This is a genomic window from Pseudomonas sp. 10B238 (assembly GCF_000970615.1).
In the GTDB taxonomy this organism is placed as follows: Bacteria; Pseudomonadota; Gammaproteobacteria; order Pseudomonadales; family Pseudomonadaceae; genus Stutzerimonas.
The window spans coordinates 1-57,671 of sequence record NZ_KQ033927.1 but is presented as its reverse complement, the minus strand read 5'-3'; the positions used below and the strand labels follow the sequence as shown (position 1 = coordinate 57,671).

The following is a 57,671-nucleotide window of genomic DNA, read 5'->3' as shown; positions in this document are numbered from 1 at the left end:
ATGCTGATGATCTTGGCTTCGACTTCTTCGCCTTCTTTCAGGACGTTACGCGCATCTTCAATGCGGTCACGGCTGATTTCAGAGGCTTTCAGTGTGGCTTCGATATCGTTGCCCAGATCGATGATGGCGCCTTTGGCGTCAACTTCTTTCACGATGCCGCGAACGATGCTGCCCTTGTCATTGACGGCGGCGTAGTTGGAGAACGGATCGTCTTCCAGCTGCTTGATGCCCAGGGAGATGCGCTCGCGCTCCGGATCAACCGACAGGATGACGGTGTCCAGCTCGTCGCCCTTCTTGAAGCGACGCACGGCTTCTTCGCCAGCTTCGTTCCAGGAGATGTCGGAGAGGTGAACCAGACCGTCGATGCCGCCGTCCAGACCAATGAAGATGCCGAAATCGGTGATCGACTTGATGGTGCCGGAGATGCGGTCGCCCTTGTTGAACTGGCCAGAGAAGTCTTCCCATGGGTTGGACTTGCACTGCTTGATGCCCAAAGAGATACGACGACGCTCTTCGTCGATGTCCAGAACCATGACTTCCACTTCGTCGCCGACTTGTACAACCTTCGACGGGTGAATATTCTTGTTGGTCCAATCCATTTCGGAAACGTGTACCAGACCTTCAACGCCTTCTTCCAGCTCAGCGAAGCAGCCGTAGTCAGTCAGGTTGGTGACACGGGCCACGACGCGGGTGTTCTCTGGGTAACGAGCCTTGATAGCAACCCATGGGTCTTCACCCAGCTGCTTCAGACCCAGGGAAACGCGATTACGCTCGCGGTCGAACTTCAGCACCTTGACGTCGATCTCATCGCCAACATTGACGATTTCCGACGGATGCTTGATGCGCTTCCAGGCCATATCGGTGATGTGCAACAGACCGTCCACGCCGCCCAGATCGACGAACGCGCCGTAATCCGTGAGGTTCTTGACGATACCTTTGACCTGCTGGCCTTCCTGCAGCGATTCCAGCAGAGCTTCACGCTCGGCGCTGTTTTCGGCTTCCAGGACGCTACGACGGGAAACGACAACGTTGTTGCGCTTCTGGTCGAGCTTGATGACCTTGAATTCGAGTTCCTTGCCTTCCAGGTGAGTGGTATCACGCACTGGACGGACATCAACCAGGGAACCTGGCAGGAACGCACGGATGCCGTTAACGTCGACAGTGAAGCCGCCCTTAACCTTACCGTTGATAACGCCCTTGACCACTTCCTCAGCTGCGAAAGCCGCTTCCAGAACAATCCAGCACTCAGCACGCTTGGCTTTTTCGCGGGACAGCTTGGTTTCACCGAAGCCATCTTCAACCGCGTCCAGCGCAACGTGAACTTCGTCACCCACGCTGATGGTCAGCTCGCCCTGCTCGTTGTAGAACTGCTCGACCGGGATGACGCCCTCAGACTTCAGACCGGCATGAACAGTGACCCAGTCACCGTCGATGTCGACCACGATGCCGGTGATGATCGCACCCGGCTGCATGTCGAGGGTTTTTAGGCTTTCTTCAAAAAGTTCTGCAAAGCTTTCGCTCATGTTTATTCCTGCTGTTTTCGGACGAGGATCCGCCCAATCTCCACATCCCAGATAGAAGTGGGTTCATTCATATAAAAAAAGGCGTGCGGGACTAGATCTGGTCTCCCACATGCCTCCTTGTTAACAGCTCTCGTTATCGAGAAACCGTCAGGCCGCCTCTCGGCGGTCGCTCTTCAGGCAAAATCGCGATTGGCGACTTCGCTCAGAATCTGTCCTAGCACCTGCTCGATGGAAAGATCTGTGGAATCCAGCTGCACCGCATCATCTGCTGGCTTCAGCGGCGCCACGTCACGTTGGGTATCGCGCTCGTCACGCGCCCGTATCTCATCGAGAAGACTCGCGAGATTAACATCATCACCCTTGCTATTCAACTGAAGGTAACGACGCCTTGCCCGTTCTTCTGCACTGGCCGTGAGATAGATCTTCAACGGCGCGTCCGGAAACACCACCGTGCCCATGTCTCGACCATCCGCAACAAGCCCGGGTGGTTCACGAAACGCTTTCTGACGCTGCAGCAGTGCCTCACGTACGACCGGTAGTGCAGCGACCTGTGACGCGCCGGCGCCAACTTGTTCGTTGCGAATCGCCTGAGTGACGTCCTCGCCTTCGAGGATGATCTGCATCCCCTCGCCACCTTTGGCAGCACCGAACTGCACATCCAGATGGGCCGCCAATAGCTTCAGCGCCTCTTCATTGGTCAGATCAACCCCATGGTTGCGTGCTGCGAAGGCGAGCAGACGGTACAGCGCACCGGAATCGAGAAAATTCCACCCCAGCTTGGCCGCCAGCAACGCCGCAACCGTGCCTTTTCCAGAACCGCTCGGACCGTCGATGGTGATGACCGGGACCTGCCTGATCATGAGTTACCCTCCACACCTACCCGCATCCCCGCCCGCTCGGCCAGTGCAAGGAAGTTCGGGAACGAAGTGGCCACGTTGGCACAGTCGTGAATTCGGATCGGCGCGCTGGCGCGAAGCGCGGCCACGCTGAAGGACATGGCGATACGATGATCGCCGTGCGCCCAGACTTCGCCTCCCCCTAGGCCCCCGCTGCCTTCGATGATAATCCCATCCGTTGTAGGCGTGGCACTCACGCCCAGCGCTTGCAGACCATCGGCCATCACCTGAATGCGATCAGACTCCTTGACCCTCAACTCCTCAGCTCCGCGCAGCGTGGTTCGCCCTTCGGCGCAAGATGCCGCAACGAACAGGACCGGGAATTCATCGATCGCCAACGGCACGAGGTTTTCCGGGATATCGATCCCCTTGAGCTGCGCAGCACGCACTCGGATATCCGCAACCGGCTCACCACCTACTTCGCGAAGATTGCTCAACTCGATGTTGGCGCCCATCAGCCGGAGAATGTCGATGACGCCAGTACGGGTCGGATTGACCCCTACGTGCTCAAGCGTGATATCGGAGCCAGGCGCGATGCTGGCTGCAACCATGAAGAAAGCCGAGGACGAAATATCGGCAGGCACTTCGATCTGAGTCGAGCGCAGCGTATGACCAGATTCGACCGTAGCGGTGTTGCCCTCGACCTGCACCGGATAACCGAAGCCTTGTAGCATCCGCTCGGTGTGATCTCGTGTCGGCGCAGGCTCCGTGACCGATGTTTTGTCGGCCGCATATAGGCCCGCGAGCAGCAGACAGGATTTGACCTGAGCACTGGCCATCGGCATGTCGTAGTGCATACCAGAGAGCTTCTGACCACCGCGAATAGTCATTGGCGGGCGGCCGTCGGCGGCCGTTTCGATCACCGCACCCATTTCGCGTAAGGGATTGGCGACACGGTTCATTGGGCGCTTGGACAGCGAAGCGTCACCGGTGAGCGTCGTGTCGAATGGCTGCGCCGCCAGCAGACCAGACAGCAGGCGCATCGAGGTTCCGGAATTACCGAGGTAGATCGGTCCTGGCGGCGGCTTCAAGCCGTGCAAGCCAACACCGTGAACCGTCACGCGCCCCTGATTCGGACCCTCGATGACCACGCCCATGTCGCGGAATGCCTGGATGGTTGCAAGCGCATCCTCGCCCTCGAGAAAGCCTTCAACCTCAGTGGTGCCTTCGGCAAGCGAGCCAAGCATGATCGAACGATGGGAAATGGATTTGTCACCTGGCACACGAAGTTGGCCGCTGAGGCTGCCGCCAGGATTGGCAAGGAAGATCAGATCTTTGGAATGCATAACGTCCACATAGGCTCTGCGAGCCAGTATTTTGCTGAAATGTTCTCGGGCAGCCTTGGCGCGCGTGAACACGCCCAACAATGTATGCCCGTCTCCTTCATCGACCGCGGCGCGCAAAGCGTCGAGGTCGGTACGAAAATCGTCCAGGGTATGCAGCACCGCCTCGCGATTGGCGAGAAATATGTCGTGCCACATCACCGGATCGCTGCCCGCAATACGCGTGAAATCTCGAAATCCACCCGCGGCGTAGCGAAATATTTCCAGGTTCTCGTTGCGCTTTGCCAGCGAATCCACCAGACCAAACGCCAAAAGATGCGGCAGATGACTGGTAGCAGCCAGCACCTCGTCATGATGCCGAACGTCCATATGCTCGACATCGGCGCCCAGCGCACGCCACAGCCCGTCTACAAGCGCCAGCGCAGCCGGATCTGTATCTTCCAAAGGCGTCAGGATCACTTTGTGACGGCGGAAAAGCGTGCTTTGGGCAGCAGTGACGCCACTCTGTTCCGAGCCGGCTATCGGATGCCCAGGCACAAAGCGCGGCGGCATCCGGCCGAAATGTTCGCGGGCACAGCGAACCACGTTGCCCTTGGCGCTACCGACGTCGGTCAGCACGGCATTCCCAAGGTCGAGTGTTGCGAGTTCTGCCAACAGGCGCTCCATGGCCAGGATCGGGACGGCCAGCTGAATGACGTCCGCATCCCGGCAGGCTTCCTCGAGGCTGTCAGCGCAGCGATCCACCACGCCAAGATCGACGGCAAGCTCACGAGATCTTGGATCCAGATCGAATCCGATGACCTCGGTGCAGCACCCGCCTTCACGAAGCCCTTTGGCGAACGAACCACCAATCAGGCCCAGGCCGACAACGGCCAGGCGACCAATCTTCGGCGTGCCCGCCGCCAACGTATGCGTTCGGCTCAATGCCCGAGCGCCTTGTGCAACGCTTCGAGGAAGCGAGCATTCTCCGCTTCGGTGCCAATGGACACCCGAAGAAAGGTTGGCATCCCATAGCTAGCGACCGGCCGCACGATGACACCGTCACGCAGCAGGGATTGATTGATGGGGGCAGCATCGCGACCAAAATCAACGGCAATGAAATTTGCGCGCGAAGGGATCCAATCGAGCCCCATCGCCTTGAACTCGGCTTCGAGCTGACGCATGCCAGCGGAGTTACATGCCCGGCTCTCAATGAGATAAGCCTGATCATCAAGCGCGGCACAAGCCGCCGCTAGCGCGAGGCTGTTGACATTGAAGGGCTGGCGCACTCGATTCAGCACATCGGCAATGACCGGAGAACTGATCGCATAACCCACACGCAACGCAGCCAAACCGTACGCCTTGGAAAATGTCCGCGAGACTAGAAGGTTGGGGTGTGCCCCCAGGAAGCTTAAGCCATCTGGTAATTCGCCATCCTCGGCATACTCGATATAGGCCTCATCCAGCACCACCAGAACCTGTTCAGGCACACCGGAGAGGAAGCGCGCCAGCGCATCGGAACCAAACCAGGTGCCTGTGGGGTTGTTTGGGTTGGCGATAAACACGACGCGAGTATTGTCGTCGATGGCAGCTAGCATGGCGTCGAGATCATGACCCCATTGGCGGGCCGGTACCGGCTTCGCCTGCGCCCCAACGGCCTGAGTGGCGATCGGGTAGACCGCAAATGCGTGCTCACTGAAGACCGCATTGAGGCCAGGCGCGAGATAGGCACGCGCGACCAGTTCCAGAATATCGTTAGAGCCGTTACCGAGCGTCACTTGCTCGACACCAACACCGTATCGCTCAGCCAATTTGCTCTTGAGCATATACCCGTTGCCGTCCGGGTAACGGGTCAGCTCATCGAGCTGCGCTTTGATCGCCTCGATGGCCTTGGGACTGGGACCCAGTGGATTCTCATTGCTGGCCAGCTTGACGATGGTCGCCGGATCGAGATCGAGCTCACGCGCCAGTTCATCCACGGGCTTGCCCGGCACATAGGGGGACAGCTTTTGCACGCCTGGCTGAGCCAAAGCGAGGAAATCACAGCTCATACATTAAGCCTCAAGCTCACGCGGCCTGCGGCAAGATAAAGCCATTGCGCCTGGCATATGGCTTGCCGCTGCCAGCTGTTTTTAGAGTACCGCTTTCGGATAAGAACCCAGCACCTTCAGCGCCACGGCTTCGCGGCCGATTTTCTCCAGGACATCCTTGATCAACGGATCCTGATGATGGCCGATGCAGTCGATGAAGAACACATAAGTCCATTTGCCGCTACGCGACGGCCGCGTTTCGATCCGCGTGAGATCGATACCGTTGGAGTGGAACGGCATCAACAGCTCATGCAGCGCGCCCGGCTTGTTGCGCATGGAGACGATGATCGAGGTCTTGTCATCACCGGTAGGCGGTACTTCCTGACTGCCGATGATAAGGAAACGCGTAGAGTTGTCCGGGCGGTCCTCGATTTTCTCGGCAATCTTGCTCAGCCCGTACAACTGAGCCGCCATGTCACCTGCTATGGCTGCGGAATTCCACTCGCTTTTGACCCGCTTGGCGGCGTCGGCATTGCTGGAAACCGCCACGCGCTCGACGTTCGGGTAGTGCGCATCGAGCCATTTGCGACACTGCGCCAGCGACTGTGCGTGAGAATAGATACGGGTGATGCGATCAGTCTTGGTCGTTTCGCCAACCAGCAAGTGATGGTGAATGCGCAGCTCGACTTCGCCACAGATGACGATGTCATGCTCAAGAAAGCTGTCCAGCGTGTGGTTGACCGCGCCCTCGGTGGAGTTCTCCACGGGCACTACGCCGAAATTGACCGCACCGGCGACTACTTCACGGAACACTTCGTCGATCGCGGCCATCGGTTTGCTGATCACAGCCTGACCAAAATGCTTGAGCGCCGCGGCTTGGGAGAAGGTGCCCTCCGGCCCGAGGTAGGCGACCCGCAGCGGTTGCTCGAGCGCCAGACAGGACGACATGATTTCGCGGAACAAACGCGCCATTTCCTCGTTGTCCAGCGGCCCCTTGTTCAACTCCATGATGTGCTTGAGCACCCAGGCTTCACGCTCGGGGCGATAGAACACCGCCTCCTCACCTTCTGCCAGCGCAGCGGTCTTAACCCGAGCCACATCCTGAGCGCAGCGAGCCCGCTCGCTGATCAGCTCGAGAATTTTCTCGTCGAGACTGTCGATGCGTACACGCAGCGCCTTCAGCCGGTCGACATCGCTCATCAGCCGTGCTCCTTCTCGAACTCGCGCATGTAGGCGACCAGTGCCTCGACCGCATCCAGGCCGACTGCGTTATAGATGGAGGCACGCATGCCGCCCACCGAACGGTGACCTTTGAGGTTGAGCAGGCCGCGCGCATCGGCACCGGCGAGGAATGTCTTGTCCAGCTGCTCGTCGGCGAGCCTGAACGGTACGTTCATCCAAGAGCGAGCGTTGGTGGCGATCGGATTCGAATAGAAATCGCTGGAATCGATGACGCCGTAGAGCAGATCCTTCTTAGCGCGGTTGCGCTGCTCCATGGCCTCGACGCCGCCCTGCTCCTTCAGCCACTCGAACACCAGGCCCGAGAGGTACCAGGAAAAAGTTGCAGGCGTGTTGTACATGGATCCGTTATCGGCAGCGACTTTGTAGTTGAGCATCGTCGGACAGCTTGAGCGCGCACGACCTAGCAAGTCCTCCCGAATGATAACCACCACAAGTCCCGACGGGCCGATGTTCTTTTGCGCGCCGGCATAGATCAGGCCGAAGCGGGATACGTCCAGTTTGCGAGAAAGAATGTCCGATGACATATCGACGACAAGCGGGGTATCGCCGACCTCAGGCACCCAGTCGAATTGCAAACCGCCAATGGTTTCGTTACTGGCGTAATGCAGGTATGCCGCGTCAGCGCTGAGCTTCCACTCATTCTGGCCGGGAATCGCGAAATAGTCGTATGGCTTGGCGCTCGCGGCTACGTTGACGTGGCCGTAACGCTTGGCTTCTTCGATGCTCTTGCGCGACCAAATGCCGGTATCGATGTAATCGGCGACACCGTCTTCTGGCAGCAAATTCAACGGAATCTCAGCAAACTGCTGGCTGGCGCCCCCCTGCAGGAACAGCACCTTGTAGTTCGAAGGAATGCTCAGCAGGTCGCGTAGATCCTGCTCAGCCTTCTCGGCGATCGCCGTGTACTCGTCACTGCGATGGCTCATCTCCATCACCGACAGGCCTCGACCTTGCCAGTCAAGGAGTTCGGCCTGGGCGCGTTGCAATACGGCCTCAGGGAGCGCGGCCGGGCCAGCGCAGAAATTGAACGCGCGTTTGCTCATCTTCGTTCTCTCAAAAACGGTCGATACCTTGCTCGCTCCATCCGGACCCGAGGGCCCGCATGGGTGCTCGCTATTCCTTAACTGCAGAGAGGCATACAACGAAACGACGGCGAGCCTAGGAGGCTGCGCCGTCGTTTGATTAGCCCTCGTCGTCGGTGGGCACTACATCTGGCGGAACGTCACCGCCGCCACCCAGCAAATCATCTTCGCTTGGCTCGGTGCTGACTACTGGCATTTCCTTATCCAGCGCATCCTCATCGATTACCGCCTCGATGTCTTCCAGAACGTCTTCCTCAGAGGGTTCTTGTACCCGCTCAAGACCGACAAGGTGTTCATTCTTGCCTAGCTTGATCAGGGTGACACCCTGCGTATTGCGTCCCAGCGACGACACCTCGTCGACACGGGTACGCACCAGGGTGCCCTGATCGGAAATCAGCATGATTTCCTCGCCTGGCTGCACCTGGACGGCACCAACCAGCGGCCCGTTACGCTCGTTCGAAACCATGGCGATTACGCCCTGGCCGCCACGGCCGCGACGCGGGAACTCAGCCAAGACGGTGCGCTTACCATAGCCGTTCAGGCTCGCCGTTAGGATCTGGGCATCCGGCTCGGGGATCAGCATCGAAATCAGACGCTGACCTTCAGGTAGGCGCATGCCGCGTACACCGCGGGCGGTACGACCCATGGTACGGACGTGCTTTTCCTTGAACCGGATAACTTTGCCGCCGTCGGAGAACAGCATCACCTCGCGCGCACCGTCGGTTACGGCGGCCGCAATGAGAGTGTCACCCTCCTCCAGGCCCAGTGCGATCAGACCCACGCTACGCGGGCGGCTGAATTGCGATAGCGGCGTCTTCTTCACGGTGCCCTTCGCAGTCGCCATGAAGATGTAGGTACCAGTAGGCTCATCCACCGAGTCATCGGTCTCGTCACCCTCGATTGCCTCTTCGACATCATCGCTTTCGCTGATGATTTCGGCGTCCTCGATATCCTCGTCACCGTTCAGCTGTTGCTGACGTGCCGCCTCGATATCGACCTGCAGCATCGCGGTTATATGCTCGCCCTCGGTCAGCGGCAGCAAGTTCACCAGCGGACGACCGCGCGATGTGCGTGACGCCTCAGGAATCTCATAGGTCTTGAGCCAGTACACCTTGCCCTTGCTGGAGAACAGCAGCAGCGTGGTGTGGCTGTTGGCGACCAGCAGATGCTCGACGTAGTCCTCTTCCTTGACCCCGGTCGCGGCCTTGCCACGACCACCGCGACGCTGCGCCTGGTAGGCAGCCAGCGGCTGTGATTTGGCATAGCCACCATGGGAGATAGTGACGACACGCTCTTCTTCGGTGATCAGGTCGGCCAGCGTCAGGTCCAGGCGCACATCGAGGATCTCGGTGCGGCGCTTGTCGCCAAAGTCCCGCTTGACGCCTTCGAGCTCCTCGCGGATGACCTCCATCAGACGTACCGGGTTGGTCAGGATCCGGATCAGCTCGCCAATCTGAGTCAGAATCTCCTGGTACTCGCTGAGCAGCTTTTCATGCTCAAGGCCAGTCAGGCGATGCAAGCGCAGATCAAGAATGGCCTGCGCCTGTTCTGGTGACAGGTAGTACTTGCCGTCGCGTAGACCGTACTGCGGATCGAGGCCTTCCGGGCGGCAGGAGTCGGCACCGGCGCGCTCGACCATCGATTCGACAGCGCTGGATTCCCAGGCTTCGGCAATCAGCGCTTCCTTGGCTTCGGCTGGCGTCGGCGAGGCCTTGATCAGCGCAATCACGGGATCGATGTTGGACAGCGCTACAGCCTGCCCCTCGAGAATATGTCCACGTTCACGCGCCTTGCGCAGCTCGTAAACGGTCCGACGGGTGACGACTTCGCGGCGATGGCGAACGAAGGCTTCGAGCAGCTCCTTGAGGTTCAAGGTACGTGGCTGGCCGTCGATGAGAGCCACCACGTTGATGCCGAACACGCTCTGCAGCTGGGTCTGGGCGTAGAGGTTGTTTAGTACGACCTCAGGCACCTCACCACGGCGCAGCTCGATGACCACGCGCATACCGTCCTTGTCGGACTCGTCGCGTAGCTCGGTGATGCCTTCGAGCTTCTTTTCCTTGACCAGCTCGGCGATCTTCTCGATCAGTCGTGCCTTGTTCAGCTGATAAGGCAACTCGGTGATGACGATCTGCTGACGGCCACCGACCTTGTCGATGTCTTCGATGATCGAGCGGGCACGCATATAGATGCGCCCGCGACCGGTGCGGTAGGCCTCGACGATGCCTGCACGGCCGTTGATGATGCCCGCGGTTGGGAAGTCCGGCCCCGGAATGAACTGCATGAGTTCATCGATGGTGATGTCGGCGTTTTCGATCAGTGCCAGGCAACCATCGATGACTTCACTGAGGTTGTGCGGCGGGATATTGGTCGCCATACCGACGGCAATACCACTGGAACCGTTGACCAGCAGGTTCGGAATCTTGGTCGGCATGACTGCCGGGATCTGCTCGGTGCCGTCGTAGTTGGGCACCCAGTCGACGGTTTCCTTGTCCAGGTCCGCCAGCAGCTCGTGAGCCAGCTTGGCCATCCGCACTTCGGTGTATCGCATGGCGGCTGCATTGTCACCGTCCACCGAACCGAAGTTGCCCTGGCCATCGACCAGCATGTAACGCAGCGAGAAAGGCTGCGCCATCCGCACGATGGTGTCGTAAACCGCCGAGTCACCGTGGGGGTGGTATTTACCGATCACGTCACCGACCACACGGGCGGATTTCTTGTACGGCTTGTTCCAGTCGTTGCCCAGCTCGCTCATGGCAAAAAGCACACGGCGATGCACAGGCTTCAATCCGTCGCGCGCATCCGGCAGCGCACGACCGACGATCACGCTCATGGCGTAGTCGAGGTAGGACTGCTTGAGTTCGTCTTCGATATTGACCGGGAGGATTTCTTTGGCCAGTTCGCCCATGGAAGCCTGGTTCCTTGTAGTCAGCAGGGTCCTGCGATTAAGCGCGGAATGGTATCACAGCTGGGGAGCCACAGGCTCCAGGATGCACATCCTGGAAGATATGTCCGGGATATGCATTGCCAAATTCAGTGGAGCCGCTTGCGGCTCATCAGCGCGGCGAGCTTGGCTGCATTGGGCCGTTCGACGATGCCTTTCTCCGTGACGATGGCATCGATCAGGTCGGCAGGGGTGACATCGAACACCGGATTAAAGACGTCGACATCCGCCGCAAACCGCTGACCGTTGACCTCCAGCAGCTCATGCCCGGCGCGCTCCTCGATGGGAATGTCATCACCTGACTCCAGCCCCATATCGATAGTCGCACTGGACGCCACCACCATGAACCGTACGCCATGGTGCATGGCCAGCACAGCAAGCTGATAGGTCCCGATCTTGTTGGCGACGTCACCATTGGCGGTGATCCGATCGGCACCGACAATGACCCAGGTGATGCCGCGCGTCTTCATCAGGTGCGCCGCCGCCGAGTCAGCGTTCAGCATGACCGGCACGCCCTCGCCGGCCAACTCCCAGGCCGTCAGCCGAGAGCCTTGCAGCCAGGGACGGGTTTCATCGGCGTAGACACACTCGACAAGCCCTTCCAGGTGCGCGCCACGAATCACGCCAAGTGCAGTACCGAAGCCACCGGTCGCGAGCGCACCGGTATTGCAATGAGTCAGCAGGTTCTGTGGATTGCCCTGGTGCTTGCGGATCAGGTCGACGCCGAACTGCGCCATGGTCAGATTGGCTTCACGATCACTGGCATGAATGGACGCCGCCTGAGCCTCGGCAGCGGTCAATGGATCCTCGCCAGGCTTCAAGCGGTCGAGGCGCTCACGCATTTGATTCAGCGCCCAGAACAAATTGACGGCGGTCGGACGCGAGGCAGCCAGTATTTCGAAATCGGATTCGAGTGCCGCGCGCCAGTCCCCACCTTCGGCGAGTCGGGCTCTGAGCCCCATGGCCAGCCCGTATGCAGCACTGATGCCGATGGCGGGCGCGCCACGCACGACCATCTCGCGGATCGCCGTAGCGACTGCTGCAGCAGAATCATAGGTATGCCACAGCTCTTCCAGCGGCAGCTTGCGCTGGTCAAGCAAACGCAGCTGTCCGCCCTGCCATTCGATGGCCTTTACCTTTTCCGCGGCCAACAAACGTTCGCGCATGACATACCTCTTTTGATTAGCAGCGACCTGGACGAGCGATCTAGCGCTGGATCAAGGTCGAAAAACAAAGAAGCCCGGTCGCTTTCAGGCCGGGCTTCTTCGCTTCAATAGATTGGGACGGCGAACCGAGTACTCGCCTTGCACCGTTTACCCGGCGCGAATCCTAATCGACTGATTTTGCTAGCACAAGCAAAGACGGATAGCGGCCATTGACCGGACACGATGCTCCAACCAGATCGCAGCGTCAGGCTGCTTTCCCCATAGTTATTACAAATCAAACGGATTCGCATTAACATGCACGTCTACCATCCGCGGATAGACCATGTCATGAAGCGTTACCCCCCCCTCCCATTGGATCTGGCCGGACGCATCACGGCCGCTTTGTTCGGCGGCTATGCGCTGGCATTCGGCTTTACCGCCTTCCTGTCCGTCTACCTGCCCTTGGCGCGAGCGGATCGAGTGGTTACGGCCAGTCTGCTGTGTTTTGCCGTCTGGGTAGCTGCCGTCATCTATACCTTTGCGGCCCGCAGCGCCTTGCGGGCCTGGCTGTGGCTGGGTGCGCTGACAGTCCTGCTCTGCCTGGCTGCCTATCTGCCTGTTGAATGGAGGAGCCGACCGTGACCTTACGTCAATCGATGGCGGGGCTGCATACCTGGGGCGGACTGCTGCCCAGCTGGTTACTGTTCGTGATTCTGTTCGCGGGCACGCTGGCCTGTTTCGACAAGGAGCTCGAACGCTGGATGCGCCCGGCCCTGCACGTGCCCACAACCAGCAGCATCGAGGCGGATAACGTCAGGCAGTGGCTGAATGCCAACGTCGAAGGTCCCCTGCATGCTTACTGGCTCCATGGTCCTACCGAGCGCGAGCCTTATTGGAAGCTGGGCTGGGAGAAAGATGGTACGGGCGAACGCGGGCGTGCCGTCTTCGATCCCGCCACTGGCAAACCCATGCCGGACACCCTCGGTGGTGAGTTCTTCTTCACCCTGCACTACAACCTGCAGGCGGGCACGATCGGCATGTATATCGTCGGCCTGGCCGGCATGTTCATGCTGGTCGCGTTGGTGTCCGGGATCATCGTTCACCGGCGGATATTCAAGGATTTCTTTACCCTCAGGCCGCAAGCCAACGGTCAACGTGCCTGGCTCGACGCGCACAATCTGTTTGGGGTGATCGGCCTGCCCTTCCATCTGGTGCTGGCCTACACGGGCGTCGCCATTTTTGTCGCGACCTACATGCCGGCCGGAGCAATGGTGGCCTATGACAGTGATCCGCTGGCCTTCTTCGAGGAGGTCCAGGGCGGTTATCACCGTAATGAGATGGACAAGCCTGCAGGTGAACTCACCTCCCTGGACGGTTTGATCAACGATGCCCGTCAGCGCTGGAATGGCGGCGAGCCGGGCTGGTTGATCGTAGAGCACCCTTTCGACGCCTCGGCAGTGGTCAGCATTCGTCGGCTTAACCCTTCACGCATCGGCTCGCCACAGGACACTTTGAATTACGACGCGACCACTGGCGAGATGCTCCACCAGCAACAGGCACCTGCCACTTACGAGGCCTATATGTGGCTCGTCGGTTTGCACATGGCTCAATTTGGCGGGCAGATCGTTCGGCTGTTCTATGGCCTGATGGGGCTGGCCGGCTGCGCAATGCTGATCGCAGGTTCAGCAGTCTGGCTACGCAAGCGTGAAGCTCGGCAGTCGAAGGGGATACAGGTGGTACGCGCGCTCAACGGCGCGGTCTTTTTCGGACTGCCCATCGCATCGCTGACACTGCTCTGGGCCAATCGTCTGTTACCAGACACCCTGCCCGACCGAGCGGCAATCGAAGGCTGGTGCTTCGCTTTGAGCTGGTTGGCGGTGGCAGTTTTCGCCTGCATCGGACACGGCCAGCCGGCACGATTGAGCCGTCAGTTGTTCGCCGCGCTAGCGATTCTCGCCCTCGGCCTGCCCGCGCTGAATGCCATCGTGGCTCCGCAAGGACACCTTGTTGCGAGCCTGACGCGAGGCGATATGACGCTCTTCGGCATCGACCTGGTATTGCTTGCCGTCGGGTTGGTGTGCGCCTGGCGAGCCCTCGCCCGGCCAGAGACGCGACCGGCACGTGAGCGGCGCATGCAGGAGGTTTCGCCATGACGCTACTTGCTTTTGCCTTGGCTTACATCGGCATGCTTGCGCTGTGCCTGGCGATGCCTCGCCACCATCGTCAACTGTTCAATCGCGCGCCGAGCCTCCTTCAGCAACGTGGGCTGCGCCTGTTGGCAGGCGGATTGCTGGTTGCCATCGTCCTGCTGGATATCGCAGCGCTGGGATGGGCCATCGGTCTGGTGGTCTGCCTGGGGCAACTGATGTGCGCCGGGGTGTTGGTAGGCCTGATGCTCGCCTGGCGTGAGCGCATGGCAGTACCCATGGGCGCTGCACTGGGTTTGATAGGGACGCTAAACGCTCTGATGTGAGCTGGGCCGTATAGACCTTGAGTCGATGACGTTCATCACATCGACTTGACCCGCGTTCGGGCAAAGCAGAATACTGTATCCATATACAGTATTCTGGATTTGCTGTTCATCATGTCTTCCGTTGTCTCCCTTGATCGATTGCTCAATGCGCGCCAGCTATGGCGCGGCCAGCCAAGCATCGTCTCGACCAGTAACCAGCCGACCGGCCATCCCACCCTGGACGCTGCCTTGCCCGGAAGCGGCTGGCCGGACTCTGCACTGAGCGAGCTGCTGATCGCCACCACCGGCATCGGCGAACTGCGTCTGCTCTGGCCCACCCTTGCACGGTTGACCAGTGCCGGCGAACGGGTAGTACTGGTCGCCCCGCCTCACCTGCCCTTCCCTCATGCCTGGCTCGCTGCCGGGGTCGACCTGCGCCAACTCAGTCTCGTTCAGGCGCACGGACGCGACGCCTTATGGGCGGCGGAACAGTGTTTGCGTTCAGGCAGTTGCGGTGCGGTGCTGTGCTGGCCACAGCAGGCCGATGACCGCGCCTTGCGTCGCCTGCAGGTGGCCGCTGAGACCGGTCAGACACTGGCCTTCGCCTATCGCTCTTTGCGCGAAGCGGTAAACCCCTCGCCAGCGGCATTGCGGTTGGCAGTCGAAGCTCGCCCGGCTCAAGTGCGTATTCTCAAGTGCCGCGGCGGACTGGCGCCCGTCCAGCCAATTTCTGCCGTGGGATGGCAGTGAGCATGCTCTGGGCCTGCATCCTGCTGCCGCAACTGGCCATGGACGGTGTGCTGCGTAGCCGCCCCGATGCCGAAGCGCCACTGGCACTATTGAGCGGTACGCCACAGCGCCGTGTGCTACAGGCGGTCAATCCGGCGGCGCGGGCACTCGGGTTAAAGGCAGGGCAATCATTGGTTGCCGCTCAGGCGCTGACCCGAGGATTCGAGACGGCCGAATACGACCTGGCCTCGATCGAACGCTGGCAGCAGTTCCTCGCCGCCTGGGCTTACGGCTTCAGTTCGCAGGTCAGTCTGCACTACCCGCGCTGCCTGCTTATGGAAGTGCAGTCCAGTCTCAGCCTGTTCGGCCCCTGGCCTCGTCTCGAGGCGCGCCTGCGCACGGAGCTGAGCGCACTGGGCTTCGAACATCGCATAACGCTGGCACCCAATCCGGCCGCCGCGCGGGTACTGGCCAACGTGCACGACGGCTTGGCAGTGACGGACACCCAGACACTGCATCAGGTACTGGCTGACCTGCCGGTAGATCGCCTCGGCTTGCCACGTGATGTGTCCAACGCTCTGGCGCGCATGGGCTTGCGCACCTTCAGGCAACTGCTGGCGCTGCCTCGGAACGGTCTGGCAAAGCGCTTTCCGGCAGAAGCACTGAGACACCTCGACACCCTGCTGGAGCATCGCCCACTGGCTCTGAGTTTCTACCGTCCGCCCGACCGCTTCGATACGCGTATCGAGCTGAACTTCGAAGTCGAGTCGCACCAGGCCCTGCTTTTCCCGCTGCGCCGTCTGACGGCGGACCTCGCCGCTTACCTGGCAGGCCGCGACAGCGGGGTCCAACGTTTCACGTTGCATCTGGAGCACCGCAGCCTCCCCGAGAGCCAGCTACCGATCGGCCTGCTCAGTGCCGAGCGCGACCCGGCCATGCTGTTCGAGCTGACCCGCGGCCGCCTGGATCATCTGCAGCTTCCAGCACCGGTGCTGGCAATACGACTGCTCGCAGACCAGCTGCCAGCCTTCGTCCCCGAGCATCGCGAGCTTTTCGATGAGCGACCGCAACAGTCATTGCCCTGGGAGCAATTGCGCGAGCGGTTACGAGCCCGCTTGGGTGACGATGCCGTGCAGGGGCTTGCTGCTCGCGCCGACCATCGCCCCGAATGCGCCTGGCGACCGCAGCATGCAGCCCACCTTGAGCCGCCATCGACCACAGCACCCCGCCCCGGCTGGCTGCTGAGCGAAACTAAATCGCTGCATGAAGCCTCGCTGCGCATCCTCTCTGGTCCCGAGCGTATCGAATCGGGCTGGTGGGACGGTGGCGATGTGCGCCGCGACTATTACCTGGTGGAAACCCGCACGGGCCAACGCGGCTGGGCCTTTCGCTCAGTCACGGGAGGGCCGTTGATGTTGCACGGCTGGTTCGCATGACGCCCGAATACGCCGAACTGCACTGCCTCTCCAACTTCAGTTTCCAACGGGGCGCCTCCAGCGCCAAAGAGTTGTTCGAGCGCGCCGCACTCCAGGGCTATCGGGCCCTGGCAATTACGGATGAATGCACCCTGGCCGGCATCGTCCGCGCCTGGCAGGCGTCCAAGGAAACAGGCCTGCCGCTGATTGTTGGCAGCGAAATGCAGATCGAGAACGGCCCGAAGCTGCTCATGTTGGTCGAAAACCTGCTTGGGTATCAGCGCTTGTGCCGGCTGATTACCTGCGCAAGACGTCGCGCCGAGAAAGGCCAGTACCAGCTGCTGGCCGATGACCTGAGCGAGCCCTTGGATGGGCTGTTGGCCATCTGGATCACTTCCCACCCCGATGCTGCCGCGGAAGGTCTCTGGCTGCGCGAACGCTTTCCAGCACGCCTCTGGCTGGGCATCGGACTGCATCGCGGGCCGGATGATGAAACGCACCGGTGTCAGTTGCAGGCACTGGCCAAGCGCGTGGGCATACCTGCGGTGGCCTGTGGCGATGTGCATATGCACGCCCGTGGCCGGCGCGCCCTGCAGGATTGCATGACCGCGATCCGCCATCACCTGCCTGTAGCCGAGGCCGGGCGCCACCTGTACCCCAACGGTGAACGCCACCTGCGCCGGCGCGAGGAACTGGCCCAGCTGTATCCACCCGAGTTGCTTGCCGAGACGCTGCGTATCGCCGAGCGCTGCCAGTTCAGCCTCAAAGAGCTGAAGTATCAGTACCCGCACGAGCTGGTACCCGCTGGCCACAATGCCAGCTCCTGGCTGCGCAAACTGGTCGAAGACGGCATGAGATGGCGCTGGCCGGCAGGCGTAACGGACAAATCGCGTGCGCTGGTCGAACATGAACTGCAGCTGATCACCGAACTGCATTACGAAAGTTACTTTCTCACCGTTCACGACATCGTCCGTTTCGCCCGCGAACGCCACATTCTGTGTCAGGGTCGCGGTTCGGCAGCCAACTCGACGGTGTGTTTCGTACTGGGCATCACCGAACTCGACCCCTCGCACAGCCGGCTTTTGTTCGAGCGTTTCCTCTCTCGCGAGCGTAATGAGCCGCCGGACATCGACGTCGACTTCGAGCACGAACGCCGCGAAGAAGTGATCCAGTATGTATTTCGTCGCTACGGCCGCAATCGCGCCGCACTGACGGCGGTAGCCAGCTCCTACCGCGCCACCGGCGCAGTGCGAGACGTAGCCAAAGCGCTTGGCCTGCCGCCGGATCAGATCAATGCCCTGGCCGAATGCTGCGGGCGCTGGAGTGAGCACGTACCTGATGACGCACGACTTCAGGAAGCCGGCTTCGACCCCAGCAGCCCGGTGTTGCGCCGGGTAATGGTGCTGACCAATGAATTGATCGGCTTTCCTCGCCACCTTTCACAGCATCCGGGCGGGTTCGTCATTTCCGAATATCCGTTGGATACCCTGGTGCCGGTCGAGAACGCCAGCATGGCCGACCGTACCGTGATCCAGTGGGACAAGGATGATCTCGACGTGGTCGGCCTGCTCAAGGTCGATGTACTGGCGCTCGGCATGCTCAGCGCGCTGCGCCGTTGTTTCGATCTGATCGCCCGCTATCGCGGCACGCAGTGGACCATTGCCACACTGCCCAAGGAAGACCGGCCGACCTACGAGATGATCAGCCGCGCCGACACCGTGGGCGTTTTCCAGATCGAATCGCGAGCGCAAATGGCCATGCTGCCGCGGCTGCGTCCCCGAACGTTCTACGATCTGGTGATTCAGGTCGCCATCGTGCGACCCGGGCCGATTCAGGGCGACATGGTTCATCCCTACCTACGCCGGCGCAATAAAGAAGAGCCGGTGGAGTATCCCTCCGATGAACTGAAACCCGTATTCGAGCGCACCCTTGGCGTGCCCCTGTTTCAGGAGCAGGTGATGGAGCTGGCAATCGTCGCCGCTGAATATACCGCTGACGAAGCCGACAAGTTGCGCCGCGCCATGGCCGCTTGGAAACGACACGGCAGCCTCGAGCCGCACCGCGTGAGGTTGAGCGAACGCATGCTCGCCCGTGGCTACAGCGCAGAATTCGTTGCACGGATCTTTGAGCAGATCAAAGGCTTCAGCAGCTACGGCTTCCCCGAATCCCATGCGGCCAGCTTCGCCCTGCTCACCTATGCCAGCTGCTGGCTCAAATGCCATGAACCAGCCGCCTTCGCCTGCGCCCTGATCAACAGCTGGCCGATGGGCTTCTACAATCCCGATCAGATTCTCCAGGACGCCCGTCGCCATCAACTCGAGATCCGCCCACTGGACGTTCGTCACAGCGGCTGGGATTGCAGCCTTGAGCAGACCGACACCCATCAGCCAGCAATCCGTCTGGGGCTGCGCCTGGTACGAGGCTTTCGCCAGGAGGATGCCCGTCGAATCGAGGCGGCACGTCAGCAGCAAGCCTTTGTTGGTATCGATGACCTGTGCCTGCGAGCCCGACTGGATGCCCGTGCGCGGGAACAGCTGGCCGACGCCGGGGCGCTGAAAGGACTTGTCGGGCATCGTCATCAGGCTCGCTGGGCGGTGGCCGGCTTCGAGCCGCAGTTGCCGCTGTTCGCTGATCAGGTCCAGACCCCGGAGGCAGCGGTGCCTCTGCCCTTGCCCTCGGTCGGTGAAGAGTTGATGACCGATTACGCTACCCTGGGTACCACGCTTGGCCCGCACCCGTTGGCCTTGTTGCGTGACCAGCTGCGAAGCCGGCGCTGCCGCAGCTCGCGCGAGCTGGTCGAAGTCGAACATGGTCGGCTGGTCAGCGTGGCCGGCCTGGTTATTGGTCGCCAACGCCCGCAGACCGCCAGCGGCGTCATCTTCGTCACCCTTGAAGACGAGTTCGGCATGATCAACGTGGTGGTCTGGCACGACCTGGCCGAGCGGCAGCGACGGGTATTGATACAGTCCCAAATGCTTCGAATCGATGGGCATCTTGAATCGGCAAATGGCGTGCGTCACGTCATCGCCGGACGCCTGAGCGACCTCACCCCGATGCTGACCGGCCTCGACGTGCGCAGCCGGGACTTTCAATGACCCCGAGTATCACCATCAATCAGCTGACTAGCCCCCGCGGGTCAGTAGATCGGCCAGCGATAGGGTGAACATGAACACCAACCAGAAGCCTGCGCCCAAGGCGAAGAAGCGAACCAGTGGGGAATGCGCCCCAAGCTGGGCCAGGCCGAACAGCACCAACAGCGCCTGCCCCGCCGCACAGATCAACGCGACCATCGCCCATTGTGGGAACTGGATGGCTACCGTGGCGCTGATCGCCAGTAGCGCCAGCAGCCCGGCATAGATCAGCACCAGCTTGCCCGCCTTCATGCTGCCCTCCCGACCAGATACAGCGACGGATACAGAAAAATCCAGATCACATCGACCATGTGCCAGTACAGGCCGACCATTTCCAGCGTGATCGCGCGCTCCGGCAGCTTCATATGAGCGAAGTGAATGCGCCCGACCATGCCCAGCACGATCACCACTGCAATGGTCACGTGCACCGCATGCAGCGCGGTAGCGAAGAAATAGATGTTCATGAACAGCCGCGCGGCGGGATCTACCAGCGGCGACTCGCGGCCTATGCCGGGCAGCAACCCTTCATGGTATTCCCAGCCGTATTCGAAGAACTTCACCGCCAGAAACGCCAGACCGAAGAAAGCACTGAGCAACAGAAACTGTTGCACCCGACGGTAGTTACCCAGGCGCGAAGCCTGCACCATCAGGCTCATGCACAGGCTGCCGCTGAGCAGCAGCGCGCTGTTGAAACCCGCCAGAATCGAGTGCAGATGATGCACCGCTTCACTGACTGCAGCCGGGTGCTGCAGACGGTAGTAGTAGATGACCAGAAACAGCACGCCAAACATCATGATTTCAGTGGCGAGAAACAACCACATACCCAGAAAGCTCGCTTCGCGCTGCTGGGCGGCAGTCTGGTATGGCTCGGCCAAGTACCCGTCACGATCGGCCATGGGTTGCCTCAGGTGGGTAGTCGTACGCTTCGAAGTCGACGATCGGGGTCTCGAGAAAATTGTGCTTGGGCGGCGGCGACGAGGTGCGCCATTCAAGCCCTGCTGCGTCCCAGGGATCGTCATCCGCCAGCGGCCCGTAGCGCAGCGACCAGAGCAGGTAACAGAACGGCATGACGTAACCCACCGCCAGCACCCCAGCCCCAGCGGACGACAGCACATGGAGGAACTGAAAATCCTCCGGATAACTGTGGTAACGCCGCGGCATACCGAGATAGCCGAGCAGGAACTGCGGGAAAAACGTCAGGTTGAAGCCGCAGAAGATCATCACTGCCGCAATCTTTCCCCACAGCTGCGAGTACATCCGCCCGGTCATCTTCGGCCACCAGAAGTGCAGCGCGCCGAAGAACCCAGCCACCGCCGCGCCGACCATGATGTAGTGGAAGTGCGCGACCACGAAGTAGGTGTCGTGCACATGGACGTCTGCGGCCAGCAGCGCGAGGAAAAGCCCGGTAACGCCGCCGATGACAAACAGACCGATAAACGTCAGCGCATAAAGGAAGTGCGCGTCGATGGTCAGATTGCTTTTGTAGAGTGTGGCGGTCCAGTTGTAGACCTTGATGGCCGAGGGGATCGCCACCAGGAAGCTGAGCAGTGAAAAAACCATGCTGGCGTACATCGACTGCCCGGCGACGAACATGTGGTGGCCCCAGACCATGAAGCCGATCACCGCGATTGCCAGGCTGGAATAAGCGACGAACGAATAGCCGAAAATGCGCTTATGCGCCGCGGCCGTGATCAGCTCGCTCATCACGCCCATCGCCGGCAGAATCATGATGTACACCGCCGGGTGGCTGTAAAACCAGAACAGGTGCTGAAACAGCAGCGGGTCGCCGCCCAGGTTGGGGTCGAACACACCAATGCCGAACAGGTACTCCGCCGCTACCAGCAGCAGCGTGATGGCCAGCACCGGCGTAGCCAGCACCAGAATCACCGAGGTGGCATAGAGCGACCAGCAGAACAGCGGCATACGGAACCAGGTCATGCCCGGCGCCCGAAGCGTATGAATGGTGACGATGATGTTCAGCCCCGTCAGGATCGACGAGAAGCCGACAATGAAGACCCCAAGAATCACCGCCACCACATGCCCATTGCTGAACATCGTCGACAGCGGCGTGTAAAAGGTCCAGCCGGTATCTACCCCCCCGATCAGCAGCGCATACAGCGTGAAGAGGCCGCCGCCCACCAGCAGGTACCAGCTGAACAGGTTGAGCTTGGGGAAGGCCATGTCCTTGGCGCCGATCATGATCGGAATGAGAAAATTGCCGAAGACCGCCGGGATCGACGGAATCAGGAAGAACCACACCATGACCACGCCGTGCAGGGTGAAGGTGCGGTTGTAGCCGTCGGGACTCAACAGGTCGCCATCGGGTGTCACCAGCTCGATGCGCACCAGTGCGGCAGCCAGGCTACCGAGAAAGAAGAACGCCGTGACACCGATCAGGTAGAGGATCGCGATGCGCTTGTGGTCCGTGGTCAGCAGCCAGGTGCGTAAGCCATGCTCATCGGCCAGGTAACTGGGCGTATGGTCGGCGGCCGGGTTTTTCTGGCTCAAGGTATCGTCTCCTCTGGCGTCGGGCTGCGCGGGCTGTCGGCATGCGGTTCGCCCTGCCCGCCTTCGCCAACCTTACCCAGTGACTTGATGAAGGCGGTCAGGCGCAGCACGCCCTCTTCATCAATCACATTGGCGAAGCTCGGCATGATCGATTCGTAGCCGGCTACGATCTGCTTGTGCGGCAGCAGAATGCTGTCGCGGATATAGGCCTGATCGGCCACGACAAAACCGCCGTCTTTCAATGCCACCCGGCGGCCATAGAGTCCCTCGAGTTTCGGCGCTTTGGCCACGGCGGCCGGGCCATGACAACCACTGCAACCGAACTGGCGAAACAGCACCTCGCCCTGTTCGGCCAGGGACTCGCTAGCACCAGCCTGTGACAGCCAGCGCTCGTATTCCTGTGGCGGCTGTACGATCAACGTGGCGAGCATCTTCGAATGATCGGTGCCGCAGTATTCAGCACAGAACACCTCGTAGCGCCCGGCTTCGGTGGCGTTGAACCAGAGTTCGGTATAGCGCCCTGGCAACAGATCCTGCTTGATGCGCAGGGCCGGGAAATAGAGGCTGTGAATGACGTCTTGAGAGATCATGTTCAGCCGTACCGGGCGACCTACCGGCACGTGCAAGGTATTGATCTCGCGCTGGCCGCCGGGATGCTGGAATTTCCACATCCATTGCTTGGCAACGACCTGAATTTCCATCGCATCTACCGGCGGCGTGCGCACCTCGTAGTAGAGCTTCGCCGAGACCAGGTAGATGATCATCGAGCCGATGAAAGGCAGCACGATCCAGGTCATTTCGACCTTCATGCTGCCGCGCGGGCGGTGATCGCGGGGCACTTTAGTGCCCTTTCGATAACGTATCGCGAACAGAATCGTGAGCACGAACACCGGGACGACGAAGATCGTCATCATTCCGGTGAACGACCAGATCAGCCAGTCGATGCTGCTCGCGTGCTCGGAGGCGGTTTGCGGCCACAGGCGCAAGAAGTCATCGTTCATCGCCGCCCTCCCGCTTGCGTCGCTCGCGCCACAGCGACAGCCCGATGAAACCCAGCAGTGCCACCGCCGTGCCGGTGCCGCCCACCTGCAGCGCACCGATGACCCAATTGTCGTAACCGCCGGTCCGCGGGTTGTAGTGGTAACAGAGCAGCAGTAACTGATCGCTGAAATCGCCGACCCGCCCTTCGCCGGCATCGGTCAATGCCAGACGCAGATCGTTGGGCTGATAACCGAGCCCGTACAGCCACTGCACCAGCTTGCCGGATGGGCTCAGCGTGGCGATGGCCGAGGCATGCGCGTATTCCTGAATCTCGGCATCCCAGCGGTAACGAAAACCCAGCGCATCGCTGACACGGCGGCTGGCCGACTCCTGTCCGGTGAGCAAATGAACCGATTGCGAACCCGCCAACTCTGGCCAACGCCGTTCGAGCTTGTCGCGTTCGGCTCGGGCATCGGCTGGTGTCTCGTGCGGATTGAAGCTATAGGCGATCACCACATAATCCTTACCGAGTTCGAAGGGCACCGCGCCGAGCAGGTTGAATAGGCTCGCCAACTGCGACCCGCACACATTTGGGCAGCGGAAATACACCGGCACCAGCACTGCTGGCCGGCCATCGAGCAGTTCAGCAAGGGTGACCGACTCGCCACTATCGTCAGTGAAACGCGCATCCAGCGGCACCTGTGCACCGGGCCGCAAATCGATGCCGGCGGCGACGAAAGGATCGAACGGCTCGGCGGCGCGCACCGCGGCTGCCAGCACAAACGACAAGGTCGCGACGAGGATCAGCAGCAGGCGACTCATTGGGGTTTCGCCCTTTGTTTGGCCTGTTGCAGGCGCACAGCCTGTTCACCGCTGGCCTCAACCGGCACCGGCCAACCGCGTTCGAGCAACAGGACACGAGCCCGCTGGAGCGGAATCCGCGCGACGCCAGCCTCACGGTCGACCCATGCATAGCGGCTCAGGCGCTGCTGGGCCTCGAGGATCACCTCTGGGCCATTGCCTAGTGCCTGGGTTTCCAGCCGTGGCTCCGGCGGAATGATTCTGTCGCGTTCTAGCCCCGACACCGGCGGTTCGGGTGTCGTGTGGTAATAGCTGAGCAACAAGCCAACAGCAGCGAGCGATACCGCCAGGGCGATAACCAGGCCGAAGCCAATCATCAGCAATACCCTGACCTTGGCATCGTGGTGCTCGAAGCCGTCTTCCTTCGAGCGCGGATCGACCGGCACGCTCATGCGGACCTCCTGGGCAAGATCAGCAGCGTCATCATCCCCGCGCCCGCAGCCGCCGCGGCGAACAGCGCCATCGTACTCGCCAGCCCACTCAAGCCTGACAAACTGGCCATACTCAGCCAGGCGCCTTCGGCCAAACCCAGCAGCAGCGTGCTGCCAGCCAGTATCGCCAGCGGTACCCGACGCCCCGAGCGCGGCCACCAGGTCGCGATGAAGACCAGGCTCTGCAGCGCCACCAGCCAGGTCAGCAACGGCCAATCGCGGGCACGAATCTCATACCAGCGAACCTCCTCGGGCAGGTTGCCGTACCAAACGATCAGGTACTGCATGAAGTGCAGATAGATCCAGGCCAGCGCCGCAGCCGACAGCAAGCCACGCAGCACACCCGGGCGGGAGGCGCCGGCAAACAAGCTGAACAGAATGCAGGCAGCGATCCCGGACAGCATCAGCCGGCCGAGCCACAGCAGCCCGAAGATGCTGGACGCGAAGTGCGGCTCCATTGATTGCGCCCAGTCAAAGGCCGCCAGCGACACACTCAACACCACGGCGATCAGCCCCAACCCGGCCCCTGCCGGGTTGCGCAGCGTCGTCGGCAATAGCCAGCGCGCCAGCGCCCACCACAGCCCGACATAGAGCAGCCCACGTATGACGAAACTGGGCCACCAGAGCCAAAACCCGCGAAAGCCGTCGCTGTACTGGTGCATCCACTCATAAATCAGCCCGGCGCCAAGCAGCCCCGGCAACACCAGCACCAGCAGTGCAGGCATGGCCCGGCTGGCGACCAGCGTCCAGGGCCAAAGCTGATCGCGAACGCTGCCGCTGACCGATGCCAAAGCGAGGCCCAGTGTCAGCGCCCCGAGCGGAATCCCCGCCAACCCCAACAGGCTCGCCACACAAGCGGCCAGGGTGTCGCGCGGCGCCAGCAGCAGCCCGATACCAAGGCCGACACCGCCGATGGCCAACGCCGCCCAGGCGATGGTGCGTGGGCTCACTGATTTAACGGCGCTCATGGCAAAGCCTCCAGCGCGCGACGATCAGGCTCGGGGAGCTGGTTGACCTCGGCCGTGCGCGCCAACTGCAAGGCGCGTATGTGCGCAACGATTGCCCAGCGATCTGCCGGCCGTACACGCGCGGCGTAGCTGTACATCACGCCGTAGCCATCGGCGATGACCTCGAGGAAATGGCGATCAGGTGCCTGCATCAGGCGCGGCTTGGCAAAGTCCGGGGGTTGCGGAAAGCCGCGCTTGACCACCGTTCCCAGACCATCACCGGCCAAGCCGTGACAAGGCACGCAGTTGATGCGGTAGCGCTCTTCCCCGCGCGCCAGCAGTTCTTCGGTCAACCGCGGACGCTCGGCGAGAACCGCCTCCCATGACAGCTCGCCACGGGCTACCGTACCTAGCGGTGGCGCCTGGTTGACCTTGCCGTCCGGAAAAAACAGGCTGGACTCCTGGGCGTCGGCACGCGGCTGTTGTGCCATCTGATCGCAGCCGCTGAGCAGCACGATAAAAACGATCAGCCAACGCATCAGGCAGGCACCTTGCTGACCGACACGGCCCGTTCCGCCAGCCATAGCGCGGTCTCCGTCTCACTGAACAGCGGGTCGTCCGCGCGAATACAAAGTAGAAAGCGGTCGTCCGTGGCGCGCTGGAACGCCTCGGTTTCGAACAGCGGATGATGCAGCAGCGGCAGCCGGCACAGAAACAGCAGGCCGAACAGCGCACCCAGCGCGCCACCGGTGATGGTCATCAGGAATGTGATGACGGCGAAGCCCTGCAAGGCGATCAGAGGCCGGCCGCCAATATCCAGCGGGTAACTCAGATTGGCGTATATCTGCATGCCCAATCCCAAACCGCCGCCGATCAGCGAACCGAGGATGCCGGCCCAGTAGGCACGGTTGCTGCGCTGGCCGAGCACCGGTTCCAACTCCGGCAGCATGAACGGGCTGTAGGCCTCCATCCGTGTGTAGCCTGCCTCTCTCGCCGCGCGGGCTGCCTCGATCAGCGGCTCAGGATGGGCGAAATCTGCCAGAAATCCGTAACAGCGCTCAGTCATCGGCCCCTCCCCGATAGCGGTGCAAGGCCTCTTTGACTTCGAAGGTGGACACCATCGGCAACAGGCGCATGAACAGGCTGAACGGCACGAGGAACAGCCCGAAGGTACCGATGAACAACGACCAGTCCCAGAACGTCGGGCTATAGCCTTGCCAAGTGGCCGTCAGGTAATCACGGGTGGCCGGCACGACGATCAACATCCAGCGCTCGCACCACATGCCGATCAGGACGCCGACCGCAATCGCCAACAAGGCCTTGCCGTTGCGTCGCACCTGCGGCCACCAGAGCGCTTGCAGGCAGATCAGGTTGAAGAAGATCGCTGTCCACCAGCTCCAGGCCATCGGCCCGGCCAGGCGCGCCATGGTCACGGTGATCTCGTGCTCCTTGCCCGAATAGAAGGCAATGAAGATGTCCGCAAAATAGCCATAGGCGGTCATCCAGCCGCTGGCGAGCAGCAGGATGCCGAGCACATCCAGATGCTTGACGGTAATCAGCAACTGCCAGCCGAAGAATCGGCGCAGCCCCAGCGCGATGACGATCACCAGCGCAAAACCGGAAAAGATCGCGCCAGCGACGAAGTACGGCGGGAACACCGTCGAGTGCCAGCCGGTTTCCGGCGACAGATCGAGCAGAAACGAATAGCCGCTGGAGACTGCAAACACCAGCGGAATGGCCAGCAGCGCAATGAATCGGTAGGCCCGCCGCCAATGTGCCCAGTGCGAAGAAGCGCCCCGCCAGCCAAGCGCCAGCAGCCCGTAGAAGATCTTGTAGCGCCGCTTGCGGGCGTGATCGCGGGCCGAGGCGAAGTCCGGAATCGCGCCGATGTAGATGAATATCAGCGAGACAAACAGGTAGCCAAGCACGGCAAAGAAGTCCCACGACGTCGGGCTCTTGAACTGCGGCCACAGCTCCATGGTGTTGGGGTACGGAGCGCTCCAATAGAACAGCCAGGGCCGACCCAGATGCAGGATCGGGTAGATACCGGCGCACACCACCGCCAGCAGCGTCATCAACTCGGCCATGCGGTTGAGCGAGTTGCGCCACGGCCGGTTGAGCAGCAACAGCATGGCCGAGATGAAGGTGCCGGCATGACCGATGCCCAGCCACCACATGTAGTTGAGGATGGGCAAGCCCCAATTGACCAGGTTGTTGTTGCCATAGACGCCGACGCCCTTCCAGATCACCACGACCGCCGAGGCGACGAACAGCCCCAGCAGCGAACATCCGAAGATGAACAGCGCCCACCAGGCACGGCGATACGGGGCGAAGTCGACCGGAACGGTGAGTACCCGGTCCGAAACCTCGCCGAGCGGCATCTGCCTCGGCAAGAAGTGCGGTGTATCGGCGCCCTGGTAGCGCGGTTCGGCGTCGGCGGGGCTCATGGCTCGTCCTCGACGATCTTCGGCAATTCAACCACGCCCAGGTAGGTGGTCTTGGGTCGCGTGCCCAGCTCCTCCAGCAGCCCATAGTGGCGCTTGGTATCGCGCCCTTCACGGACTCGAGCGCCCGGATCGGACAGATCGCCGAAGATGATCGCCTGGGTCGGGCAACTCTGCTGGCAAGCGGTCTGTACCTCGCCGTCGGCGACCGGACGGTCGTCGATCCGCGCAGCGATGCGCGCCTCGCTGATGCGCTGGACGCAGTAGGTGCACTTCTCCATGACACCGCGCGAGCGCACCGTGACGTTGGGGTTGCGCTGATGCTGGATCGAGGGCTCATCGTCGGCAGTCCAGTCGAACCAGTTGAAACGGCGCACCTTGTAGGGGCAATACGACGCACAAGTGCGGGTGCCGATGCAGCGGTTGTAGATCTGTTCGTTGAGCCCATCCGGCCCGTGCACCGTAGCGTTGACCGGACAACCAACCTCGCAGGGTGCCTGCTCGCAGTGCATGCAGGGCACCGGCTGGAATGCCGATGACTCGGGTTCGGCTGGATCGCCCTTGTAATAGTGATCGACCCGCAGCCAATGCATGTTGCGGCCCATAGCGACCTGTTCTTTGCCGACCACCGGAATGTTGTTCTCGGCTTGGCAGGCGACGATGCAGGCGTTGCAGCCAATGCACTGATCGAGGTCGATGGTCATGCCCCACACCGGCTCGCTAGGCGGGGTCGGCGGGTAGAGGGTTTTCGCTTGCTCAAAGAGGTAAAGCGGCTCTGTCGGCACCTTGCGGTAAGCCTCATCACGCGGCTCGCTCTTGATGGTTTCCTTCCCATGCGGGATGTGATGCGACTGAGTGGTGGCCAGCGGAAGAAATTCGCCGGTTTTCTCCAACCTTGCGCCGCGACGCAGCCAGGGATCGTCGGCCGTGCGCAACGGTGCAATGTCATAGCCCAGACGGTCGGCGACACGCCCGGCGCGGGTGCGGCCATAACCGGCGTAAAGACTGAGCGTGCGTTCGGCATGGCCGGGCATGATCCAGGCCGGGCCAATCACCACGCGGCGACCGAGCGTGACCCGGACCAGATCACCATTGGACAGCCCGTGCTCTTCGGCCAGCTTCGGCGCCACGCCAATGACGTTGTCCCAGGTGAGCTTGGTGATCGGCTTGGGCAGTTCCTGTAACCAGCCGAGGTTCGCCAGCCGTCCGTCCCACACACTGGGGTCCGGCAGAAAGCGCAGGGTCAGCCCCTCCTCTGGGGCCGGCTCGGCATCCCAGATGGCGGGCGCTGCCTCGATGGTCAACGGAGGTAACGCAGTATTTTCGATAAAGCCACGCTCCAGAGCCTGTCGCCAGGCACGCTCGTCGAGCGACTGCCAGGTCTTGCGCAGTTCAGCGCGTCCATCGGGGTTGAGATCGCCCTGCATCAGCGCCAGCACCTCGGACAAGGTGCGGCTGCTATAGAACGTGCGCACCAATGGCTGACCGAGGCAGACGCTGCCATCGGCAGCGCGCGCGTCTTGCCAGCCATCGAGGTCGTGGGTCAGTGGCAAATGCCAGTGGCAGTAAGCCGCCGTTTCGTCGTAGTAGAGCCCGGCATGAATGCGCAGCGGAACCTCATCCAGCACCTGCTCCAGCTCGAGATCTGCCGCAGCGGTGTCGACGGGGTTGCATTCGAGCATCAGCAAGGCCTCGACTTGATCGTCGCGAATCGCCTCGACCAATCCCGGCAGGTCGCCCAGACGTTGATTACCCGCCTCAAGCCAGACCAACGGCTCGCTGTACGTCAGGGTCTTGCCGACGTTGCCCAGCCGCTGGTTGAGCCGGTGAACAGCCGCCTGCACGGCCACTGGCGCGCGTTCGCCAGCGGTAATCAGACAGCGCCCGGCGCGGGCTTTGAGCTCGTTCGCCACGGCCTCGATCCAGCGTTGACGTTCGACCGGCAGCGGCTGGGCCGGCCCGTCGCCCTCGCCTAGCGCGGCTGACAACACCTGAACGTAAGCTTGCAGCGTCTCCGGCTCGATGCGTTTGCGCTCGCTGGCCTTGGCACCGGTAAGCGTCGGCACCGATTCGACGACGAGCAGACGTGCTTCGCCTTCGCCCTTCGCCGCCAGTCGCTTGCGCTCACCCCAGCGGACCGCGTGCGGCAGCTCGCGAGGTCCGAGGCCGAGCCAATCGTGTTCGAAACTCAACACCCATTCGGCCGCGTCGAAGCGATAGTGCGTCTCGACGGCACGGCCGAAGGTGCGCTCTGCCGTTCGATAGTGATCGCCCTCGAAGGGTTCGTGTCGATAAAGCCTCGCCTCGGGCCAGCGCTGCAGCATTTCGCTGAACTGGCGCTGCAATGTCGGTGAGCTGGTGGCACCGATAAGCACGTGCAGGCCGCGACCAGCCTTCCCGTCGAGCCGTTCGGCCAGGCGGCTGGCTTCGAGCTGGAAGCTGTCCCAGGTCGCAGCGACCCCCTTGAAGCGCGGCGCTTGTGAGCGATCAGGGTCATACAGTTGCAGGATGGCCGCCTGGATAGTGGCCGTGCTGGCACCCCGGCTGACCGGATGATCGGGATTGCCTTCGAGTTTGGTCGGCCGGCCTACATGCGTGCGGCCAAGCACTGGCTGGGCGTAGCCGGCGAAGGTCACCGTAGTGGCATACCACTGCGCCTCACCGGGGATGATTTTTTCCGGTTGAAGCACATAAGGCACGCCCTTCTCTGGCTCGCTGCAGCCGGCCAGCCCGGCCATTGCCATAGACGCACCCATCACCTGCAGAAAGCGCCGACGGTCCATCTGCGGGGCAATCGATGGAAACTCGGCCTCGACGAATGCGGCAAATGCCGGTTCGTCCGCCAGTTGTTCGAGGCTGCGCCAGTACCCGGCCCCGCGCTCGCCTTCCAGACGCTCGCGAATCGCTGTCCAGTCGAGGGGCGCAGGGTGTTGTGGGTCGGTTTCGTCTCGAATATGCATGGCCTACCTATGGCATGTGTAGCAATGGGTCAGGTTGCCTTCGCCGATGTGATACTTGCGCATCAGCGCCTCGCCCAGCTCCCGGCGGTCGCCCTTGTATTGCCAGCTCATGTCAGTCACCGCTTCCTTTGGGCGCAGGCGCGGCGCAGGGTCCTGATGACAATCGAGACACCAGCTCATGGTGAATGGCTCCGCCTTGTGCATCAGCGGCATGCGGTCGACCGGCCCGTGGCATTCGGCACACCCCACGCCTGCGTTGACGTGTACCCCGTGGTGGAAGAACACGTAATCAGGCAGCTCGGTCACGCGATTCCAGCGCAACGGTTCACCCTCGACCAGGCTCTGACGAACCGGTGCGAGCATTTCCGCGCCGGTCCATATCTGTGAATGGCAGCTCATGCAGGTGTGGGTTGGCGGCAGCCCCGCCACCGCGCTGGTCTCGACATTGTCGTGGCAGTAGCGACAGTCGATCTGCAGCGCACCCGCGTGATGCTCATGGCTGAAAGGCACTGGCTGATGGACCGTCCACCCCTGGTCGGTGACATAGGACGAGCGCGAGAGGATGACGAACGCGGCGAACACCCCGACAAGCCCAAATGACAAAAGGAGCAATGCCAGACGTAACCACATGTCGGCGGTGCGGGGAAAAAGCTGGGCCATGCGGTAAGACGCGTCCTGACTGAGCCGTTTGTGACTGTATGTTTCTGGCCGCTCATAGCCGGATGAGTTCAATCGAAACGGCAAAGCCATCGGTGCGGGCCAGGAGTCCACACAAATCGGAAGGGAACGTTTGCGCAAGCCGATCAGTCAGCTATGGACAATCATTTCCGGACCCACCCTCGCACCTTTACGCTCGAGGGCAAGCGTTCGGCAGGAGTCGCCGGGCCGTGCCGGCGCCAGGCCAGGATGCCATCCGCACCGATCCGACAACAAAAACGGAGGCCTGATGAGCAACTGCACGATCCACTTCGACGGCAAGCCACTGAACGGTGATGCCGACACCCCGTTGATTGATTTCCTGGCGAACCATGACATCGATCTACCCCACGTCTGCTATCACCGTGCTCTCGGCTCGCCGCAGACCTGTGATGTCTGCTGGGTGCAGGTCGATGGGGAACTGGTACGGGGCTGCACGCTAAAGGCGCACGACGGGCTGGAGATCACCAGTCAGGTCGCCGAAGCCAAGGCGGCGCGCGAAGAAGGCATGGATCGGCTGGTCGCCAAGCACGAGCTGTATTGCACGCTGTGCGAGCACAACACCGGCGACTGCACGCTGCACAACACCTATGCGCAAATGGATATCCCAATCCAGCGCTACGAATTCAAGCGCAAGCCTTATGAGAAGGACCACTCCAACCCCTTCTACACCTACGATCCGGATCAGTGCATCCTCTGCGGCCGCTGTGTCGAGGCCTGCCAGAATATCGAGGTCAACGAGACGCTGTCCATCGACTTCAACATGGAGCACCCGCGCGTGCTCTGGGACGGCGGCAAACCGATCGACGATTCGAGCTGCGTAAGCTGCGGCCATTGCGTGACGGTCTGCCCATGCAACGCCCTGCTGGAAAAGACCATGCAGCCCGACGCCGGCCCGTTCACCGCGCTGCCGCAGGACGTCAAGCGGCCCATGATCGACATGGTCAAGAAGCTCGAAGAAACCATCGGCGCGCGGCCGATCACTGGCGTGTCGATGCTCGACATGCACTGGCGTCAGCCGGAGATCAAGCGCACCAAGACCGTGTGCACCTATTGCGGGGTCGGCTGCTCCTTCGAGATGTGGACTCGCGATCGGCATATTCTCAAGGTGCAGCCGGTGGTCGATGCGCCGGCCAACGGCATCTCCACCTGCATCAAGGGCAAGTTCGCCTGGGATTTCGTCAACGACCCGAAGCGTCTGACCACTCCGCTGATCCGCGACAACGGCAAGTTCCGCGAGGCCAGCTGGGACGAGGCGCTTGATCTGGTCGCGCAGCGCCTGCTGCAAATCCGCGATACCCATGGCCCGGACAGCATCGGCTTCATTGGCTCGAGCAAAGCCAGCAACGAAGAGGCCTACCTCACGCAGAAAATCGCCCGCGCGATCATCGGCACCAACAGCGTCGACAACTCCTCACGCTACTGCCAGAACCCGGCGACCAAGGGGCTGTTCCGCACCGTCGGCTATGGCGGCGATGCCGGCACCATCGCGGATATGGAAAAGGCCGAGCTGATCGTGATGGTCGGCAGCAATCTGTCCGAAAACCACCCGGTGATCGCCTCCAAGCTGAAGGCGCAGAAGAAGCACCGCGGCCAGAAGTGGGTGGTGTTCGATCCACGCAAACACGAGATGGCCGAGCGCGCCGATATCCACCTGCGACCCAACGCCAGCACCGACATGGTCTGGGCCTCGGCGTTGTCGCGCTACATGTTCGAGCACGGCTATGCCGACACCGAATTCCTCAACGCGCGAGTCAATCAGATCGAGGAATACAAGCAGTCGCTCGAGCCCTTCACGATGGATTTTGCCGCCCAGGTCACCGGTATCGCGAAAGAGAAACTGATCGAGGCCGCCGAGCTGATCGGCCAAGCGAAGAGCGTCTGCCTGCTTTGGGCCATGGGGATCACCCAGCACAGCCACGGCTCGGACACCAGTACGGCGCTGTCGAACCTCTTGCTGGTCACCGGCAACTATGGCCGTCCCGGCACCGGCGGCTACCCGATGCGTGGCCATAACAACGTCCAGGGCGCCAGCGACTTCGGCTGCCTGAAGAACATGTACCCCGGCTACGAGAAGGTCACCGAGGAAAAGAACCGCGACAAGTGGGCCAAGGCCTGGGGCGTGCCGAAGGAGAAGTTGTCGCTGGAAAAAGGCAACGACAACTTCACCATGGTCAAGGGTGCGGACGAAGGCTCGGTCAAGGCGATGTTCATCATCGGCGAGGAAACCGCCTTCTCCGACGCCGACAGCCGCAACGTGCACAGCGGCTTCGAAAGTCTCGACTTCATGGTGGTACAGGACATCTTCATGAGTCGCACCGCCGAGTTCGCCGACGTGGTGCTGCCGGCCTCCCCCTCGGTGGAAAAGGACGGCACCTTCACCAATACCGAACGGCGCATCCAGCGCTTCTACCAGGTGCTACCGCCGCTCGGTAACAGCCGTCCGGACTGGCAGATTCTTACCGATCTGGCCAAGCGTATGGGCTACGACTGGGGCTACACCCACCCAAGCCAGATCATGGATGAGGTCGCCGGCATTGCCACCATGTTCCAGGGCATCAGCTATGAACGCCTGGAAGGCTGGCAGTCATTATTCTGGCCCATGCAGACTGACGGCAGCACCACGCCGCTGCTCTATACCGAACGCTTCCACACCGACGACGGCAAGGCCGTGCTCTTCCCGCTGGAATGGAAGCAGCCAGCCGAGGCGGCCGACAGCGAGTACGACATCATGCTCGACAACGGCCGCATGCTCGAGCAATTCCAGGGCACCAACCAGACCGGCCGCGGGCCACGCATCTGGTCCCAGGCGCCGAACTGGTTCGTCGAAGTCAGCCCCGAGCTGGCCGCCGAACGCGACATCGAAGACGGCACCTGGGTGCGCGTGACCTCGCGTCGCGGCTCGGTGGAAGTTCGCGCCACCGTGACCGACCGGGTCGCCGGCAAGACGCTGTTCATGCCCATCCACCAGGGCAAGCCAGGCCTCAACCTGCTCACCGGCGAGCATCACGACCCTGACGTGAACACGCCGGCCTACAAGGAAACTGCGGTGAAGCTTGAGGTATTGCCGAAAAAAGGCGAGCCGCCGCTGCCGTCGAATAACTTCCGCAACGCCACCCGCACGCCGAACGATGGCGTGCCCGTAGAGGTGAAGTGGTACCGCGACGACTACGTCGCGCCGCCCGCCCGAGCCACGCACCCGGAGAGATTCTGATGGCCGAACGATTAGACTACGACGTCAAACCTACCCCGATTGGCCCCGATGCCAGGGAAGAGCTCGATACCCTGCTAGAAACCTTGCACCAGCGCGGCGTGCTGCGCTTTGCCAACGACCTGGCCGGTTCGCACGACCGCCTGCTGAAAGTCCTGGTGGACGGCATGAGCAAGGAAGGTTCGCTCAATGCCATACAGAACCTGTCCATTCTCGGCATGGCGCTGTCCCGCATCGAGCCGGCGCAGTTCTACAAGATTGTGTTTGCCTTCCAGTCTGCTTTCGGTGCCGTTAGCCGTTACAAGCCGGACGACAAGCATGACGAAGCGCCGGGTGTAACCGGAGCCTACAAGATGCTGCATGACGACGAGCTATGGGCGGCGTTGATGCCCATCATCGAAGGTCTGAAGACCTTCGCCAGTGGTCTCGACAAGGAGGCGGAAAAGCCGATCACCGCCTTCAGCGGCAAGCAGACGGAGCAATGAGGCGAAGCGGTCTCGACCGTTACCGCTCACGCCAGGCGAGCAATTGCCTGGCGAAGTCCTGCAGATCGTTACCGTGAATATCCGGCTGGCTACCGGCCGGATTGAGCACTTTGCCCGGTCGCGCAATGAATGCGGTGCGGCAGCCTACCGCCGCCGCGCCAGTGATATCCCAGGCATGAGCCGCGACCATCATCATCTGTTCCTGCGCTATGCCGTTGCGCTCGGCGACCATGCGGTATGGCTCCGGAGCCGGCTTGTAGCGCTGCGTCTCCTCGACCGACAGGATCGCGTCGAAGCTATCGCCCAGCCCCGCCGACTCCAGCTGTTGGCGCAGCGCCGGTAGGCTTCCGTTACTCAAGGCGGCAAGCTGAAACCCCGCGCCGCGTAGCTGTTCCAACGCTGGCCGTACGTCCGGGTGCGCTGGCAGCCGCTTCATCCCTTCAACCAGCTCCTGGCACTGGGCTTCGCTGACCTCGATTCCCCGCCGTTGCCCGACCATGACCAGTGCCGCCTGGGCCAGGTTGGCGAAGGGTTGGAAGCGTTCAACAATGGTCGCGGTCATCCAGCCCTCTTCCAAGGTCAGAAACCACTCGACACGGGCACTGGAATCGCCGAACAGGCGCTCGAAGAGCGGGTCAAGCGCGGCGACGTCCAGCAACGTCTCGTTTACATCGAACACAAGGTGGCGAAGCATGCGCTCCTCCTGCACGGATCGGTGGAGGGCCAAACGACCCTCATGGGATGGTAATGGCGCGGATCGCTGCTTATCGCGCATAAATCACGGCGCGGTGCAGCGATACCAGCCGCGGTAGCCAACCCGTAGCCCCTGCTCCAGCTCGAATACCATATCGGCTTCCGTGAGTTTGGCTGGCATTGCGTCGCCGGCTATCTCAGCGGGTTTGATACTGACCGACATGCCATCAGTGCTCAGCGCGAAACCACCGGACTCGGCACGCTGCGCCGCGATCTTCACCAGCCGTCCATGAACCTTCATCACGCCTTGGCCTGCTTTATCACCCTTTAACTCAAGAGCAACAACAGGCGAGCTTTCGGCGGTGTAGGCAAAAATGCAGCGCGGCCCCGCGCCCAGCACCTTGTCAATTTCGGCAGCGTCGAGCGTCTGCGGATCTATCGTCGGAATGTCAGGCGTGCCCACCGCTTCGCGCGCACTGACAACCTCTGGTGTCGGTCCGCTCATCAGCGGCTTTTTAACACCTTCCCCAGGCGCAGGGTCGCCACAGGCGGTGAGCAGCAGTGCGGCGAGCGGCGTGAGCCTTTTCCAGGCGAGCGACCTCGGGCCGCTCCGGTGCATATGAAGACGCATCAGTCGACCCTCTCGAGTTCATTGATCAGGTATTTCATTTCCGCTATTTCGCGACGCTGCGCCGCGATGATCTCATCGGCCAGTTTGCGAACTCGCGGGTCGGTAATCTGCGCGCGCTCGCTGGTCATGATTGCAATCGAATGATGGGGAATCATGGCCTTCATATATTCCGCATCACCAACCGTGGCCTGACTTCGAATTATCCAGAGCGTCAACGCAAATACGACGAGGCTGCCAATATATATAGCGATATTGACCCGCTTTTTCTTATACATATTGAGCATAAAACTCAGCATGATCACGGCCATAACTGCGCCCATCAAAAGCGCCATCCACGCCCGAGTCTCGCTCCATAAAATATGTTCGAAGGCGTAAGTATTTAGGTACATCAGGCCGAACATCACGACCGTGGAAGTTGCGATCATCGCGGCGAAACGCCAATAGGACATCTGCATCATGTTTTTCCTTCTAGTGCTTATGCGTGCCGGTTTGCTGACCCAGCGCGGCGTACTCGCTGGCGGTCATGCCGGGTAGCTGCTTCACGAACGCGGCAATATTCCAGAGCTCGGCATCCTTGTGCGTTTCGCCGAAAGCCGGCATGGCCGACATGCGAACGCCATGCTTGACGAGCCAGAACACCTCGTTCGGCTGCCAATGCGCGGCCTCCTCGACCAGGTGCGGCGGTTGCGGTAGCAGCCCCTGTGCCCACTCGGCTCTTTCCACGCCTGGACCAGCGTGGCAGTGCTGACACATCGCCTTATAGTGCTCTGCACCGGCGGCAATTTGCGTCTCGGAGAACTCTGTGGGCGCGTCCACTTCATCTGCTCTGGCTGCCACCGAGTTTTGCATGGTGGTCGAGAACAACCAGCGAACGAAGGGCGAATGATCCTGAGAAGCGGCTATGTTGTAAGCGCCGGTATAAGCAACGAACAATGCCAGCAGCAAACCTAACAGCGCGGCTAATACAGCGCCGCCCAATACGCCTTTTAGAAAAATACCTCTATCTTTTTGCATATGATGGCCTCCATTAAACGATTGCCGTCCGTAGTGGCGTAGACACGACAACACGGGCCATAGTTGCCCACCACTCACTAACTTACTGAAATGTAATGTTGGGGATTAAGCGAAGCACGTGACAACTTCGCTGGCGTGCGCCATATCGGACAGTCAAGGCCCTAATCCGGTCGAAACAAGGTGAACAGCACTAAGCCGCAGTGAAGGCCAATACTGAACTGCGGTGGTCTTTAACGCTCTCGACAGCTCGGAAAGCATGTCCTCCGGCACCGTCTGGATAGCGCCAACAGGAATCCCCTGCCTGTGTCCCGTATGTTGCGCCTGTGCCTGGGTCAGCCTGCATTAGGGACTAGAGAAATGGCTCAACTCTCAACAGGCGCGCCAACCAGGCGTTGAAACGTCGCCATGGATTGGCCGGTTCACGTTTGTGTTTGAGCGCGCGGCCCTGGTCATCTTCATAGTTCCAGACAAGCCCGGCGCTTCGGGTACTGCAGTCGACTTCGACTTCGTAGCTCACGGCTCCTGATTGCCCCTCGGCCAGCAGCTGGCGCACAGCATTGGCCAACGTCGGGCTGTCAACCAGAACGCCCACCTCGGAATTCCACAGTACCGAGCGTGGGTCCAGGTTCAGTGGGCCGATGAATACCTGCCGATTGTCGAACACCGCCGCCTTGCTATGCAGACTCACCGGCGTATCGGCGAGCCTGTAGCGCGAGTGCGTCGCCGGTTTTTTTCGCATTTCAAACAGCCGCACGCCCGCATTCAACAGAGCTGTGCGATAGGGCTGGTAGCCGCCGTGTACCAGCGGGACGTCCGTCGCCTCGAGCGAATTGGTCAGTACCCGAACCGACACGCCCCTATCCGCGCAGTCGCTTAAATAAGCCAGCCCTGCCCAGGTAGGCACGAAGTAAGCGGACACCAACATCAGCTCTCGGCGTACGCCCTGTGCCACAGGAAGTAGCGGCGCGGTCATCATCTGACCTTCGTCGGGCACCGAGGCTGTCGCAAGCTTACCGGGCGGATCCCACAGTGCTGTGCCCGTCGCCCATACCAGTTGGTCCAGCCATGTGCCGAGCTGTGGCGTTCGACGGTAAGCGGTCAGCAGCGCGCATTGGTCTGGATCCTTGTTACACGCATCGTCGATTTCCTGCGCTAAGGGCCGGGGCTGGTGCTTTCGTCCGAACCGCTTGATGGATTTACGTAGGCTTTGATCGATGGGCACGGCCAGTGAATGCTGCCAATAAGCCTCGAAACTGGTGGAAAAATCACTGGCTACAGGGCCGACACATAGCAGGTCGATGTCGACGAAATTGCGCTCAGGGTCGGCGTCGTAATATTCATCGCCGAGGTTGCGCCCGCCCATGACGACCAGGTTTCGATCAGCCAACAGCAGCTTGTTGTGCATCCGTCGATGCTGATGAGGGAGCTCAAGCAGGCGACCCAATGGCCGCGTAGTGGCTCGTTTGCGCCCCTTGTTCGGCGGATTGAACACTTTCATCTCGATGTTGGGATGGGCAGCGCTGAGCAGAATGCGGTGGTCGCGCGCATCGCTTGCGAAGTCATCGAGCAACAGCCGGATACGCACACCGCGGTTGGCCGCCTGTAGCAGTTCACCCAGTAGCAGGCGGGTACTGATGCCGTCGTGGGTAATGTAGTACTGCAGGTCGAGCGACTCGGTGGCCTGGGCGATGGCTTCGGCGCGTGCATTGAACGCATCCTGGCCGGACAGCAACAGACGAAATCCCGACTGGCCAGGCGTGGCAGCCTGGACCAGCGAGTCGATGCGCGATTTCAAGCCAGAGACAGGTGCCTCGGCGCGTCCCGGCGATCGGTGCGCCGAGGCGGACCGATCGCCTGTGGTTCGTTCGACTACGCCCAGCCGAGTCACGCGGCCGGTTCCGCCATCAGCGAAAGTCAAAATAGCACCCGGAGCGCAGGTCGATTAACGCGGCGTTGGCGCGTCTGCATGCAGCAACCCCTGATTCTTGGCCGCCGCCCAGAAGGCAGCCGGCACATGCGCATCGACTATCGACGCCACGTTCTCGCGGACCTGTTCTGGGCTGCTTGCTCCGGGGATCACCGCCGCAACCACATCCGGCGCGTTGCAAAACTGCAGGGCCGCCGTGCGCAAATCGACGCCATACTCGCGAGCCAGTGCCCGATAGCGCTCGCGCTTTTCGGCTATATCGGCCGGCGCGCCGCGGTCATAGTTGTAATACTCGCCACCAGCCAGATAACCGGAATTGAGCGGCGCACCGAGCACCAGCGAGACGTTGCGTTTTTCACATGCCGGGAACGCACGCGTAAGCGCATCTTCATGTTTGAGCAGCGAGTACTGAGTGGCCAACAGGCTGATGTCCGGATCGGAGACCTCCAGCGTGTCGAGCAGCGGCTCGAGCGTATTGACGCCCAACCCCCAGCCTTTGATCAGCCCCTCCTCGCGCATCTTCACCAGTTCTGGCATGGCGCCTTTGCGCGCGACGTCGAAATGTTCGCGCCATTGCTCGCCCATATGGTCAGGCGACAGGTCGTGTATGAACACCATGTCCAGGCGCGGGACACCCAGGCGCTGCAGGCTGTCCTCGACAGAACGGCGGGTTGCGGAGGCGGAGAAATCCCACTTTGGCCGGAAGTTGTCGACGCCTTCCCAGCCAGGATGGTCGTAGCCGGGGTCAGGTTCAAGCAGCCGCCCAGTCTTGGATGACAAGACGTAGCCATCGCGGTCGCGCGGATAGAGCAACTGGCCGACCCGCCGCTCGCTCAGCCCCAACCCGTACCAGGGCGACGTGTCGTAATAGCGAATGCCTTGCTCCCACGCGGCCTTGAGAATGGCGCGGGCCTGTTCTTCAGTGATCTGCCGGCGCATATCGCCCAGGGCAATGGCGCCACCGAGCCCGAAACGCTGTGGCGGTCGATAGCGTGGGTACTCGCCCTCATTGCGCGGCAGCGCCTCGGGAGCGCGGCTTGTGGACGGGGCGGTGCTCGTTTGCGCCAATAGGTGTGGCGTGGTCAGCGCCAGCGCACTGCCAGCCGCCAGGGTCGAGAGAAAAATACGACGCTGCATGCAGCCTCCTGTAGGTGTGCGGTCCCGAGCTCAACGCGTCGCGCTCTGCGGCGCCTCGGGGTGGGCCGATACAGAGAGGACTGCCGGCCGATCGAGGCATTCCCTCTGTAGGACGGGCGGTCACAAGGACGCCTGCTCCGCGCCGGGGCGACATGGGTCTCGCCGACACCCGTTGCGGCAACCGCTCAGTAATCCCCTGCTGGCGCAGAATTTCCAACGCGGACCTAGCGCCAGGCATTACGAGCCGCCCTTTTTGCATCGAATCGTGTCTCAGCTACCAACGGTCCGGGTTGTAAGCTCAAGGACGCGGCACATCGTCTTTGCTGGCTGGCTCCTGCGCGACCTTCTGCTGCATCCGGGCGCGATCAGCGGCATCGGCTTCCAAACTGTGCTGTTCGCTCGCGTGGCGACGGTCGTATTGCAGTTCGATGAACATGGGAAAGTGATCCGAGCCGATATCCGCGAGTCGCTCGATGCGTGCCACGCGAAAGTGGGCGCTGTGAAAGAAGTGATCCAGCGGCCAGCGTAGGAAGCGGTACTGCGCGTGAAAGGTGTTGAACATGCCGCGACCGATGCGTGGATCGAGCAGGCCGCTGATCTTGCGGAACAATCGAGTGGTCGGTGACCAGGCGACATCATTCAAGTCACCGCTGACGATCACCGGTTCATCGGTCTGCTTGACGCTGCGCCCGACGATCAGCAGTTCGACGTCACGCTCGGTGGACTCATCATTTTCCGTCGGGCTCGGCGGCGCCGGGTGCAAGAAGTGCATGCGCACGCCCAGCTCATCATTGACCCGCAGCCGGGCATGCATCGAGGGAATATTGTCCTGCACCAGAAAGCTCAGCCGCTGATGCTCCAACGGCAGCCGCGAAAACACGTGCATGCCGTAGAGGTTGTCCAACGGACAGCGGATGCAATAGGGGTAGTCGTCGCTGAGTACGCGCAGCTGTTCGTCCCACCACTGGTCGGTCTCGAGGGCTACCAGTACATCCGGTTGGTAACGCCTGACCAGCGCGATCAGGCGATCAGCGTGGCGGTTAGGCGTGAGGACATTGGAGGACAGGATACGAATCCGCGGGCCGTCGTCATTCGGGTCGGCCCAGTCCACCTCGCAGCGTACCAGCGGTGTGTAGGGCCGTATCCACCACCACTGGTAGGCCAAGCAACCCAGCGTCGCGGGCGGCAGCAGCAGGTTCCAGCGGTTGGAAAAATCCAGCAGTAGCAACTGAATCAGCAGCAGTACCAGCAACAGCGCGCCCACCTGCAACTTGGGGAAATCCCAACCGCGCACCCACCAACTTGGCTGGCTCCAGTATTGAATGAGAGTGATCGCCACGAAAACCACAGTCACCCCTACCAGGATGCCCTCGGTCATGGCTGGCCCTCCCCACCTTGCATCGTGCTCATAGCTAGTTCGGATCGGCCACGAGGCTGATTGTTCCGCCTTGATCGGTACCTTCTGTTGCGATGCAACAGAGGCAGCGAACTGCTGATTCAGAGCAGCGCCAACATCGGAGCTCCCTGACACATCTGTCATACCTCCCGTGCGGTGAGCGAGAGCGGCAGGTCGGCACAAGGCGGTCAGCGTGGCGGGCTCTGCTTGTTGTTTCACGCGCTAACCGACGCGAGTAGGGCCGGATGGGCGTCGATTGGCGCGTCCTGCCCGGTGGTCAGGAACCTGCCTGAACCGGACCGCTCTACTCCCTAGTGCCCGACGTTTCGTGAACCTCCGGCCATGCCGTTAACGCTGTGGCGGGTGATGAGATGTCGACAGACCATGCGACTCAGCCGATGAGGACCTGCCCATGCCCGCGCTATCCGCCCTACCCGACTGCTGCTGGAATGCCAGTGCACCCCGTAGCGACTTCCCGCCGGCGTCCGGCCACATCGAATGCGACGTTGTGGTGGTTGGCGCCGGCATCGTCGGGCTGAGCGCCGCCATGACGCTCTGCGAAGCCGGCAAGAAGGTTGTGGTACTCGAAGCGCGCGAAATCGGCCGACAGGTCACCGGACGCTCGACCGCCAAGGTCACCACTCAGCATGCCCTCATCTACCGACACCTGATTGATACCTTCGGCCAGGACCTGGCGCAGTGCTACGCCGACGCCAACCGCGAAGCGGTGAACCGCATCCGCCACTGGGTCGAAGACCTGCAAATCGACTGCGATTACCAGCGCCAGTCCGCCTTCGCTTATGCCTGTTCCGCGCAAGGCCGCGAGGCCATCGAGCGTGAAGCTGAGGCGGCTCGCTGCCTGGGCTTTGCCGCGCGGGTGCTCGACCGCGCGCCGCTGCCCTTCGAGACCACGGGTGCGCTCGAGTTTCCCGACCAGGCGCAATTCAACCCAGCCAGCTACCTGGTCGGCCTGGCGGCGGTGGTACAGGCTTGCGGGGGGCAGATCCATCAGCAAACCCGCGCACAGAAATTCGAGCGCAACGACCGCTGGCAGGTGAGTTTCGATGGCGGCACGGTCAGCGCCGACCAGGTGATTCTCGCCACGCACATGCCGGTCGAGACGCCGATCGACCTGGTCAGCCCGACCCAACCACGCTGCCATGTGGCAATCGCCTTCCGCCCCCAGGACGAAGCCCACCTTGAGGGCATGTTCATCGCCGCCGAAGACCCGACCCATTCGATTCGCATGGGTCGCGACGATCAAGGCCCGCTGATGCTCGTGCTCGGCCCGCGCTTCAACACCGGGCAGGACGGAGACGTGGCGCAGCGCTTCGTTGATCTCGAACAGTGGGCGCGCAGCAACCTGCCGGTTGGCGAGGCGGTATGGCAATGGTGCAACGAGGACTACGACACCGCCGACCGCATGGCCTATGTTGGCGAGGCCGATCCCGAGGAGGCGCCCGGGCTGTTCGTCGCCACCGGTTTCAATGCGTGGGGCATCAGTAACGGCACCGCCGCCGGCCTTGGTATCGCTCGCCAGATCATCACCGGGCGGCGCCCTTGGAAGACACTTTACGACCCCAGGCGGCCCTCGCCGGACGACTTCAACCAGAGTGGCGAGAGCCAGTCACAGGTCGATGAGCTGGACGCTATCGGCCCCGGCGAAGGTGGCGTGATTACCCGCGGCGACGAGCAGATCGCGGTCTGGCGAGACGATTCCGGCGTGCTGCACGGCGTCTCTGCGGCCTGCACGCACATGGGTTGCAGCGTGACCTGGAACAATGCCGACCGCACCTGGGACTGTCCCTGCCACGGCTCGATCTTCCAGGCTGACGGTGAGGTGATTCACGGCCCCGCCATCCAGCCGCTGGCAGCTAGGTCGCTTTGAGTGTCAGCGACTCGCGCCTGAGCGGGTCGCTTGATATGCCAACCGTCCTCGGATGCCGGTAGGCGCGTTGGGGTCGTTCCGGTAGGGCTCGGCTTCAAGCTGCTGGTCGATGCGCTGTTGAGCGTCGACGGTTCTGCGGTCGGTGGTTGAGCGAACCGGGAACACCCCTGATACATATCCGCCGAACACAGCGCCCTGGTTTCCGGGCATCCTTTCGTTCAATGGTGCGATCCGAACGTGGCTTTCGAGCTACAGGCCATAAAGGCTGTCACCCTTGGCGACCTTGAACGAACCGATCCACTGTGTGCGTTTGAAAAACCTGTAACGCTGGGCCACGCAATGACGCCAATGGACATCTCTCCACACGAGCAGCCATCACCATGCATGCCACGCTTCCCCTCCTGAACGCTCTGGCGTTCCCGCCGCTGCGTCGCGGGTCGCTGGAGGCCTTGCAGGTCAATCTCACCTACCAGTGCAATCAGCGCTGTCTGCACTGCCATGTGAACGCCGGGCCGACTCGCACGGAGGCGATGACCGATGAGAGCCTTGGCCTGCTGCATGAGGTGATCGATGCGCATCCTGTGCATACGCTCGACCTCACTGGCGGCGCACCGGAAATGCACCCACGCTTTCGTGAGATCGTCGCCCACGCGCGCCGTGAGGGCCTGCGAGTCATCGACCGCTGCAATCTGACGATCCTGAGCGAGCCTGGCTACGAGGACCTGGCGAATTTTCTGGCCGAGCAAGGCGTCGAGGTGACGGCATCCCTGCCCTGCTACTCACGCGAGAACGTCGACCGGCAGCGAGGCGATGGCGTATTCGAGGCCAGCATCGCCGGGCTGCGCAAGCTCAACCAACTTGGCTACGGCGAACCCGGTAGCGACCTGACGCTCAACCTGGTCTACAACCCACAAGGGCCGAGCCTGCCACCGCCACAAGCGGCGCTGGAAGCAGATTACAAAGCGCACCTTGCGCAAGACTTCGGTATCCAGTTTGACCATCTGCTGACCATCACCAACCAACCGATCGCCCGCTTCGGCAGCACGCTAATCAGCAAAGGGCAGTTCGCTGGCTACATGCAGTTGCTGCGCGACAGTTATCGTCCAGCCAATCTGGAAGCAGTGATGTGCCGCAGCCTGATCAGCGTGGATTGGCAAGGTTATCTGTATGACTGCGACTTCAATCAGATGCTCGACCTCCCGGCCGCCATGCCCGGCCTGATTGGCCGAGACCGGCCGCACCTGCGCAACCTGCTCCAGACGACCAGTCTCGAAGGCAACGCCATCGCGACGCGCGATCACTGCTATGCCTGTACTGCGGGGCAAGGCTCAAGCTGCGGTGGCAGCCTGATCGAATAAGGACGCTGTAATGGATATGAGCAGCTGGACGGGGCTGTTTTTCTGGGGCTTTCTGATCTTTTATGGCGCTGCGATGCTGGCCTTGTCCCCGCGCTCGGTGACGTTGGGTGGCTTCTTTGAAGGCCAGGACAAACACGGCCGCAGCGTCGCGCCCTGGTTGCTGACTTCGAGCATCTTCATCAGCTGGATCTTCGCCAAGTCAGTGACCAATGCGGCGAACCTGGGTGCCAGCTATGGACTGGTCGGCGGACTGGCTTACGCCATGTACTGGCTCTCGATCCCCCTGACAGGCTTCGTCATCTATCGTTTGCGCCGGCGCTTTGCGGCTACCGGCCTGGTGAGTTTCCTGTCCAGCCATTACGGTCACGCCGCGGCGCTGGCGTTCACTGCGGCGATCCTCATCCGTTTGTTCAACGAGGTGTGGAGCAATACCGCGGTGGTCGGCGGCTACTACGGAGCGTCTGGCAGCCCCGAGTTCATTGCGGCTGCCTTGCTGTTCACCGCTGTGACGCTGGGCTACAGCCTGCGCGGTGGGCTTCGCAGCTCGATACTGACCGACGCGGCGCAAATGGCGATCTTCATCGTTGCGCTGATTTGGGTCCTGGGCCTGGTACTGCCGCAACACACGGCGGCGGAGCTGAGCAGTACCAGTCACTGGTCACTCAATGCGGGCGTCGATCTGCTGCTGGTTGCAGGGCTGCAGGCACTCAGCTATGGCTTCCACGATCCGGTGCTTACCGACCGCGGTTTCATCAGCGAAGAACGCACCATGCGCCGTGCTTTTTTGCTCGCAGGCATTCTGGGTTTCGTCGCGATCCTCGCCTTCAGTCTGATTGGGGTGCATGCGCAATTGACCGGCTTGCCGGCGTCCGACAACGTCCCGGCGGCCCTGGCCAAGACTATGGGCATCGGCGCGCTATTGGTAATGACGGTGGTGATGGTATCGGCCGCGGGCTCGACGCTGGACTCAACGTTTTCCAGTCTCGCCAAGCTGGTTGGGCGAGAACTGCCATTGCTGGCCGGGCGTGATCTGGGGGCACGGGCCATCGGTCTGGGCATGGCAGCGATGGTGTTGTTCGCCCTGCTGGGCAACCTGCCGATGATCGCGAGGACCGATATCCTCAAGGCCACGACAATCAGCGGGACCATGGTCATTGGGCTCGCCCCGGTGTTTATCCTGCACGGCCTGACGACCCCGACTCGCCTGGGCTTCCACCTGAGTTTCTGGACTGGCCTTTGCCTGGGCATCGCTCTGACGCTTGATTGGATTCCGCCAAGCTGGGCCATTGGCGATGGCAAATATGCCTTGCTGCTCGGCACCAACCTTTATGGTTTGTTGCTGTGCACCCTGGGGTACCTGCTGCCGGGCTGGCTGCGAGCGCGCCGCTGATGCGCACGGGCGACGCAACTCGCCACATGATCCTTTCGCGTCCCGCTCGCGCAGCCATAGTTGCCAGCATCAGGCGCGGCCCAGCACATGCGCTCGGGCATCAATGACGGAGAAGCAGGGATGAATAGCCGAAAAATCGCGGTACTGGCGCTGATTCTGGTGCTGTTGGCCGGCTTCTTCGTGTTCGATATGGGCCAATACCTCAGTCTCGACGCGATCAAGGCGCAGCAAGCGGCGCTCGACGCGCAAGTGGCGGCTCACCCATGGCTCGCGGGTGGCGTTTTCCTCCTTGGCTATGTATTGGTCACGGCGTTGTCACTGCCTGGTGCCGCATTGATGACGCTTGTCGGCGGAGCGCTTTTCGGTTTGGTTGGCGGCACGCTGCTGGTGTCCTTCGCATCGACCCTCGGCGCGACCCTCGCGATGTTGCTCAGCCGCTACTTGCTTCGCAGCTGGGTGCAGGCACGCTTTCGGCATCGACTGGCCAAGATCGACCAGGGCGTGAAGCGCGAAGGTGCCAGTTACCTGTTTGCCTTGCGTCTGGTCCCGGTATTTCCCTTCTTCCTGATCAATCTGGCGATGGGTCTTACGCAATTACCCGTCCGTACATTCTGGTGGGTCAGTCAACTGGGCATGCTGCCCGGAACGCTGGTGTACGTGAATGCCGGGCGTGAGCTTGGCCAGCTGGAGTCTTTGGGCGGCATTCTCTCACCGGGGCTGGTTGGCGCTTTCGTGCTGCTGGGGCTGTTGCCGATGTTGTCGCGTAAGGCGCTGGACGTGTTCAAGGTACGCAAGGTTTACGCGGGCTGGGAAAAACCACGTCGGTTCGACCGTAACCTGGTGGTCATTGGCGCCGGTTCCGGTGGGCTGGTCAGCGCCTATATCGCAGCGGCGGTAAAGGCCAAAGTCACTCTGATCGAAAAACACCGGATGGGCGGCGATTGCCTGCACACAGGCTGTGTCCCGTCGAAGGCGCTGATCCGCTCAGCCAGACTGGCCAATGAACTCAAGAAGGCCGAGCAGCTGGGCTTCAAGCCAATCGAGGGCGAGGTGGACTTCGCCGCCGTCATGCAACGCATCCAGCGCGTGATCGCCACGATCGCGCCACATGACTCGGTTCAGCGGTACACCGAACTCGGCGTCGAGGTAATCGAAGGCACAGCACGGATCACCTCGCCGTGGACCGTCGAGGTCAACGGCCAGCGCCTCAACACCCGCGCCATCGTCATCGCCACTGGCGCAGGTCCGAAAGTACCCGATATTCCCGGTATCGACCAGGTCGCACCGCTCACCTCGGACACGGTCTGGGCCTTGCGTGAGCAACCCAAACGGCTGCTGGTATTGGGCGGTGGACCGATCGGTTGCGAACTAGCGCAGGCCTTTCAACGGCTCGGATGTCAGGTCATCCTGGTTCAGCGCAACGAGCGCCTGCTGCCCCGTGAGGACTCCGACGCCAGCGCGGCCGTACTGGCGGGGTTGCGCAAAGACGGTGTGGATGTACGTCTGCAGCACCGCGCCGAGCGCTTCGGCGCGATCGATGGCCAGCGGCAGGTCGTTTGCCGTGATCTTTCACTCGATGGTGAAGTGGTCATCGAGTTCGACCAGCTACTGGTCGCGCTGGGCCGAGCCGCCAACATTAAGGGTTTCGGTGTCGAGGAACTGCAACTACAAGTTCGGGAAAACGGCACTCTCGCCACTGACGAGTACTTGGCTACCCGCTTTCCAAACATCTATGCGGTCGGTGACGTAGCCGGCCCATTCCAGTTCACCCATGTCTCCTCGCATCAAGCCTGGTATGGCGCGGTGAACGGACTGTTCGGCGGATTCAAGCGCTTCAAAGTGGACTATCGCGTAATCCCATGGGCCACCTTTACTGACCCGGAGGTCGCCCATGTCGGGCTCAACGAACAGGAGGCCAAGGCTCAAGGCATCGCCTATGAAGTGACCCGCTTCGGCATGGATGAGCTTGACCGCGCCATTGCCGATGAAGCGGCCTATGGCTACATCAAGGTGCTGACAGTGCCAGGCAAGGACCGCATTCTCGGCGCTACCATCGTCGGCGAGCATGCCGGTGATCTGATCACCGAGTACGTCTCGGCAATGAAACACGGGCTGGGGCTGAACAAGATTCTTGGCACCATCCACATTTACCCGACCCTGGCCGAAGCAAACAAATCTGTCGCCGGCGAATGGAAACGCGCCCATACCCCGGCCACGGTATTGCGCTGGCTGGCGCGCTTCCACCGCTGGCGACTTGGCGGCAGCGCGGATTCGCAATAACCATGGCACAGCCCTCAGCAGGTCGGCGCAAACGGAAACGGAACCGTCACTTTGATCAACCTGTAAAGGTGAAGCAATGGGTGAAACTCAACTGTTAGCAGCTGGACCTTGCATCGAATGCCCGACAGGACAGACCCAAAGACACCTTCAACGGCTCGCTGCAACAATAAGCAGAGCGGCTTATCCGACGGAACATAACCGCAGCGCCGAGATGTGCAACCCGCCATCCCCAACGAGCCAGCTTGATGACTACGAAGCAAACCCTTCCTGACGACGCAGCGCTGGTCCTCATCTGCAAGCGACCTGCCCTTGGCCACGGCAAACAGCGCCTGGCCGTGCACATCGGTGTCGAGCGAGCCTTGAATATCGCCGAGCATCTGCTTGATTGCGCACTGGAAGACCTGCGCAGCTGGCACGGGCCGGTCGTCATTGCCCCCGATCAGAGGGATGCGTGTGACTGGGCCGCACAGCTGATGCCGCAGGCTCTGTGTCTGGCGCAAACTGCCGGCAACCTGGGCGAACGAATCAACGACCTAGACCACAGCTTGCGCGGCCTCGGCCACCGGCAGCTTCTTTACATCGGAAGCGACGCCCCGGCGCTCACGCCGGATGACTATCAGCGGGTACACGCTGCGTTGGGGACACACGATACGGTGCTCGTGGCTGCGCGAGACGGAGGGGTGGTGCTGATGGCGTCGACACTTCCCTGGCCGGATCTAGCTGCCTTGCCGTGGAGCACCCCTGAACTGGGTCACGCACTGGCGGATGCATGCCGTCGGGTGGGTCATTCGGTTGCGCTCTGCGGGGAATCGTTCGATATCGACGAACAAGCGGACCTGCCTCTTGCAGCCCAAGCGCTCGCCGACGACCCCAGAGCAGCGAGGCGAAGACTGCTACAAACGCTGAACAATCTTGAGGGACTGCGACGGTGAGCGCATCAGGGATCAGCGTGATCATCCCGTGCCTGCACGACGAAGAGCACCTTGATCGGCTGCTTCTGCTATTGCGTCTGGCTGAGTCAGAAACCGGGACACCGCTGCAAATCGTCGTAGTGGATGCGGCTGTCAGTGAGCGATGCCAAGCGCTGTGCCGGAACCACGATGCGCTGTGGTCATCGGCAACGCCATCGAGGGGCGAGCAGTTACGCCAGGGAGCCGCGCTCTCGGCGCATGAGACTCTCTGGTTTCTGCATGCCGACGCCGATCTGGACCGGCAGGCATTGATGGCCGTGAGCGAGGCCATAGAGAAAGGCGCTACGGGAGGCTACTTCGCGTTTCGCTTCAGCGACACGAACAGCTGGCAAGGCCGATTGATCGAACGCCTGGTGGCGTGGCGAAACCGGGTCGGCGTGCCCTATGGCGATCAAGGCATCTTCGCTCGCCGGGCAACCTATTTCGCCGTAGGGCAACATGCGCCCTGGCCGCTTTTCGAGGAAGTTCCGCTGGTCAAGGGATTGCGCAGCCAAGGGCATTTTCGCCGCCTGGAGCATGGGCTCGGGGTCAGCTCACGCCGTTGGCAACGCGATGGCTGGTGGCGCCGCGCCGGCCGCAATCGCCTGCTGGCCCTGGGTTTCATGCTAGGGCTGTCGCCCTTTACGCTTGCACGGCTCTACGCTAGAAGAAACGTAACGGGCTCAAAGCCACGCGACACTCCCCGCCTGGGATAGTGGTTACCTGTCAGGCATAAAAAGCTGTTTAAAGACCTGACGTGGCAGCGATTCGACTAACAGCGCCAGCGCTGGCCCGCCTGCTTGGGCTGGGTCGGACGGCTTGACCACTGGGCTTGGTGTCGACCTCGAGCGAGACGCGCGGTCTTCGACCCGTGCGGCTGTAACTTAGGGTAAGCCTCACGGCTCGCAAGCTAAGCTCGCTGACTTCAGCCTCAACGCCTTCACCATAAGCCGAGGTATCACCTGGCTGCGGTCAGATGAGAAATATCGGGTGGCCGATTCGGCGCGCACCGATCGGATACAGTCTTCCATCATCATGCCGTCGCCTGCTCCAACCAGCCGAGCAGTCGGATGGCCTCCTGTCGGCTATCACCACAGACCATATGATCCGCTTGAAACTGGCTGCAAACCGCAGGTCTGGAAGGCAAGCCGAACAATCTGCAGAGGTTTTGCTCGGAAAGATGCAGGCAACGCTCGCCAGCGGGTTTTCCTGAAGGCATACCGGGCATCGGCGAGCTGATCGAAGGGGCAACGCAACAGGCACCGCAACCGGGACGGCAGTTCATTCCAACGATCCGAAATGAAAATAACGGGGCGGCGATAATAGTCGCAGCCTTAGCAAAAGACACTAGTGCGACGCGACGCCCGTCTGATACTTGCGAGGCCGTGCCGAGAGCCAATAGGATTCGCCTCCGCCCCGGAGTGACCTATGCCTATCTGGATTCAGACTGCCGCCCTGCTCTGCGTTTCCAACCTGTTCATGACCTTTGCCTGGTACGGTCATCTCAAGACACTCAACGGGAAGCCGTGGCTCATAGCCGCGTTGATCAGCTGGGGCATCGCGCTGTTCGAGTATCTGATCATGGTGCCGGCGAATCGAATCGGCTACACCGAGCTATCGATCGGTCAGCTGAAGATCATGCAGGAAGTAATCACCCTCGCCATCTTCGTGCCGTTCAGTGTGCTGTACATGCAGCAACCGTTGAAGCTCGATTATCTCTGGGCCGGGTTGTGCTTGTTGGGCGCTGTGTACTTCATCTTCCGCTCATAGCAGTCGCTTCGACGGGCATTTTTAGGCAGCGTATCTTGCCGCAATGCGATCTGATGACGGCGTCCAGCGGCTTCGGCATACTGGCCGCCCTTTTCCCACCCTTAGAGATTTTTCGAATGTTCAAAGTCAACGAGTACTTCGACGGCACCGTCAAATCCATCGCATTCGACATGGCAGCAGGCCCCGCCACCATCGGCGTCATGGCGCCTGGCGAATATGAGTTCGGCACGAACCAGTTGGAAGTTATGCATGTTGTCGCTGGCAGCCTCGACGTGAAACTGCCTGGCAGCGAGAGCTACGAAACCTTCGGCGCTGGCACCCAATTCACCGTGCCGGCGAACAGCAAGTTTCAGCTGAAGGTGGCTGAGGCGACTGCATACTTGTGTGAGTACCGCTAAGCGGCAGATTTTGATAAGCGGCAATCCAGAGCGCCGGTGCGGTGGATGGATAAAGCGCCATCCACCCTACATCACCTGTAGGGTGGGCTTCAGCCCACCAAAACCACAGCACGCTCCGCGTAGAATGGAATCGCCGGAAACGCTTCCGTCGTTTGCCGCGAAGGGGCCACGTTTCTCGGCGCAACAGCACCACCGCACCAACCCACCCGACCGCCGGGTTACGCCTTCAGCTAATCCAGCCTACGTCAACTTCAGGGTTGGCTCCTGCCCGCCAAGCCGCTAACGAACGTCGACTTCTAGCGACTTTGCCCCAGCGCTTTGTAGGCCTGGTTTACCTGCTTCGACTGGCTCAAGCGGGTCAGTTCGCCAGCCAAACGGTCGCGCTCCGCTCGACCCGCCTGTTGAAGCTCGCCATAGACATGTGAAAGCTCCGCCAGTTGCTCACGTAGCGCCGCGTCAGCTGCATCACTTTCACCGAGCGCGGACACCAGAGCACGGCACTCTTCGTCCAGCAGGGCAATAGCTTCCCAGTCGCTCGCTGCGAATGCATCACGTAGCTTCTTCGTCAGTAACACGAATGCTTGTTTGGGTGACGACATCGCGCCCTCGGTTATCAGCGTGTGATGGCTAAACTGGCAGCTAATGGGAGCATCCTGGAAAGACTGTTTACGCCTTGGGCGCAATCTGATCCCAAGCCACTTTGATCTCACCCAGCAGCCTGCCTACTTCATTCAGCTTTTCGATATCGTTGTGCCGGCTTGCCTCGAACAGACGCATCGTCATGTATTCATAGAGCCGATCCAGGTTCTCGGCCAGCTCGCCGCCGATGCTCTTGTCCAGCGCATCGCGCAGACCGCCAATAATGTTGATGGCCTTACCGACCAGAACGCCTTTCTCAGCGAACGCATCACGCTCCATCGCGCCTTTAGCCTGAGCAATTCGATCCAGGCCGCCCTGCATCAACATTTGAATCAAGCGATGCGGATCAGCCTCAGTCACCTGAGCCTTCACGCCAACTTGCTGATACTGCTTCATTGCGGACATTGCGTACATGTGGATAAGCCCCTTGCTACATCGTTTGCATGTACAGCTTATCGGTCGAGGTCGCTCAAGCTTGATAGCAGTTGGATAAATGACAGTAATAAAAAAACCGCCTCGGCGGCGGATTGAAATTAGTGAAAAGTTTCACCAGCTTGGCGGACCGGACCATTCTTCGCTGATTACCGGAGTAAGGACTGGCAATTCGGTGCGCCGCTGGCTGCGTTTCCGAAGTATGCGCACCGAGACCAGAACGGTAAGCGTAACGCATAGTCGAGTCCGCTATCGGACCAATGTTAACCGTTTGAGATAGGTCGTGGGCGCTCCGCTGGTGGGCTGAAGCCCACCCTACAGGGTGTCGAAACGTAGGGTGGGCTTCAGCCCACCGAAATCGCTAAAAAACCGCTTATCTTTTGGAATTACTCGCCGCCCACGGCAGATTTTCCAGCGAAGCAAGAAGGCTGCTTGACGTGTTGGCCAACTGCCCAACCAGCAAATCCATCGCATTGAACTGTTTGTAAAGCCGGTCCTGCAGTGACGTGATGCGTCGGGTGAGATCTTCTTTCTGCTTGTCGATACCGGAGATGGTCTCCGTCATCTGTTTATTGCGTTGCTCGAGAATGCCGCCGGTTTCGGTGTAGGGCTTCAGCTTTCCATCCAGCCGGGTCGCCAGGCCTTTTTCGCCAGTGAACAATGCAGGCAGCTCGGTAAAGTTGCTGTCCATTACTTTGCTCAACTTGGCATCGTCAATCTTAAGCGTTCCGTCTTTCTGCGTAGTGATACCCAGATCAGCCAGCGCACGGAGCGCGCCGTCACCCTGCACATTGGTCAACTCGCCGCGAATCGTCCCCAACAACGTTCGCGCCGTGGCATCACCCACCAGAGCGCCGGTAACAGGCGCCTTGCCGTCACCCACGCTTGTAACCTTGGTCTGCGCGTTGATCACGCCGATCAGTTTGTTGTAGCTGTCGACAAAAGACTGGATCTGCTTTTTAACGCCTGCCTTGTCTTCTGCAACACTTATGGTTAACGGTTCGTTGTCTGCCGTTTTAGCCTTGAGATCGAGCGTGACGCCATCGATGGCGCCTTCAATCTTATTGGTTTTGCTGGTCACCACCATACCATCGACGGTTATCTGGGCACTTTGAGCCATTTGCAGCGCCTTTGGCCCTGGGTTTGCCGCATACGCAGCCAGCGCCTCTTGATACTGCGCCGCGGTCAAGCCGTCCGCTTCGGGTTTCTGGACTAGAGCGCTGGTTTCGAGATCAGTCAAAACGAAACGGCCCGCAGCAGGATCTAACGAAGTGGCCTGAACGGTTATATCCTCACCCTTGCCCGTTGCTGTACTGCTCAACACAAGTCGAGCACCGGTGTCGTCCGTAACGATAGTGGCAGACACGCCAAGTTCTACGCCGGCCTTGTTGATCGCATCGCGAATACCGGCCAACGTGTTGTTGCTTTCGTCGACGTCGATGTTCAGGGACTTATCTTGCTGACCCACCTTTACCGTCAGCGTCCCGCTGCCGAAAGTAGCCGGCCGATCCACCGAGTTCTCAAACGACTGCAATGCAACCTTGCTGCTCGTCGCTAAGCTTTTCACCTCAACCTGATAGCTACCCGCTCCCGCCTGGGTACTTGCAGTAACGCCCACCAGATCTGACTTGCTCGATGACGCTGAACGTGCCTGAAACAGCTCCGGCTTGTTCAACCCGCCAAGCGCCGTTTGGAAATCGCTAATGGCGCTTTTCAATGCGCCAACAGCTGTAATTTGAGTGGTGGTCTTCTTTTCGAGGTTGGCGAGCTGCGACTCTTTTGGCGCGCGCTCGGCAGCGACCATGCTCTTTACGATGCTGTCAATGTCGATGCCTGAACCAATACCTGTTACGCCAGCCATAGCCCACCCCGTCAAAAAATTGTTAGCCGCACAGCTCGATACAAGAACCGTACCGTTATGCTTTGGCTTCAAACATCAAGCTACGCATCTCATCCAGCCGCTCGGTTAGCCGGAGAATCTCTTCCGATGGTATCTGCCGCACGACCTTGCCTGAATCACCATCAATCACCTGCACAACGACATCGCCAGTCGAATCGTCGACGCTGAAGTTCAGGTCTCGCTGAATGCTTTGTACCTGCGAACGAAACCGCTCGACCAGATCAGTCATATCGATCGATTTTTCTGCTTCGTCAACTTTCTGCGGTTTATCCTGTTTTCCAGACGCAGAAAACCCAACCTCCTTGAGGAGGCTGGGTGTAGAACCAGCACTCATGGGCGACGCAGTTCCGCCCGATATTTTCCCGACGTCCATTGATTCACCTCTCATGAATCAATGGGGGCAGCGTCATCGCTGCCCCCATTGCTAGCGTCATCTACCCGATTACTGCAGCAGACTCAGCACAGCCTGTGGCAGCTGCTTGGCCTGGGCTAGAATCGCGGTACCAGCCTGTTGCAGGATCTGGTTTTTGCTCAAGTTGGCGGTTTCAGCGGCGAAATCGGTATCTTGGATTCGACCACGTGCAGCTGACACGTTTTCTGAAATATTTTGCAGGTTTGCAATTGTATTCTCGAACCGGTTCTGAGTGGCACCTAGAGAGGCCCGATTCTTGTCGATACCTGCAATCGCAGCATCAATGACAGAGATTGCGTTCTGTGCCCCGGATGCCGTGCTGATATTTACATCGGATACCTTGGCTAGTGTAGAGATGCTAACGCCAGCCGTGGAAACTGTAGCATCAGCGCTTGATACTTGGAATGCGCCAGCACTATCAAGACGGACATTTCCGGACACCCTAGCACTATCGTTCGCACCAGTGATTAGGTTTGTTCCGACCCCTGTTTCAGCAACGCCAGCGTATGTCATTGCCTTAGTAGTTACTGTACTAGCAGCATCGCCGGTGTTAGCGAAACCCTCAATAACAATGTCGTCGCCATTTTCGTTAACCAGTTCTATCTTCGAGTTATCACTTGTTAACGTTGCGCTAATCCCAGTCTTAGAGCTCTGAGCATTAATAGCTGCGGCCAAGTCGCTTAGGTTATTTTTATCGCTAACCACCGCATTAATAGTAGCGGCACCACCGTCCGCAGATCCGGTTAGACTGAAAGAAACATTGCCGGCATGACTCAGTCCAGAAAGCTCAACACCCGTACGTGCGTCTGCACTAACGCCGGTTTCTCCAGATTTGAGATTGATTGCAGCAGCAGCTGCTTTTGCTGAACCAGCGGCAATGTTCGCAGTGCTGGCGGAACCAGCTGGCCCAGTGATTGTTAGTGCCGTACCGCTACCTATTGCCGCGGCTGGGGCTGTCGCACCGGCAACCACCTTACCAACACCGCTACCTGCGAGGTCGACACGGTTCGCACCCATACTACGCGCGCTCGCCGAGTTAATTTGAACGGCAATCGTCTCGTTGGCATTTGCACCAATTTGAAATTGCTTCGTTCCGAACTCACCATTTAGCAGCTTTTGCCCGCCGAAGGTAGTTGTATCAGCGATTCTGTTCAGCTCTTCCTTCAGCTGGCCTACTTCTTGATTAAGTGCCTGTCTTTCGCTGGTAGAATTGCTGCCGTTGGCTGATTGTAGCGACAGATCCCGCATGCGCTGAAGAAGATTTGTAGACTGCTGTAATGCTCCTTCAGCTGTTTGAGCGAGGGAGATACCGTCATTAGCGTTGCGAACCGCTACACCTAGACCGTTAACCTGACTAGTCAAGCGGTTGGAAATTTGTAGGCCTGCAGCATCGTCCTTCGCGCTGTTGATGCGGCTACCAGTAGACAGACGCTGCATGGAGGTGGTCAGAGCGTTGGATGAAGATTGCAGGTTACGCTGAGTGTTGAGCGACGCAATGTTAGTGTTGACTGTAAGAGCCATGATGTGCCTCCAAGGGCGCTAGTGACTTCGGTTGCCTGAGCTTGCGACTCCGGGCCGGCTTGTGCCCAGGCACCCATTGAGTTCGCATTCGATTAGCTTATCGGCGCCGTTTCGGTGAGCTTTAGGAGGCGGTTGAAAATAATTTGCAAGCCCCGAGAACAACCTGTACGACGCCGGCGAACCCACAACCAAGCGAGCCCGCCTGCATAGGTTTTCGGACGGACCGAGAGATTCTTTAATACGGAAGTGGTCGGAGTGCGTAGGGGGAAAGAAACCGGACCGGCGCTGCTAGCTAATGTGGATGCGACGTACACATGCAGCCCCTCTATTTGGCTTCGTTCCTATCCTGGCTTCGGTTAAACCTAAGTCCTCGGCAAGGTAGCTGTAGACCTAGAGGCAGACAGCAGCCCGAGCGAATCTGCATCGACGAGGATTGGAAATACGTCAAGGTTCGCGAGCATGCCGCGACGTCGAAAGTGCAGGCTGATAGACGCCGATACAAGACGAAGCTGCTGATATCGACGAGCGTAACCAGCAGGCGCTGATCGAAACCAGCTTGC

General features: G+C 60.7%; 49 protein-coding genes and 1 pseudogene (1 of these 50 running past the window's edge). 17 read left to right on the top strand and 33 right to left on the bottom strand.

Features of this window, described 5'->3' with window-relative positions; genetic code table 11:
• From rpsA to mtnA, 8 genes are all read right to left on the bottom strand, one after another.
• Positions 1 to 1,523, bottom strand: partial view of a 30S ribosomal protein S1 gene (gene rpsA, locus RT21_RS00240; RefSeq protein ID WP_045427846.1) — the 5' portion only. It extends 163 nt beyond the left edge of the window; 1,523 of the gene's 1,686 nt are visible here — the first part of the coding sequence; it begins with the start codon at positions 1,521 to 1,523; its stop codon lies beyond the left edge, outside the window.
• A 173-nt stretch (positions 1,524 to 1,696) separates the two neighbouring features.
• Positions 1,697 to 2,383, bottom strand: a complete 687-nt coding sequence (gene cmk / locus RT21_RS00235) for a (d)CMP kinase (protein ID WP_046161133.1) — start codon at positions 2,381 to 2,383, stop codon at positions 1,697 to 1,699.
• Positions 2,380 to 4,626, bottom strand: coding sequence for a bifunctional prephenate dehydrogenase/3-phosphoshikimate 1-carboxyvinyltransferase (locus RT21_RS00230; protein ID WP_045427851.1), 2,247 nt, complete (start codon positions 4,624 to 4,626; stop codon positions 2,380 to 2,382). Before RT21_RS00230 ends, cmk begins: the two co-directional genes overlap by 4 nt.
• A complete protein-coding gene (hisC, locus tag RT21_RS00225; protein WP_045427853.1) occupies positions 4,623 to 5,732 on the bottom strand; it encodes a histidinol-phosphate transaminase in 1,110 nt (369 codons plus the stop codon). Before hisC ends, RT21_RS00230 begins: the two co-directional genes overlap by 4 nt.
• Positions 5,733 to 5,813: 81 nt before the next feature.
• On the bottom strand, positions 5,814 to 6,911 hold the full coding sequence (gene pheA / locus RT21_RS00220) for a prephenate dehydratase (RefSeq protein WP_045427855.1): 1,098 nt from the start codon (positions 6,909 to 6,911) through the stop codon (positions 5,814 to 5,816).
• On the bottom strand, positions 6,911 to 7,996 hold the full coding sequence (serC, locus tag RT21_RS00215; protein WP_046161132.1) for a 3-phosphoserine/phosphohydroxythreonine transaminase: 1,086 nt from the start codon (positions 7,994 to 7,996) through the stop codon (positions 6,911 to 6,913). The genes pheA and serC overlap by 1 nt, the downstream gene beginning before the upstream one ends.
• 139 nt (positions 7,997 to 8,135) lie before the next feature.
• Positions 8,136 to 10,943, bottom strand: a complete 2,808-nt coding sequence (gene gyrA / locus RT21_RS00210) for a DNA gyrase subunit A (RefSeq protein ID WP_045427861.1) — start codon at positions 10,941 to 10,943, stop codon at positions 8,136 to 8,138.
• Between the two features lie 125 nt (positions 10,944 to 11,068).
• Entirely contained in the window at positions 11,069 to 12,145 is a 1,077-nt protein-coding gene (mtnA, locus tag RT21_RS00205; protein ID WP_046161131.1) for an S-methyl-5-thioribose-1-phosphate isomerase, read from the bottom strand.
• A gap of 327 nt (positions 12,146 to 12,472) precedes the next feature.
• On the opposite strand from mtnA, the gene RT21_RS00200 reads away from it, so the two are divergent.
• From RT21_RS00200 to RT21_RS00175, 6 genes are all read left to right on the top strand, one after another.
• Entirely contained in the window at positions 12,473 to 12,766 is a 294-nt protein-coding gene (locus RT21_RS00200) for a hypothetical protein (protein ID WP_045427867.1), read from the top strand.
• Positions 12,763 to 14,277, top strand: coding sequence for a PepSY-associated TM helix domain-containing protein (locus RT21_RS00195; protein ID WP_046161130.1), 1,515 nt, complete (start codon positions 12,763 to 12,765; stop codon positions 14,275 to 14,277). Before RT21_RS00200 ends, RT21_RS00195 begins: the two co-directional genes overlap by 4 nt.
• A complete protein-coding gene (locus RT21_RS00190) occupies positions 14,274 to 14,597 on the top strand; it encodes a DUF3325 domain-containing protein (protein WP_046161129.1) in 324 nt (107 codons plus the stop codon). Before RT21_RS00195 ends, RT21_RS00190 begins: the two co-directional genes overlap by 4 nt.
• A 111-nt stretch (positions 14,598 to 14,708) precedes the next feature.
• Positions 14,709 to 15,326 (top strand): translesion DNA synthesis-associated protein ImuA, encoded by a 618-nt coding sequence (gene imuA / locus RT21_RS00185; protein ID WP_046161425.1) that lies wholly within the window; start codon positions 14,709 to 14,711, stop codon positions 15,324 to 15,326.
• 2 nt (positions 15,327 to 15,328) lie between these two features.
• The gene (locus RT21_RS00180) at positions 15,329 to 16,741 is read left to right on the top strand and encodes a Y-family DNA polymerase (RefSeq protein ID WP_046161128.1); all 1,413 of its coding nucleotides are present in this window, start codon (positions 15,329 to 15,331) and stop codon (positions 16,739 to 16,741) included.
• Positions 16,738 to 19,815, top strand: coding sequence for an error-prone DNA polymerase (locus tag RT21_RS00175; protein ID WP_046161127.1), 3,078 nt, complete (start codon positions 16,738 to 16,740; stop codon positions 19,813 to 19,815). Before RT21_RS00180 ends, RT21_RS00175 begins: the two co-directional genes overlap by 4 nt.
• Positions 19,816 to 19,842: 27 nt before the next feature.
• On the opposite strand, the gene RT21_RS00170 is transcribed toward RT21_RS00175, so the two are convergent.
• The 12 genes from RT21_RS00170 to RT21_RS00115 are packed head-to-tail and all read right to left on the bottom strand — an operon-like array spanning position 19,843 to position 31,643.
• Positions 19,843 to 20,103: a hypothetical protein gene (locus RT21_RS00170; protein WP_045427881.1), complete on the bottom strand. Its 261-nt coding sequence runs from the start codon at positions 20,101 to 20,103 to the stop codon at positions 19,843 to 19,845.
• Positions 20,100 to 20,747: a cytochrome c oxidase subunit 3 gene (locus RT21_RS00165; protein WP_046161126.1), complete on the bottom strand. Its 648-nt coding sequence runs from the start codon at positions 20,745 to 20,747 to the stop codon at positions 20,100 to 20,102. Before RT21_RS00165 ends, RT21_RS00170 begins: the two co-directional genes overlap by 4 nt.
• Positions 20,734 to 22,359, bottom strand: coding sequence for a cytochrome c oxidase subunit I (locus RT21_RS00160; protein WP_046161125.1), 1,626 nt, complete (start codon positions 22,357 to 22,359; stop codon positions 20,734 to 20,736). The genes RT21_RS00165 and RT21_RS00160 overlap by 14 nt, the downstream gene beginning before the upstream one ends.
• Positions 22,356 to 23,360, bottom strand: coding sequence for a cytochrome c oxidase subunit II (gene coxB / locus RT21_RS00155; RefSeq protein ID WP_046161124.1), 1,005 nt, complete (start codon positions 23,358 to 23,360; stop codon positions 22,356 to 22,358). The genes RT21_RS00160 and coxB overlap by 4 nt, the downstream gene beginning before the upstream one ends.
• Positions 23,350 to 24,162: an SCO family protein gene (locus RT21_RS00150; protein WP_046161123.1), complete on the bottom strand. Its 813-nt coding sequence runs from the start codon at positions 24,160 to 24,162 to the stop codon at positions 23,350 to 23,352. The genes coxB and RT21_RS00150 overlap by 11 nt, the downstream gene beginning before the upstream one ends.
• The gene (locus RT21_RS00145) at positions 24,159 to 24,593 is read right to left on the bottom strand and encodes a hypothetical protein (protein WP_046161122.1); all 435 of its coding nucleotides are present in this window, start codon (positions 24,591 to 24,593) and stop codon (positions 24,159 to 24,161) included. The genes RT21_RS00150 and RT21_RS00145 overlap by 4 nt, the downstream gene beginning before the upstream one ends.
• Positions 24,590 to 25,600: a hypothetical protein gene (locus RT21_RS00140; protein ID WP_046161121.1), complete on the bottom strand. Its 1,011-nt coding sequence runs from the start codon at positions 25,598 to 25,600 to the stop codon at positions 24,590 to 24,592. The genes RT21_RS00145 and RT21_RS00140 overlap by 4 nt, the downstream gene beginning before the upstream one ends.
• Positions 25,597 to 26,163, bottom strand: a complete 567-nt coding sequence (locus RT21_RS00135) for a c-type cytochrome (protein WP_234463631.1) — start codon at positions 26,161 to 26,163, stop codon at positions 25,597 to 25,599. The genes RT21_RS00140 and RT21_RS00135 overlap by 4 nt, the downstream gene beginning before the upstream one ends.
• A complete protein-coding gene (locus tag RT21_RS00130; RefSeq protein ID WP_046161120.1) occupies positions 26,118 to 26,645 on the bottom strand; it encodes a quinol:electron acceptor oxidoreductase subunit ActD in 528 nt (175 codons plus the stop codon). Before RT21_RS00130 ends, RT21_RS00135 begins: the two co-directional genes overlap by 46 nt.
• Positions 26,638 to 28,026 (bottom strand): NrfD/PsrC family molybdoenzyme membrane anchor subunit, encoded by a 1,389-nt coding sequence (gene nrfD, locus RT21_RS00125; RefSeq protein ID WP_082082077.1) that lies wholly within the window; start codon positions 28,024 to 28,026, stop codon positions 26,638 to 26,640. Before nrfD ends, RT21_RS00130 begins: the two co-directional genes overlap by 8 nt.
• Positions 28,023 to 30,983: a TAT-variant-translocated molybdopterin oxidoreductase gene (locus RT21_RS00120; protein WP_046161119.1), complete on the bottom strand. Its 2,961-nt coding sequence runs from the start codon at positions 30,981 to 30,983 to the stop codon at positions 28,023 to 28,025. Before RT21_RS00120 ends, nrfD begins: the two co-directional genes overlap by 4 nt.
• A 3-nt stretch (positions 30,984 to 30,986) precedes the next feature.
• A complete protein-coding gene (locus RT21_RS00115; protein ID WP_052724702.1) occupies positions 30,987 to 31,643 on the bottom strand; it encodes an ammonia-forming cytochrome c nitrite reductase subunit c552 in 657 nt (218 codons plus the stop codon).
• Between the two features lie 286 nt (positions 31,644 to 31,929).
• On the opposite strand from RT21_RS00115, the gene fdhF reads away from it, so the two are divergent.
• Entirely contained in the window at positions 31,930 to 34,893 is a 2,964-nt protein-coding gene (gene fdhF / locus RT21_RS00110; RefSeq protein WP_046161118.1) for a formate dehydrogenase subunit alpha, read from the top strand.
• Positions 34,893 to 35,375 carry a hypothetical protein gene (locus tag RT21_RS00105; RefSeq protein ID WP_045427906.1) on the top strand — a complete coding sequence of 161 codons (483 nt, stop codon included), beginning with the start codon at positions 34,893 to 34,895 and terminating at the stop codon, positions 35,373 to 35,375. Before fdhF ends, RT21_RS00105 begins: the two co-directional genes overlap by 1 nt.
• Positions 35,376 to 35,394: 19 nt before the next feature.
• Here RT21_RS00105 and RT21_RS00100 read toward each other — a convergent pair whose 3' ends face one another.
• From RT21_RS00100 to RT21_RS00070, 7 genes are all read right to left on the bottom strand, one after another.
• Entirely contained in the window at positions 35,395 to 36,069 is a 675-nt protein-coding gene (locus RT21_RS00100) for a haloacid dehalogenase type II (protein WP_046161117.1), read from the bottom strand.
• Between the two features lie 84 nt (positions 36,070 to 36,153).
• Positions 36,154 to 36,699 (bottom strand): hypothetical protein, encoded by a 546-nt coding sequence (locus RT21_RS00095; RefSeq protein ID WP_046161116.1) that lies wholly within the window; start codon positions 36,697 to 36,699, stop codon positions 36,154 to 36,156.
• Positions 36,699 to 37,154, bottom strand: a complete 456-nt coding sequence (locus RT21_RS00090) for a DUF305 domain-containing protein (RefSeq protein ID WP_046161115.1) — start codon at positions 37,152 to 37,154, stop codon at positions 36,699 to 36,701. The genes RT21_RS00095 and RT21_RS00090 overlap by 1 nt, the downstream gene beginning before the upstream one ends.
• A gap of 13 nt (positions 37,155 to 37,167) precedes the next feature.
• Positions 37,168 to 37,713 (bottom strand): c-type cytochrome, encoded by a 546-nt coding sequence (locus tag RT21_RS00085; RefSeq protein ID WP_046161114.1) that lies wholly within the window; start codon positions 37,711 to 37,713, stop codon positions 37,168 to 37,170.
• A gap of 349 nt (positions 37,714 to 38,062) precedes the next feature.
• Positions 38,063 to 39,508, bottom strand: a complete 1,446-nt coding sequence (locus tag RT21_RS00080) for a phospholipase D-like domain-containing protein (protein ID WP_156155707.1) — start codon at positions 39,506 to 39,508, stop codon at positions 38,063 to 38,065.
• 147 nt (positions 39,509 to 39,655) lie between these two features.
• Positions 39,656 to 40,777, bottom strand: a complete 1,122-nt coding sequence (locus RT21_RS00075) for an aldo/keto reductase (RefSeq protein WP_046161112.1) — start codon at positions 40,775 to 40,777, stop codon at positions 39,656 to 39,658.
• A 298-nt stretch (positions 40,778 to 41,075) separates the two neighbouring features.
• Positions 41,076 to 42,155: an endonuclease/exonuclease/phosphatase family protein gene (locus RT21_RS00070; RefSeq protein ID WP_046161111.1), complete on the bottom strand. Its 1,080-nt coding sequence runs from the start codon at positions 42,153 to 42,155 to the stop codon at positions 41,076 to 41,078.
• A 430-nt stretch (positions 42,156 to 42,585) separates the two neighbouring features.
• Here RT21_RS00070 and RT21_RS00065 point away from each other — a divergent pair, with 430 nt between their 5' ends.
• The 6 genes from RT21_RS00065 (at position 42,586) to RT21_RS00040 (ending at position 50,755) form a co-directional block, all read left to right on the top strand.
• On the top strand, positions 42,586 to 44,061 hold the full coding sequence (locus tag RT21_RS00065) for an FAD-dependent oxidoreductase (RefSeq protein ID WP_046161110.1): 1,476 nt from the start codon (positions 42,586 to 42,588) through the stop codon (positions 44,059 to 44,061).
• Between the two features lie 380 nt (positions 44,062 to 44,441).
• Positions 44,442 to 45,419, top strand: coding sequence for an arsenosugar biosynthesis radical SAM (seleno)protein ArsS (gene arsS / locus RT21_RS00060; RefSeq protein WP_045427929.1), 978 nt, complete (start codon positions 44,442 to 44,444; stop codon positions 45,417 to 45,419).
• Between the two features lie 16 nt (positions 45,420 to 45,435).
• Positions 45,436 to 46,809, top strand: coding sequence for an SLC5/6 family protein (locus RT21_RS00055; protein WP_046161421.1), 1,374 nt, complete (start codon positions 45,436 to 45,438; stop codon positions 46,807 to 46,809).
• A 120-nt stretch (positions 46,810 to 46,929) separates the two neighbouring features.
• Positions 46,930 to 49,089, top strand: a complete 2,160-nt coding sequence (locus RT21_RS00050; protein ID WP_046161109.1) for an FAD-dependent oxidoreductase — start codon at positions 46,930 to 46,932, stop codon at positions 49,087 to 49,089.
• Between the two features lie 245 nt (positions 49,090 to 49,334).
• On the top strand, positions 49,335 to 50,021 hold the full coding sequence (locus RT21_RS00045) for a TIGR04282 family arsenosugar biosynthesis glycosyltransferase (protein WP_046161108.1): 687 nt from the start codon (positions 49,335 to 49,337) through the stop codon (positions 50,019 to 50,021).
• Positions 50,018 to 50,755, top strand: a complete 738-nt coding sequence (locus RT21_RS00040; protein WP_177327037.1) for a glycosyltransferase family protein — start codon at positions 50,018 to 50,020, stop codon at positions 50,753 to 50,755. Before RT21_RS00045 ends, RT21_RS00040 begins: the two co-directional genes overlap by 4 nt.
• Before the next feature lie 317 nt (positions 50,756 to 51,072).
• Here RT21_RS00040 and RT21_RS24000 read toward each other — a convergent pair whose 3' ends face one another.
• A complete protein-coding gene (locus RT21_RS24000; RefSeq protein WP_082082076.1) occupies positions 51,073 to 51,324 on the bottom strand; it encodes a YkgJ family cysteine cluster protein in 252 nt (83 codons plus the stop codon).
• Between the two features lie 143 nt (positions 51,325 to 51,467).
• On the opposite strand from RT21_RS24000, the gene RT21_RS00035 reads away from it, so the two are divergent.
• Both RT21_RS00035 and RT21_RS00030 read left to right on the top strand, forming a co-directional pair.
• Positions 51,468 to 51,809: a DMT family protein gene (locus RT21_RS00035; RefSeq protein ID WP_019339363.1), complete on the top strand. Its 342-nt coding sequence runs from the start codon at positions 51,468 to 51,470 to the stop codon at positions 51,807 to 51,809.
• A 116-nt stretch (positions 51,810 to 51,925) separates the two neighbouring features.
• Entirely contained in the window at positions 51,926 to 52,207 is a 282-nt protein-coding gene (locus RT21_RS00030; protein WP_046161419.1) for a pyrimidine/purine nucleoside phosphorylase, read from the top strand.
• Positions 52,208 to 52,503: 296 nt separating this feature from the next.
• Here RT21_RS00030 and RT21_RS00025 read toward each other — a convergent pair whose 3' ends face one another.
• The 5 genes from RT21_RS00025 to RT21_RS00005 form a co-directional block, all read right to left on the bottom strand.
• Entirely contained in the window at positions 52,504 to 52,806 is a 303-nt protein-coding gene (locus RT21_RS00025; RefSeq protein WP_046161107.1) for a flagellar protein FliT, read from the bottom strand.
• A 67-nt stretch (positions 52,807 to 52,873) separates the two neighbouring features.
• Positions 52,874 to 53,260, bottom strand: coding sequence for a flagellar export chaperone FliS (fliS, locus tag RT21_RS00020; RefSeq protein ID WP_029404571.1), 387 nt, complete (start codon positions 53,258 to 53,260; stop codon positions 52,874 to 52,876).
• A 391-nt stretch (positions 53,261 to 53,651) separates the two neighbouring features.
• A complete protein-coding gene (fliD, locus tag RT21_RS00015; RefSeq protein ID WP_046161106.1) occupies positions 53,652 to 55,139 on the bottom strand; it encodes a flagellar filament capping protein FliD in 1,488 nt (495 codons plus the stop codon).
• Between the two features lie 55 nt (positions 55,140 to 55,194).
• Positions 55,195 to 55,551: a flagellar protein FlaG gene (locus tag RT21_RS00010; protein WP_256203857.1), complete on the bottom strand. Its 357-nt coding sequence runs from the start codon at positions 55,549 to 55,551 to the stop codon at positions 55,195 to 55,197.
• A 69-nt stretch (positions 55,552 to 55,620) separates the two neighbouring features.
• The gene (locus tag RT21_RS00005) at positions 55,621 to 57,111 is read right to left on the bottom strand and encodes a flagellin (RefSeq protein ID WP_046161104.1); all 1,491 of its coding nucleotides are present in this window, start codon (positions 57,109 to 57,111) and stop codon (positions 55,621 to 55,623) included.
• 331 nt (positions 57,112 to 57,442) lie between these two features.
• On the opposite strand from RT21_RS00005, the pseudogene RT21_RS24300 reads away from it, so the two are divergent.
• Positions 57,443 to 57,656, top strand: a pseudogene (locus RT21_RS24300) (hypothetical protein); the annotation flags it as partial.
• Positions 57,657 to 57,671: the final 15 nt, after the last annotated feature.

Excerpts from the sequence above, each read along its gene's own strand:
- cmk (WP_046161133.1), bottom strand. The coding sequence starts at position 2,383 with ATGATCAGGCAGGTCCCGGTCATCACCATCGACGGTCCGAGCGGTTCT.
- hisC (WP_045427853.1), bottom strand. The coding sequence starts at position 5,732 with ATGAGCTGTGATTTCCTCGCTTTGGCTCAGCCAGGCGTGCAAAAGCTG.
- pheA (WP_045427855.1), bottom strand. The coding sequence starts at position 6,911 with ATGAGCGATGTCGACCGGCTGAAGGCGCTGCGTGTACGCATCGACAGT.
- serC (WP_046161132.1), bottom strand. The coding sequence starts at position 7,996 with ATGAGCAAACGCGCGTTCAATTTCTGCGCTGGCCCGGCCGCGCTCCCT.
- gyrA (WP_045427861.1), bottom strand. The coding sequence starts at position 10,943 with ATGGGCGAACTGGCCAAAGAAATCCTCCCGGTCAATATCGAAGACGAA.
- mtnA (WP_046161131.1), bottom strand. The coding sequence starts at position 12,145 with ATGCGCGAACGTTTGTTGGCCGCGGAAAAGGTAAAGGCCATCGAATGG.
- RT21_RS00200 (WP_045427867.1), top strand. The coding sequence starts at position 12,473 with ATGAAGCGTTACCCCCCCCTCCCATTGGATCTGGCCGGACGCATCACG.
- RT21_RS00190 (WP_046161129.1), top strand. The coding sequence starts at position 14,274 with ATGACGCTACTTGCTTTTGCCTTGGCTTACATCGGCATGCTTGCGCTG.
- imuA (WP_046161425.1), top strand. The coding sequence starts at position 14,709 with ATGTCTTCCGTTGTCTCCCTTGATCGATTGCTCAATGCGCGCCAGCTA.
- RT21_RS00180 (WP_046161128.1), top strand. The coding sequence starts at position 15,329 with ATGCTCTGGGCCTGCATCCTGCTGCCGCAACTGGCCATGGACGGTGTG.
- RT21_RS00175 (WP_046161127.1), top strand. The coding sequence starts at position 16,738 with ATGACGCCCGAATACGCCGAACTGCACTGCCTCTCCAACTTCAGTTTC.
- RT21_RS00170 (WP_045427881.1), bottom strand. The coding sequence starts at position 20,103 with ATGAAGGCGGGCAAGCTGGTGCTGATCTATGCCGGGCTGCTGGCGCTA.
- RT21_RS00165 (WP_046161126.1), bottom strand. The coding sequence starts at position 20,747 with ATGGCCGATCGTGACGGGTACTTGGCCGAGCCATACCAGACTGCCGCC.
- coxB (WP_046161124.1), bottom strand. The coding sequence starts at position 23,360 with ATGAACGATGACTTCTTGCGCCTGTGGCCGCAAACCGCCTCCGAGCAC.
- RT21_RS00150 (WP_046161123.1), bottom strand. The coding sequence starts at position 24,162 with ATGAGTCGCCTGCTGCTGATCCTCGTCGCGACCTTGTCGTTTGTGCTG.
- RT21_RS00145 (WP_046161122.1), bottom strand. The coding sequence starts at position 24,593 with ATGAGCGTGCCGGTCGATCCGCGCTCGAAGGAAGACGGCTTCGAGCAC.
- RT21_RS00140 (WP_046161121.1), bottom strand. The coding sequence starts at position 25,600 with ATGAGCGCCGTTAAATCAGTGAGCCCACGCACCATCGCCTGGGCGGCG.
- RT21_RS00135 (WP_234463631.1), bottom strand. The coding sequence starts at position 26,163 with ATGGCTGGCGGAACGGGCCGTGTCGGTCAGCAAGGTGCCTGCCTGATG.
- RT21_RS00130 (WP_046161120.1), bottom strand. The coding sequence starts at position 26,645 with ATGACTGAGCGCTGTTACGGATTTCTGGCAGATTTCGCCCATCCTGAG.
- nrfD (WP_082082077.1), bottom strand. The coding sequence starts at position 28,026 with ATGAGCCCCGCCGACGCCGAACCGCGCTACCAGGGCGCCGATACACCG.
- RT21_RS00120 (WP_046161119.1), bottom strand. The coding sequence starts at position 30,983 with ATGCATATTCGAGACGAAACCGACCCACAACACCCTGCGCCCCTCGAC.
- RT21_RS00115 (WP_052724702.1), bottom strand. The coding sequence starts at position 31,643 with ATGGCCCAGCTTTTTCCCCGCACCGCCGACATGTGGTTACGTCTGGCA.
- fdhF (WP_046161118.1), top strand. The coding sequence starts at position 31,930 with ATGAGCAACTGCACGATCCACTTCGACGGCAAGCCACTGAACGGTGAT.
- RT21_RS00105 (WP_045427906.1), top strand. The coding sequence starts at position 34,893 with ATGGCCGAACGATTAGACTACGACGTCAAACCTACCCCGATTGGCCCC.
- RT21_RS00100 (WP_046161117.1), bottom strand. The coding sequence starts at position 36,069 with ATGCTTCGCCACCTTGTGTTCGATGTAAACGAGACGTTGCTGGACGTC.
- RT21_RS00095 (WP_046161116.1), bottom strand. The coding sequence starts at position 36,699 with ATGCGTCTTCATATGCACCGGAGCGGCCCGAGGTCGCTCGCCTGGAAA.
- RT21_RS00090 (WP_046161115.1), bottom strand. The coding sequence starts at position 37,154 with ATGCAGATGTCCTATTGGCGTTTCGCCGCGATGATCGCAACTTCCACG.
- RT21_RS00085 (WP_046161114.1), bottom strand. The coding sequence starts at position 37,713 with ATGCAAAAAGATAGAGGTATTTTTCTAAAAGGCGTATTGGGCGGCGCT.
- RT21_RS00075 (WP_046161112.1), bottom strand. The coding sequence starts at position 40,777 with ATGCAGCGTCGTATTTTTCTCTCGACCCTGGCGGCTGGCAGTGCGCTG.
- RT21_RS00070 (WP_046161111.1), bottom strand. The coding sequence starts at position 42,155 with ATGACCGAGGGCATCCTGGTAGGGGTGACTGTGGTTTTCGTGGCGATC.
- RT21_RS00065 (WP_046161110.1), top strand. The coding sequence starts at position 42,586 with ATGCCCGCGCTATCCGCCCTACCCGACTGCTGCTGGAATGCCAGTGCA.
- arsS (WP_045427929.1), top strand. The coding sequence starts at position 44,442 with ATGCATGCCACGCTTCCCCTCCTGAACGCTCTGGCGTTCCCGCCGCTG.
- RT21_RS00055 (WP_046161421.1), top strand. The coding sequence starts at position 45,436 with ATGAGCAGCTGGACGGGGCTGTTTTTCTGGGGCTTTCTGATCTTTTAT.
- RT21_RS00050 (WP_046161109.1), top strand. The coding sequence starts at position 46,930 with ATGAATAGCCGAAAAATCGCGGTACTGGCGCTGATTCTGGTGCTGTTG.
- RT21_RS00045 (WP_046161108.1), top strand. The coding sequence starts at position 49,335 with ATGACTACGAAGCAAACCCTTCCTGACGACGCAGCGCTGGTCCTCATC.
- RT21_RS24000 (WP_082082076.1), bottom strand. The coding sequence starts at position 51,324 with ATGAACTGCCGTCCCGGTTGCGGTGCCTGTTGCGTTGCCCCTTCGATC.
- RT21_RS00035 (WP_019339363.1), top strand. The coding sequence starts at position 51,468 with ATGCCTATCTGGATTCAGACTGCCGCCCTGCTCTGCGTTTCCAACCTG.
- RT21_RS00030 (WP_046161419.1), top strand. The coding sequence starts at position 51,926 with ATGTTCAAAGTCAACGAGTACTTCGACGGCACCGTCAAATCCATCGCA.
- RT21_RS00025 (WP_046161107.1), bottom strand. The coding sequence starts at position 52,806 with ATGTCGTCACCCAAACAAGCATTCGTGTTACTGACGAAGAAGCTACGT.
- fliS (WP_029404571.1), bottom strand. The coding sequence starts at position 53,260 with ATGTACGCAATGTCCGCAATGAAGCAGTATCAGCAAGTTGGCGTGAAG.
- fliD (WP_046161106.1), bottom strand. The coding sequence starts at position 55,139 with ATGGCTGGCGTAACAGGTATTGGTTCAGGCATCGACATTGACAGCATC.
- RT21_RS00010 (WP_256203857.1), bottom strand. The coding sequence starts at position 55,551 with ATGGACGTCGGGAAAATATCGGGCGGAACTGCGTCGCCCATGAGTGCT.
- RT21_RS00005 (WP_046161104.1), bottom strand. The coding sequence starts at position 57,111 with ATGGCTCTTACAGTCAACACTAACATTGCGTCGCTCAACACTCAGCGT.